General features: G+C 65.2%; 55 protein-coding genes (1 of these 55 only partly in view). 19 read left to right on the top strand and 36 right to left on the bottom strand.

The genetic code is table 11. From position 1 onward, the window contains the following. Positions 1-904, bottom strand: the 5' portion of a protein-coding gene (locus VOI27_RS16480) for an ABC transporter substrate-binding protein (protein WP_323766498.1). Its footprint begins 140 nt before the window's first position; the window shows 904 of its 1,044 coding nt (coding positions 1-904); the start codon lies at positions 902-904; its stop codon lies off the left edge, out of view. Between the two features lie 150 nt (positions 905-1,054). Here VOI27_RS16480 and VOI27_RS16475 point away from each other — a divergent pair, with 150 nt between their 5' ends. After that, positions 1,055-1,960: a LysR family transcriptional regulator gene (locus VOI27_RS16475; protein WP_323766496.1), complete on the top strand. Its 906-nt coding sequence runs from the start codon at positions 1,055-1,057 to the stop codon at positions 1,958-1,960. Positions 1,961-1,981: 21 nt separating this feature from the next. Here VOI27_RS16475 and VOI27_RS16470 read toward each other — a convergent pair whose 3' ends face one another. From VOI27_RS16470 to VOI27_RS16375, 20 genes are all read right to left on the bottom strand, one after another. Beyond that, positions 1,982-2,665 (bottom strand): ThuA domain-containing protein, encoded by a 684-nt coding sequence (locus VOI27_RS16470; RefSeq protein WP_323766494.1) that lies wholly within the window; start codon positions 2,663-2,665, stop codon positions 1,982-1,984. Positions 2,666-2,683: 18 nt separating this feature from the next. Beyond that, complete coding sequence (locus VOI27_RS16465; RefSeq protein ID WP_323766493.1) at positions 2,684-3,688, bottom strand: hydroxyacid dehydrogenase; 1,005 nt, start codon at positions 3,686-3,688, stop codon at positions 2,684-2,686. A gap of 9 nt (positions 3,689-3,697) precedes the next feature. Further along, positions 3,698-4,753 (bottom strand): sn-glycerol-3-phosphate ABC transporter ATP-binding protein UgpC, encoded by a 1,056-nt coding sequence (locus VOI27_RS16460; protein ID WP_323766492.1) that lies wholly within the window; start codon positions 4,751-4,753, stop codon positions 3,698-3,700. A gap of 2 nt (positions 4,754-4,755) precedes the next feature. Next, positions 4,756-5,598: a carbohydrate ABC transporter permease gene (locus tag VOI27_RS16455; RefSeq protein ID WP_323766491.1), complete on the bottom strand. Its 843-nt coding sequence runs from the start codon at positions 5,596-5,598 to the stop codon at positions 4,756-4,758. Further along, on the bottom strand, positions 5,588-6,517 hold the full coding sequence (locus tag VOI27_RS16450; protein WP_323766490.1) for a sugar ABC transporter permease: 930 nt from the start codon (positions 6,515-6,517) through the stop codon (positions 5,588-5,590). The genes VOI27_RS16455 and VOI27_RS16450 overlap by 11 nt, the downstream gene beginning before the upstream one ends. Positions 6,518-6,526: 9 nt before the next feature. Beyond that, complete coding sequence (locus tag VOI27_RS16445; protein WP_323766489.1) at positions 6,527-7,768, bottom strand: sugar ABC transporter substrate-binding protein; 1,242 nt, start codon at positions 7,766-7,768, stop codon at positions 6,527-6,529. Between the two features lie 34 nt (positions 7,769-7,802). Next, positions 7,803-9,413 (bottom strand): FAD-dependent oxidoreductase, encoded by a 1,611-nt coding sequence (locus tag VOI27_RS16440; protein WP_323766488.1) that lies wholly within the window; start codon positions 9,411-9,413, stop codon positions 7,803-7,805. A gap of 1 nt (position 9,414) precedes the next feature. Then, positions 9,415-10,449: a LacI family DNA-binding transcriptional regulator gene (locus VOI27_RS16435; protein WP_323766487.1), complete on the bottom strand. Its 1,035-nt coding sequence runs from the start codon at positions 10,447-10,449 to the stop codon at positions 9,415-9,417. A gap of 431 nt (positions 10,450-10,880) precedes the next feature. Beyond that, a complete protein-coding gene (locus VOI27_RS16430; protein ID WP_323766486.1) occupies positions 10,881-11,513 on the bottom strand; it encodes an alpha/beta fold hydrolase in 633 nt (210 codons plus the stop codon). Positions 11,514-11,829: 316 nt separating this feature from the next. Next, positions 11,830-12,720, bottom strand: coding sequence for a 3-hydroxyisobutyrate dehydrogenase (mmsB, locus tag VOI27_RS16425; protein ID WP_323766484.1), 891 nt, complete (start codon positions 12,718-12,720; stop codon positions 11,830-11,832). Beyond that, entirely contained in the window at positions 12,717-13,796 is a 1,080-nt protein-coding gene (locus VOI27_RS16420) for an enoyl-CoA hydratase/isomerase family protein (RefSeq protein WP_323766481.1), read from the bottom strand. The genes mmsB and VOI27_RS16420 overlap by 4 nt, the downstream gene beginning before the upstream one ends. A gap of 5 nt (positions 13,797-13,801) precedes the next feature. Further along, positions 13,802-14,947, bottom strand: coding sequence for an acyl-CoA dehydrogenase family protein (locus tag VOI27_RS16415; protein WP_323766480.1), 1,146 nt, complete (start codon positions 14,945-14,947; stop codon positions 13,802-13,804). 130 nt (positions 14,948-15,077) lie between these two features. Then, the gene (locus tag VOI27_RS16410; RefSeq protein WP_323766479.1) at positions 15,078-15,404 is read right to left on the bottom strand and encodes a DUF1330 domain-containing protein; all 327 of its coding nucleotides are present in this window, start codon (positions 15,402-15,404) and stop codon (positions 15,078-15,080) included. A gap of 72 nt (positions 15,405-15,476) precedes the next feature. Beyond that, on the bottom strand, positions 15,477-16,664 hold the full coding sequence (locus VOI27_RS16405; protein ID WP_323766477.1) for a serine hydrolase domain-containing protein: 1,188 nt from the start codon (positions 16,662-16,664) through the stop codon (positions 15,477-15,479). Positions 16,665-16,734: 70 nt separating this feature from the next. Further along, positions 16,735-18,363 carry an NAD(P)/FAD-dependent oxidoreductase gene (locus VOI27_RS16400; RefSeq protein ID WP_323766475.1) on the bottom strand — a complete coding sequence of 543 codons (1,629 nt, stop codon included), beginning with the start codon at positions 18,361-18,363 and terminating at the stop codon, positions 16,735-16,737. 214 nt (positions 18,364-18,577) lie between these two features. After that, positions 18,578-19,480 (bottom strand): AraC family transcriptional regulator, encoded by a 903-nt coding sequence (locus VOI27_RS16395; protein WP_323766473.1) that lies wholly within the window; start codon positions 19,478-19,480, stop codon positions 18,578-18,580. Between the two features lie 147 nt (positions 19,481-19,627). Continuing rightward, on the bottom strand, positions 19,628-21,517 hold the full coding sequence (locus tag VOI27_RS16390) for a propionyl-CoA synthetase (RefSeq protein WP_323766471.1): 1,890 nt from the start codon (positions 21,515-21,517) through the stop codon (positions 19,628-19,630). An 89-nt stretch (positions 21,518-21,606) separates the two neighbouring features. Then, complete coding sequence (locus VOI27_RS16385) at positions 21,607-23,016, bottom strand: aldehyde dehydrogenase family protein (protein ID WP_323766465.1); 1,410 nt, start codon at positions 23,014-23,016, stop codon at positions 21,607-21,609. A 152-nt stretch (positions 23,017-23,168) separates the two neighbouring features. Beyond that, positions 23,169-24,119 carry a helix-turn-helix domain-containing protein gene (locus tag VOI27_RS16380; protein ID WP_323766463.1) on the bottom strand — a complete coding sequence of 317 codons (951 nt, stop codon included), beginning with the start codon at positions 24,117-24,119 and terminating at the stop codon, positions 23,169-23,171. A 460-nt stretch (positions 24,120-24,579) separates the two neighbouring features. Continuing rightward, entirely contained in the window at positions 24,580-24,891 is a 312-nt protein-coding gene (locus VOI27_RS16375; protein WP_323766461.1) for an ETC complex I subunit, read from the bottom strand. Positions 24,892-25,465: 574 nt separating this feature from the next. Between VOI27_RS16375 and uvrB the strand changes: the two genes are divergently transcribed. Then, positions 25,466-27,661 carry an excinuclease ABC subunit UvrB gene (gene uvrB / locus VOI27_RS16370; RefSeq protein WP_323766459.1) on the top strand — a complete coding sequence of 732 codons (2,196 nt, stop codon included), beginning with the start codon at positions 25,466-25,468 and terminating at the stop codon, positions 27,659-27,661. 104 nt (positions 27,662-27,765) lie between these two features. Here uvrB and VOI27_RS16365 read toward each other — a convergent pair whose 3' ends face one another. Beyond that, a complete protein-coding gene (locus tag VOI27_RS16365) occupies positions 27,766-28,053 on the bottom strand; it encodes a hypothetical protein (protein WP_323766457.1) in 288 nt (95 codons plus the stop codon). 238 nt (positions 28,054-28,291) lie between these two features. Here VOI27_RS16365 and VOI27_RS16360 point away from each other — a divergent pair, with 238 nt between their 5' ends. From VOI27_RS16360 to VOI27_RS16340, 5 genes are all read left to right on the top strand, one after another. Continuing rightward, on the top strand, positions 28,292-28,579 hold the full coding sequence (locus tag VOI27_RS16360) for a hypothetical protein (protein WP_323766454.1): 288 nt from the start codon (positions 28,292-28,294) through the stop codon (positions 28,577-28,579). Positions 28,580-28,701: 122 nt separating this feature from the next. Continuing rightward, entirely contained in the window at positions 28,702-28,887 is a 186-nt protein-coding gene (locus VOI27_RS16355; protein WP_323766452.1) for a PLDc N-terminal domain-containing protein, read from the top strand. A gap of 140 nt (positions 28,888-29,027) precedes the next feature. Beyond that, complete coding sequence (locus VOI27_RS16350) at positions 29,028-29,408, top strand: VOC family protein (RefSeq protein WP_323766450.1); 381 nt, start codon at positions 29,028-29,030, stop codon at positions 29,406-29,408. A gap of 64 nt (positions 29,409-29,472) precedes the next feature. After that, on the top strand, positions 29,473-30,306 hold the full coding sequence (locus VOI27_RS16345; RefSeq protein WP_323766448.1) for a 2OG-Fe(II) oxygenase: 834 nt from the start codon (positions 29,473-29,475) through the stop codon (positions 30,304-30,306). 130 nt (positions 30,307-30,436) lie between these two features. Next, complete coding sequence (locus tag VOI27_RS16340; RefSeq protein ID WP_323766446.1) at positions 30,437-30,802, top strand: YbaN family protein; 366 nt, start codon at positions 30,437-30,439, stop codon at positions 30,800-30,802. Between the two features lie 2 nt (positions 30,803-30,804). On the opposite strand, the gene VOI27_RS16335 is transcribed toward VOI27_RS16340, so the two are convergent. The 3 genes from VOI27_RS16335 to VOI27_RS16325 all read right to left on the bottom strand — a co-directional run bounded on the left by VOI27_RS16335 (position 30,805) and on the right by VOI27_RS16325 (position 32,585). Further along, positions 30,805-31,356 carry a hemerythrin domain-containing protein gene (locus VOI27_RS16335; RefSeq protein ID WP_323766444.1) on the bottom strand — a complete coding sequence of 184 codons (552 nt, stop codon included), beginning with the start codon at positions 31,354-31,356 and terminating at the stop codon, positions 30,805-30,807. Further along, the gene (locus tag VOI27_RS16330) at positions 31,353-31,673 is read right to left on the bottom strand and encodes an antibiotic biosynthesis monooxygenase family protein (protein WP_323766442.1); all 321 of its coding nucleotides are present in this window, start codon (positions 31,671-31,673) and stop codon (positions 31,353-31,355) included. Before VOI27_RS16330 ends, VOI27_RS16335 begins: the two co-directional genes overlap by 4 nt. A 69-nt stretch (positions 31,674-31,742) precedes the next feature. Then, the gene (locus tag VOI27_RS16325; RefSeq protein WP_323766440.1) at positions 31,743-32,585 is read right to left on the bottom strand and encodes a DUF6206 family protein; all 843 of its coding nucleotides are present in this window, start codon (positions 32,583-32,585) and stop codon (positions 31,743-31,745) included. 127 nt (positions 32,586-32,712) lie between these two features. On the opposite strand from VOI27_RS16325, the gene VOI27_RS16320 reads away from it, so the two are divergent. Then, positions 32,713-33,378 (top strand): hypothetical protein, encoded by a 666-nt coding sequence (locus VOI27_RS16320; protein ID WP_323766438.1) that lies wholly within the window; start codon positions 32,713-32,715, stop codon positions 33,376-33,378. 73 nt (positions 33,379-33,451) lie between these two features. Then, on the top strand, positions 33,452-34,906 hold the full coding sequence (locus VOI27_RS16315; RefSeq protein WP_323766437.1) for a hypothetical protein: 1,455 nt from the start codon (positions 33,452-33,454) through the stop codon (positions 34,904-34,906). Positions 34,907-34,949: 43 nt separating this feature from the next. On the opposite strand, the gene VOI27_RS16310 is transcribed toward VOI27_RS16315, so the two are convergent. The 3 genes from VOI27_RS16310 to VOI27_RS16300 form a co-directional block, all read right to left on the bottom strand. Then, on the bottom strand, positions 34,950-37,235 hold the full coding sequence (locus VOI27_RS16310) for a glycosyl hydrolase family 28-related protein (RefSeq protein ID WP_323766435.1): 2,286 nt from the start codon (positions 37,233-37,235) through the stop codon (positions 34,950-34,952). 149 nt (positions 37,236-37,384) lie between these two features. Next, positions 37,385-37,801 (bottom strand): DUF4864 domain-containing protein, encoded by a 417-nt coding sequence (locus VOI27_RS16305; RefSeq protein ID WP_323766433.1) that lies wholly within the window; start codon positions 37,799-37,801, stop codon positions 37,385-37,387. A 71-nt stretch (positions 37,802-37,872) separates the two neighbouring features. Beyond that, the gene (locus VOI27_RS16300; RefSeq protein ID WP_323766431.1) at positions 37,873-39,516 is read right to left on the bottom strand and encodes a lysine--tRNA ligase; all 1,644 of its coding nucleotides are present in this window, start codon (positions 39,514-39,516) and stop codon (positions 37,873-37,875) included. 107 nt (positions 39,517-39,623) lie between these two features. Here VOI27_RS16300 and VOI27_RS16295 point away from each other — a divergent pair, with 107 nt between their 5' ends. Beyond that, on the top strand, positions 39,624-40,049 hold the full coding sequence (locus VOI27_RS16295) for a tellurite resistance TerB family protein (RefSeq protein WP_323766429.1): 426 nt from the start codon (positions 39,624-39,626) through the stop codon (positions 40,047-40,049). Positions 40,050-40,055: 6 nt separating this feature from the next. Here the strand turns inward: VOI27_RS16295 and dacB are convergent, their stop codons facing one another. The 3 genes from dacB to VOI27_RS16280 form a co-directional block, all read right to left on the bottom strand. Further along, a complete protein-coding gene (gene dacB / locus VOI27_RS16290) occupies positions 40,056-41,558 on the bottom strand; it encodes a D-alanyl-D-alanine carboxypeptidase/D-alanyl-D-alanine-endopeptidase (RefSeq protein WP_323766428.1) in 1,503 nt (500 codons plus the stop codon). A 160-nt stretch (positions 41,559-41,718) separates the two neighbouring features. Next, positions 41,719-42,342, bottom strand: a complete 624-nt coding sequence (locus VOI27_RS16285) for a nicotinate-nucleotide adenylyltransferase (protein ID WP_323766427.1) — start codon at positions 42,340-42,342, stop codon at positions 41,719-41,721. 54 nt (positions 42,343-42,396) lie between these two features. Beyond that, on the bottom strand, positions 42,397-42,867 hold the full coding sequence (locus tag VOI27_RS16280) for an MOSC domain-containing protein (RefSeq protein ID WP_323766426.1): 471 nt from the start codon (positions 42,865-42,867) through the stop codon (positions 42,397-42,399). 194 nt (positions 42,868-43,061) lie between these two features. Here VOI27_RS16280 and ettA point away from each other — a divergent pair, with 194 nt between their 5' ends. After that, the gene (gene ettA / locus VOI27_RS16275; protein ID WP_323766425.1) at positions 43,062-44,717 is read left to right on the top strand and encodes an energy-dependent translational throttle protein EttA; all 1,656 of its coding nucleotides are present in this window, start codon (positions 43,062-43,064) and stop codon (positions 44,715-44,717) included. Positions 44,718-45,095: 378 nt separating this feature from the next. On the opposite strand, the gene VOI27_RS16270 is transcribed toward ettA, so the two are convergent. Continuing rightward, on the bottom strand, positions 45,096-45,704 hold the full coding sequence (locus tag VOI27_RS16270; protein WP_323766424.1) for an REP-associated tyrosine transposase: 609 nt from the start codon (positions 45,702-45,704) through the stop codon (positions 45,096-45,098). A gap of 88 nt (positions 45,705-45,792) precedes the next feature. Then, positions 45,793-46,176, bottom strand: coding sequence for an acyl-CoA thioester hydrolase YciA (gene yciA, locus VOI27_RS16265; RefSeq protein ID WP_323766423.1), 384 nt, complete (start codon positions 46,174-46,176; stop codon positions 45,793-45,795). A 206-nt stretch (positions 46,177-46,382) separates the two neighbouring features. Between yciA and VOI27_RS16260 the strand changes: the two genes are divergently transcribed. Together VOI27_RS16260 and VOI27_RS16255 are read left to right on the top strand one after the other, a co-directional pair. After that, positions 46,383-46,538: a DUF3309 family protein gene (locus VOI27_RS16260; protein WP_323766422.1), complete on the top strand. Its 156-nt coding sequence runs from the start codon at positions 46,383-46,385 to the stop codon at positions 46,536-46,538. A 100-nt stretch (positions 46,539-46,638) separates the two neighbouring features. Continuing rightward, positions 46,639-47,196 (top strand): hypothetical protein, encoded by a 558-nt coding sequence (locus tag VOI27_RS16255; RefSeq protein ID WP_323766421.1) that lies wholly within the window; start codon positions 46,639-46,641, stop codon positions 47,194-47,196. 3 nt (positions 47,197-47,199) lie between these two features. Here the strand turns inward: VOI27_RS16255 and VOI27_RS16250 are convergent, their stop codons facing one another. Further along, complete coding sequence (locus tag VOI27_RS16250; RefSeq protein ID WP_323766420.1) at positions 47,200-47,682, bottom strand: DUF2938 domain-containing protein; 483 nt, start codon at positions 47,680-47,682, stop codon at positions 47,200-47,202. 75 nt (positions 47,683-47,757) lie between these two features. Continuing rightward, positions 47,758-48,180, bottom strand: a complete 423-nt coding sequence (locus tag VOI27_RS16245) for a thioredoxin family protein (RefSeq protein WP_323766419.1) — start codon at positions 48,178-48,180, stop codon at positions 47,758-47,760. Between the two features lie 309 nt (positions 48,181-48,489). Here VOI27_RS16245 and VOI27_RS16240 point away from each other — a divergent pair, with 309 nt between their 5' ends. The 4 genes from VOI27_RS16240 to VOI27_RS16225 all read left to right on the top strand — a co-directional run bounded on the left by VOI27_RS16240 (position 48,490) and on the right by VOI27_RS16225 (position 51,207). Next, positions 48,490-48,696, top strand: a complete 207-nt coding sequence (locus VOI27_RS16240; RefSeq protein ID WP_323766418.1) for a hypothetical protein — start codon at positions 48,490-48,492, stop codon at positions 48,694-48,696. A gap of 109 nt (positions 48,697-48,805) precedes the next feature. Then, positions 48,806-49,363 (top strand): L,D-transpeptidase, encoded by a 558-nt coding sequence (locus VOI27_RS16235; RefSeq protein WP_323766417.1) that lies wholly within the window; start codon positions 48,806-48,808, stop codon positions 49,361-49,363. A 74-nt stretch (positions 49,364-49,437) separates the two neighbouring features. Further along, complete coding sequence (locus tag VOI27_RS16230) at positions 49,438-50,586, top strand: geranylgeranyl reductase family protein (protein ID WP_323766416.1); 1,149 nt, start codon at positions 49,438-49,440, stop codon at positions 50,584-50,586. A gap of 414 nt (positions 50,587-51,000) precedes the next feature. Continuing rightward, positions 51,001-51,207, top strand: coding sequence for a cold-shock protein (locus VOI27_RS16225; protein WP_323766415.1), 207 nt, complete (start codon positions 51,001-51,003; stop codon positions 51,205-51,207). A gap of 79 nt (positions 51,208-51,286) precedes the next feature. Here the strand turns inward: VOI27_RS16225 and VOI27_RS16220 are convergent, their stop codons facing one another. Further along, positions 51,287-51,961, bottom strand: coding sequence for an arylesterase (locus tag VOI27_RS16220; protein WP_323766414.1), 675 nt, complete (start codon positions 51,959-51,961; stop codon positions 51,287-51,289). Between the two features lie 19 nt (positions 51,962-51,980). Between VOI27_RS16220 and VOI27_RS16215 the strand changes: the two genes are divergently transcribed. Continuing rightward, positions 51,981-52,673 (top strand): ABC transporter ATP-binding protein, encoded by a 693-nt coding sequence (locus VOI27_RS16215; protein WP_323766413.1) that lies wholly within the window; start codon positions 51,981-51,983, stop codon positions 52,671-52,673. Then, positions 52,670-55,186, top strand: a complete 2,517-nt coding sequence (locus tag VOI27_RS16210) for an ABC transporter permease (RefSeq protein WP_323766412.1) — start codon at positions 52,670-52,672, stop codon at positions 55,184-55,186. Before VOI27_RS16215 ends, VOI27_RS16210 begins: the two co-directional genes overlap by 4 nt. Positions 55,187-55,431 lie beyond the last annotated feature (245 nt).

Below are 55,431 nucleotides of genomic sequence, written 5' to 3'. Positions count from 1 at the left end.
TCGTGCCCCAGCCATTCTCGGCCGTTGCCTTGTTGAAGGAATAGTCGACGACGAGATCGACGGTCTCGAGTTCCTTTTCGCGGTCCATGTTGGGATAGCGCTCGACCAGAATATCGACCGCCTCTTCGCGGTTGTCATGCACATAGCCCCAGCCCTTGGCGATGGCGCGCAGCATGCCGTTGACCTGCTCGCGATGCTCGCTGAGCGTGCTGTCGGTGACGTAGTAGGGGTTGGCATAAAGCTGGATGCCGGCGTCCCAGAGCGTCATGTCGGTGCGTTGATCGCCCAGCACCGCGAGGGCGCTGGTGTTGGTCTTCCAGCCGGTCACCACATCGACCTGACCGGTCATCAGCGGCGCCATGTCGGAGCCCATGACCATGACCTCGACATCCTCCTCGGAGATCTCGTTCTTGGCCAGCAGCGCGCGCAGCAGGATCCGCGCGGTGCCGTTGGTCGCGACCTTCTTGCCGATCAGGTCCTGCGGCGTGTTGACCGGGTTGTCCTTGAGCGAGAAATAGGTGAACGGATGCTCCTGATAGCCGGCGGCGATGCATTTGACCGGCAGCCCGGCCGAGCGCGCCAGCATCAGCGAGGGGCTCGACGAGATCGACCCGAGGTTGGCCCGGCCCGAGGCCACCGAGGCCACGCCGTCGACGTTGGGCCCGCCCGGCACGATTTCGAGGCTCAGCCCCTCCTCGGCGAAAAAGCCCTTCTTGTCGGCGACCACCTCGCCCAGGATGCCGTTGCTGGCCAGCCAGCCCAGTTGCAGCGTCACGTTGAACGTGTCCTGCGCAAAGGCCTTTTCGATACCGACAAATGTGCCGGCGGTGGCGGCACCGGCAAAGGCCCCCATCGATTTCAGCATCGCGCGGCGGTTCATTCCGGGGTGAGAGGAACGTGTCATGGGTGATCTCCTGTTGGACGAAATCTTGTGTGCAGAGTCTTTGAATGGCGCTCTCATTTGACAGTAGGACGGTTTTTGGCGATGCAGGAAGGATCAATTCCGTCCAACGGCGGTGCAAAAACTGCACCACCTTCCGCGTGGAGCCTGACGATGCATTCCAACTTCCTGAAATATTTTGACGAAGTCGCGAGGCAGGGATCGATCCGCAAGGCGTCGACCTTGCTGAACGTCTCGTCGACCTCGGTGAACCGCAAGATTCTCAGCGTGGAAAAGCAGCTTGGCGTCGCGATCTTCGACCGCACGCCAGAGGGCGTGGAACTGACCAGCATCGGCGCCATCCTGCTCGAACATTGCCGCAAGACGCTGCATGACTTCGAGCGTGCCAAGATCGAGATCGATGATCTGCGCGACCTGCGCACCGGGCATCTCAGGATCGAGACGATCGATTCAGTGGCCTACGGGATCCTGCCGCAGGCGCTGCAGAGGTTCGGCCAGTCCTTCCCCGACATCTCGATCTCGGTGACCTCGGCGCAGCCCGACGAGGTGATGCATTCCGTCGCCGCTGGCGACACCGACGTCGGCATCTCGTTCCTGCTCGACCTGCATCCCGACGTGCGGGTGATCTCTGAGAAATCCGCCCCTTTCGGGGTCATCATGCGCAGTGACCATCCGCTGGCCGAGCGCAACAGCGTCACCATCGAGGAGATCAGCAGTTACCGGCTGGTGCGCACGATCGACGCGCGCGGCCGCAACTCGATCATCGATCAGGTGGTCTCGACCCTCGCCTCGCCGCTGTCGACGCATATGTTCACCAATACCCTGTTCATGGCGAAGCAGATGATCCTCGATAACCACGGCATCGGTCTTTACACCAAGATCGGCTTCATCAAGGAGATCGAGGCCGACGAGCTGAAGTTCATCCCGCTGATCCAGGAGGGGCTGAACGACATGCGGATCGGCCTGCTGGTCTCGGCGACGCAGGGCATCGACCCGGCCAAGCGTCACCTGTGCGACGTGATCGGCCGCGCGATCCGGCAATTGCGGCTGGATTCGTGACCAGCGCGGGCGGGCCGCCGGTCAGCCGATGGCGCGCAGCGCCGCCTCGCCCTGCCCCGCAGCCCAGAGCAGGCCGCGGTGCAGCACCGGGCGCAGGTCTGGCAGGTCGAGCTCATCGGCGGTATGGCCCAGCGCAGTGAAGAAGATGCGCCCGGCCCCGTAATGGGTCTTGAAGGTCACCGGCATCGTTATGTTTGTCCGCCAAGGATGATGCTCGCCAGAGAAGGTGGTCTCGGCCAGCACCTCCACCGCCGGATCGAAATGCATGTAATATTGCTCCGAGACATGGTCGAAATCGGTGATCCCGGCCATGATCGGATCGTCGGGCTGGGTGACATGCACACGGTAGCACATGATGTTGCCGGGATGGGCGACCCAGGTGCAGCCGGCGGCATAGCGAAATTGCGGCACGTCGCGAAAGGTGGTCGACATGCAGTGATGATAGCCCGCCATGCCGGTGCCGTTGCGCAGCGCATCGAGCAGCGGGGTGATCTTCTCGCGCGGCATGGTGCCGCCGGTGATCACCGGCACCACCAGCGCCATCTGCCCCACATCGGGTGCAACGAGGGCGTTGGCATCGTCGCTCACCGTGACATCCATGCCACTGCCGGTCAGCATGTCGGCGACCTTTTCGGCCCCCTGTCGCGGCTGGTGCAGCTCCAACCCGCCATGGACGATCAGTGCGCGGGGCTTGGGCTCTGGCATGAGGCGGGCTCCTATCGGTCAGGCGGTGCGGGCGTAGGCGTCGGCGGTGAGCGCGTGGCGCAGCGGCTGACCGGCGCAGAACCGCGCCACCTCAGCCGCGGCCAGATCGCCGAGGCGCGCCTGTTCGGTGCCCAGCGCCCCGGGGGCATGCGGGGTGAGAAAGACGTTGGGCAGGTCATAGAGCGGCGAGGTCGGTTCCGGCACCTCGGGAAAGGTCACGTCGAGCACGGCGTTCAGCCTTCCCGAGCTGAGCTCGGCGATCAGCGCCTCCTGATCGACGATGGCACCGCGGGCGGTGTTGATCAGGGTGGCGCCCTCGCGCATCAGCGCCAGTTCGCGCGCGCTGATCATGCCGCGGGTGGTGTCGAGCAGCGGCGCATGCAGCGAGACCACCTCGGCCTGCATCGCCTCATCGAGACCAACCTGACGGGCTTCCGCCAGGATCGGGTCGTCTGGTGCGAGGTAGGGATCGTGGATCAGCAGCTCGAGGTCGAAGCCCTTGAGCCTCTCGATCACCAGCCGGCCGATGCGCGAGGCGCCGATCAGGCCGACGCGCGCGCCAAGGTTGCCGATCGGACCGGCCGCCAGCGGATCGGTCAGCCGGCGGGAGCGGCCCTGCCGGTAGAGCTCGCGCAGGCGGAACACCTGCTTGTTGGCCATCAGGATCGCGGCGAGGGTGAACTCCGCCACCGGCACCGCATTGGCATCGGCGGCGGTGGTCACGGCGATGCCCCGGTCGAAAAAGCCCGGATCGGTCAGCAGGCGTTTGACCGAGCCGGCGGTATGGGCGATCAACCGCAGGTGCGGCGCGCGGTCCAGCACCTCGGCGCTGATCGGCGGGCAGCCCCAGCCGGTCACCAGCACCTCGGCCCGTGGCAGCAGCGCCGCGGCGGTCTCCCACGTGGTGTGGCGGGTGACATCGAGCACCTCGCAGGCCGCACCCAGCCGGGCCAGCGCATCGGCGCTCAGCACCCGCTCGGTCAGGCCCGGGTCCATCGCAAACAACAGCGTCGGTTTCGTCATCACCGCCGCTCAGGCTGCCGTGAGCCGCAGACCGGAACCTGCGTCGAAGAGATGAGTGTGCGCCTGATCGACGCCGAGGGTCAGCACCTCTCCGGGCCGGGCCGAAACCCTCTCGCGGAAGATGCCGAAGACGTTCTGACCGGCGATCTGCATGGTCACCTGGGTCTCCGAGCCCATCGGCTCGACCACCACCACCTCGGCGGCAATGCTGCCCTCGGGGTCGAGGCGGAAATGTTCGGGCCGCACGCCGTAGACCACCGGTTTGCCATTGGGCAGCGCGGTGGGCGCCGGCAGTTGCGCCGCGCCGGCGACGAACTGCGCACCCTCCACATGACCTTCGATGAAGTTCATCGAGGGCGAGCCGATGAAGGCGGCGACGAACTGGTTGACCGGGTTGTCGTAAAGCTCGAGCGGGGTGCCGATCTGCTCGATCTTGCCGCCGTTCAGCACCACGATCTTGTCGGCCATGGTCATTGCCTCGACCTGGTCGTGAGTGACATAGATCGTCGTGGTCTTCAGTTTCTGGTGCAGCGCCTTGATCTCGCCGCGCATGACGACGCGGAGCTTGGCATCGAGATTGCTGAGCGGCTCGTCGAACAGGAACACCTTGGGGTCGCGCACGATGGCGCGCCCCATGGCAACGCGCTGACGCTGGCCGCCAGACAGCTGGCCGGGGCGGCGCTGGAGATAGGTATCAAGGCCGAGGATGCCGGCGGCCCAGTCGACCCGCTGCTTGATCTCGGGTTTCGAGGCGCCGCGGTGGTGCAGCGAGAAGCCCATGTTCTCCTCGACCGTCATATGCGGGTAGAGCGCGTAGTTCTGGAACACCATGGCGATGTCGCGCTGTTTCGGCTCGAGATCGTTGACCACGGTGTCGCCGATGGCGATCTCGCCGCCGGAGATGGTCTCGAGCCCCGCCAGCATCCGCAAGAGCGTGGACTTGCCACAGCCCGAAGGGCCGACGAGCACGACGAACTCGCCATCGGCAATGTCGATATCGACGCCATGGATCACGCCATGGCCGCCATAGGATTTCTGCACGTTCGAGAAGGTCACGGGAGCCATGCTCACCCTTTCAGTCCGGTGTGGGCCAGTCCTTCGACGAACTGGCGCTGGGCTATGACAAAGACGATGAGCACAGGGATCGCGGTCATCGTCGCGGCGGCGAGCTGGATGTTCCACATCGCCCCGCCATAGGCGTCGGTGAACTGGGTCAGCGCCTGCGGCAGGGTGAACTTCTCGGGGGACGAGAGGAACACGATCGGCTCGAGATAGAGGTTCCAGGAATGCAGGAAGGTGAAGATCGCCACCGCACCGAGCGCCGGTTTCGACAGCGGCAGGGCGATGGTCCAGAAGATCTTGAACCGGCCCAGCCCGTCGACCCGCGCGGCCTCTTCCAGCTCCTTCGGGAGCGCGATGAAGAACTGCCGCATGACGAAGGTGGCAAAGACCGAGGGCGCGCCGAAGATCGGCACAAGGATCAGCGGCCAATGGGTGTTGATCATGTCCCAGCCGAGGAAGATCTGGAACAGCGGCACGATGGTGACTTCCGACGGGATCAGCAGCCCCACCAGCAGCACCATGAAGAGCGCATTGGCGAAGGGGAAATCGATCCGCGCAAAGGCATAGCCCGCCATCGCCGAGAACAGCAGCGTGCCGCCGGTGACGATGGCCGCGATATAGGCCGAATTCCAGTATTGCTGTGCAAAGGGCTGCAATTCGAAAGCCTGCGCATAGGTGGTGAAATCGAAGCGGCTCGGGATGATCTCGGGCGGAAAGGCGAAGATGTCCGAGATCGGCTTGACCGAAGAGGTCACCATCCACCAGGTCGGAAAGACGAAGGGGATCAGCAAGATCAGCATCAGCCCGTAGACCGCCACTTTCATCCGGGGAGAGAGATCACTTTTCATAGAAGACAATCCTCTTGCGCATCTGCCATTGCACGAAGGTCAGCACCGCGACGATCGCGAACAGCAGGATCGACAGGGTGGCGCCATAGCCGAACTTGTGGAACTCGAAAGCCTGTTGATAGAGGTAGTAGACCAGCACCGTGGTCGACATGCCCGGCCCCCCCTTGGTGAGAACCGCGATCTGGGCAAAGACCTGCAGGGAGCCCACGATGGTGATGATCGAGGTCAGGAGCACCGTCGGGCTGATCATCGGCAGGGTGATGCGGCGGAACTGGGCGAAGGCCGGGATGCCGTCGACCCGGGCGGCCTCGTAAAGCTCTTTCGGCACGCCCTGCAGGGCGGCGAGAAACAGGATCATGTTCAGCCCGACGTTCTTGAACACCTGCACCACCACGACCGAGATCATCGCCGTGGTCGGGTTGCGCAGCCAGTTCGGCCCCTCGATGCCCATCACCTGAAGGATGCCGTTCAGCCCGCCGTTGTTCTGCAGCAGGAAGCTCCAGACGATGGTCCAGGCGACCAGCGAGACGACAACGGGCGAAAAGAACAGCGTGCGGAAAAGGGTAATGCCGCGCAGCTTCTGGTTCAGCAGCACCGCCAGCAGAAGCGCCAGCGACATGTTCAGGATGACGAGGAGGACCGAGAAGATCGCGGTCGCCCCCAGCACCTTGACGAGACCGGGATCGGCCAGCAGGCGCTGGTAGTTATCGGTGCCGGTAAAGCGGAAGGTGCGCGCCAGCACGTTCCATTCGTGCAGCGAGTACCAGAACACCAGCGCCAGCGGCAGCAGCACGAAGAGGCAGATGCCCAGCACCTGCGGCGCGATGAAGAGATAGCCGACAAGACTGTCGCGGCGGTCCATCGTCCAGAAGACGCGCTTGCGACGGGGTGGATCGGATTGGGTGGCCACGACAGTCATCGGGTTTCCTTACAGCAGCGGCTGGATCGAACGGCAGACCGCGCCCAGCACCTCTTCGACATCCGCATCCGGCTGCCAGAGCGCATCAAGCTCGGCGCGCACCAGTTGCTGGATTTCCGAATAGCCCTCATGCACCGGCAGCACGCCGCCCTTGGCGATGCCCTGCACCACGACGCTTTCGATCATCTCGGGCGTCAGCAGCGGGTTGGTGTTGCCCAGCGTCTCGGCATTGAGCAGGCTTTGGCGGATCGGCGGGAAAAACTGCGCCAGCTTGGCGGAGTTGTCCGGGTTGGTCATATGGGCGAGGAACTCGACCGCGAGGTCGGAGTTCGCGCTGTCCTCGAACACGCCGATGGCGGCCTGACCGATCACCGAATAGTCGCCGGCGGGGCCAGCGGGCAGCGGAACGAGATCCCAGGCAAAGGCCTCGTCGCCCTTGGGCAGAAGCGAGGCGCGCGAGATCTGGGTGATGCTCATGGCGGCGTCACCGGCAAAGAAGTCGACGCTTTCGCCCGGGCCGGGGATCGCGCCCTGCTCGAAGATCGCGCCGTGGATGAAGCTCATCGCCTCGACCATCTCGGCATCGGCAAAACTGCAGGTGTCACCGTCAGCGCTCCAGGGCGCAGCGTCCCAGCCGCGCCAGATGGCGGCGAGGTTCTGCCAGGTCTGGTAGTTGAAGTCGCGGACGATGATGCCGTCCTTTTCGCCCTCGGCCACCTTGGCGGCGGTCGCCATGGCGTTCTCCCAGGTCCATTCGCCGGCCTCGATCAGCTCGGCCGGGGTGCGGGCACCGGCGGCCTCGATCAGGTCGGTATTGGCAAAGATCGCCAGCGGCGAGGTCGAGAACGGCACGGCATAAAGCTCGCCGTCGACCCGCCAGAGCTCGGTCGGTTTCTCGATCATGTCGCCGTAGTCGAAGCCCTCGGTGTTGGTGAAGGCCTCGTTCAGCGGTGCGAGGATGCCGGAGTTGACGAAATCCGCCGCCGTGCGTTCGAGGATCCAGGCCAGATCCGGCGGGTTGCCGCCGGCGATCTGGGTGGTGAGCGTGGTGGTGTAGCTGGCAAACGGCAGCGACTCGAAGGTCACGCTGACGTCGGGGCGGTCGGCGGTAAAGCTGTCGGCGATCTCGTTGAAGACGGCCAGATGCGCCTCGTTGGCGCTCCAGATCGTCATGCGCAGGTCCTGCGCCTGCGCCGCGCCCGCAAGCGCGGTGGTGGCTGCCAGAATGGCAAGGGGTGTCCGTCGGATCATGGTATTTCCTCCCTGAAAATAATGTTGTTTGGCGTCAGTAGCCGCGGATGTCGGGCCAGCGGGTGTCGACGCCCTGCTGGCGCAGAAGCTCCTGAAAGGCCGCGAGTTTCGGGTCGTCGCCCTGCACCGCATGCGGGTCGGTACCCGCGTTGAGGCAATGCGCCGCCAGAAGCCCCGCCACCTCGCCGATGTTCCACTCCACCGGGTGCAGCCGGTAGCAGCCGTTGGTGATATGGGTGGTGCCGATGTTCTTGCCCGCGGGCAGCAGGTTCGAGCGTTCCTTGGGCAGCATCGCCCCCAGCGGGATCTCGAAGGGGCAGGACGGCACGTCGATATAGTTGTCGCCGCCGGTCGAGGGGTGCAGGTCGATCCGGTACATGCCGGTGCCGACGCTGTCGCGATAGTTCACCGCCCCCGCCTCGCCGCGCACCTCGTAGGAGAGGTCCTGCTCGACGATGGTGGTGACCGCCTTGATGCGCCGCGCCTCGCGGATATAGGGCGCCATGGCGAGCCCGTGCTCGGTGCCGGTGACATCGCCGCGCAGACGCAACCCGGGGAAGCCCTGACCGCCATCCTCGCGCGGCGCCTCGGTCTGCAGCCAGTAGAAGACGGAATAGGACAGCTCTGCGGCGCGGGCGATGCGGGCGTCGTATTCCTCTTTGGTGCAATCGATGATCGGCTGCTCGAAATAGTCGATCATCGGCCAGTTCACGAGGCAGACGTCAGAGGCATAGGCACCGCCCACGAAATTGTCGCGCGCGGCGATCCGCCGGAAGGTCCAGAGGTTGCCGTCGCCCGGGTTGCGGCGCTGGTCGGCATCGACCGCGAGCGGGTTGTCGCCGGGGTTGGGGGTAAAGCTGCGCGTCGCGGTTTCCAGCGTACGCGGGTTGGGCGACTTGAAGCCAATCAGCGGCCCGCCCCAGAACTCGGGTTGCACCTTGCGCCAGTAGTCGTAGTTCGCGGGTTTGTCGATGACGTGGTTGCCGTCGACATGATCGACCGCGAAACAGATCGACACCGCCTGCTGGTTGTCGGGCTGCGCCTCTGACGGCGCGCTGGGCTCGCCGGTCTCGGACTGGCTCTCGAATCCGGTGACATAGTCGGTGTTGGTCAGCGGCAGCAGGTCGCCCAGCTCGGTGGCGTCGATCACATAGGCCGCCTCGATCTGCACCTGTGCGCCCGAATTCACATGCTGCACGGTCACCGCGCGCACCCGGTCGCCGTCCATTTCGGCCGCGACCGGCTCATAGGGTTTCAGCAGCGTCAGCCGGCCCGACCCGATATAGGGCATCAGCCAGGCTTCCATGACGGCCACCGGCACCCGCGGCTCGACACAGAGACGGCTGACCCAGCCGGCGCCGGGGTTGAGATCACCCCAGGCGCGCGCGCCCTCGGTGAGCGGGTAGTGGTCGCGGTAGAACTGGCGCATCGCGGTCCGCAGTTCGCGGTAGCTGCGCGAGCCGCCGAACTGCTCGATCCAGGAATGTTCGTCGGAGGGCACGGCCTGGCTGGTCAGCTGGCCGCCGATCCACTCGTAGGGTTCGGTCATCACCACGCTGCGGCCGGATCTCAGGGCGCCGAGGGCTGCGGCAACACCACCGACGCCGGCGCCGATGATCGCGATATCGGTCTTCAGTTCTTTCACGTCACACTCTTTCGTTAATGGGTCCGAGGGTCTCGCCCTCGATCAGGTCGCAGGACAGAAGCGTCTGCGTCTCGTAGTCGCGCCCCTCGAGCCGGGCGATCAGCGCCGTCGCGGCGCGGCGCGCCATCTCTTCGCGCGGGATGGCATAGGTGGCAAAACGGGTGCCGGTGTCGTCGGGCCGCACGTGGCTGCCCAGAACGACGATCGAGAGGTCCCCGGGCACGCGCAGCCCGGCCGCCGTGACGGCGCGCTTGAAGGGAATGGCATCGGCCAGTTCGATGAAGAAGACGACACTGGCGCCCGAGGCCCGCACCTCTTCGATCAAGCGCTCCGCCGGCAGGCCGACCTCGGGGAGATGCAGCGCCAGGTTGCCGCCCTCCGCCAGCCCGGCGTTGAATCCGGTCCAGCGGTCGGCGATGGATTCCGCCCCGCCGTCCTGACCGACATAGGCAAAGCGACTGTGGCCGAGCCCCCGCGCGCGTTCGACCAGCGCCCGGGTCGCCTCGGCGTAGTCGGCGCCGACATAATCGACCGGACCGCCGGCCTCATCGCGGCGACCGATGGCCATGTAGTCGAAATCGCCCTGCACCAACTGCGCAAGATCGCGGCTGTCGAACTTGCGGCCGAGCAGCAGGCAGCCATCGGCAATCCGCATCCGGTTCGGTTCGCCAAAAATGCGCTTGGCACCGCTCGCGTCGCGCTCGGCCGAGGTCATCAGCAGCAGATCATAGCCCTGCTCCTGCGCCGCCGCCTCGATGCCAAACAGGAACGGCGCAAAGAAATCCGCCTGCGCCCGGGGAAAGGCCGGTTCGTAGGTAAAGACGCCGAGGATGTTGTTGCGACCCTTGGCCATACGACGGGCGATCGGGTCGGCGACATAGCCGGTCTCGTTGATGACCTTCTGGATCCGCTTGCGGGTCTCGTCCGGGATGCGCTTGCGGTCCCGCTCGGCGCCGTTGAGCACGATGGAAACCGAGGCCTGGCTGACGCCGGCGCGCTTGGCGATCTCCTTCTGTGTCAGTCGTCGGCCGGCCATGCGAGGCTCCTGGTTATTCGTATAACTGCTAATACGTATAACCGATGATTCTGACCTGTCAACCTGCAACGCGTCACTGATGTCCTCGAGCAGAATGTCGCGGTCATCCCGAGCCACGAGCGCCGCCCAACGGTCCGTCGCCTGGCCGCCTGTGATCCGCGCTTTCGGCCTCGGCGCCATTGTGCGGTTCGTGATCCTCGGAGCCGGGCTGATGAGATACCGGCGCGATTTCAGCGGACAGTCGCCCGTCCCCGGCAGCCCCTCTCGCGGCCAGCCAAGCCATGGCCAATGCCAAGTGCAGCATGATTATTGCAAAGCGGCAGACCGTCTGGGACCGCGCGCCGAACGCGCGGGCGGATTACAATATGGGCCAAGCAACCCTGCCCGGCACCTTCGCTATCTGAGGGGTCTCATCGCCCGTCCGCCGCCGCTCACGCCTGCGCCGCACTCCAGCAGCAAATCCGCGCCGCCACTGACCCGAGGTGGTCGTCAAGGCTCTGCCCGGTGAGCCGCTTGCGCGGCTTCAGGTCGTGGTCGCCGTCCTCCAACCAGAACATCTCGACCGCGGACGAGAGCGGATAGGCCTCAACCTCCTCGCGGGTTCCGAACTGATCGCGGGTGCCCTGACAGATGAGCGTGGGACAGGTGATTGCCGCGAGATGCGCGCAGCGTGTCTTCTCGGGCTTGTTCGGCGGGTGGAACGGAAATCCGAGGCAGATCAGCCCCTTGATGCGACCTGCATCGAAAAGCTCCTGGGCGGCGAGGCTGGCGACCCGGCCACCCATGCTCTTGCCGCCGATGAACAGCGGACCGTCACGCGACAGCGCATCGATGGCGGCGAGGTACTCAGGTACATAGGTCTCGGCCTTGGCTGGCGGGCGTTTCGCGCCGCCGGTGCGGCGGGCCGCCATGTAGCTGAACTCGAAGCGGGCGACACGAAGCCCCCCGTCGGCCAGAGCCTCGGCGACCTTGGTCATCCACGGCGTATCCATCGCGGCGCCGGCACCATGGGCCAGTAGCACGGTCATGCGACCACGGGCGTCGCCGTTCATCAGGAATTTCATGGCGTGCTCCGGAGAAGACAAAGGCGCCCGTCGGGCGCTCTGCATGTTGAGCCATACTGATCGTCGCGGGAGACCTGCCCCGGATCACACACCCTGTAGAACCATACCAAGTTTTTCTCAAAGCAAATATTCGCGATAAATAAAAACACGCGATATCAGCGCCCTACAGAATCTTCAAGTTCTGAAAACCCTGTGCTTTTCCCGTAACAAAGCTAAGTTCTTCCCGGCTCGCCCACTATTAATGTACCAACCCGGCGCGGTTCACAGCAGACTGCAAATCGTAGCTTATGTCAGTGTCCGAATTTCGGGGAGTAGCTCACTCGTTGTCCTGCATCCGCAGAAACTGAATGATGCCGGAGAAATCGATGTCTCCATGCCCTGCCTTGTCGAAGGCGTCATAGAGTTGGACCGCGTCTGCACCCAAGACGGTCTGCGCCCCTCGCGATTGGGCGGCGTCCTGCGCAAGTCGCAGGTCTTTCAGCATCAGCGAGGCGGCGAAACCGGGCCTGTAAGCGGCATTTGCAGGGGATGTGGGCACTGGTCCGGGAACCGGGCAATAGGTGTTGACCGACCAGCATTGGCCTGACGAGGTAGAGATCACATCGAACAACGCCTGGTGATCCAAGCCGAGCTTTTCGCCAAGGACAAAGGCCTCGGCCGCGCCGACCATCGAAATGCCCAGCAGCATGTTGTTGCAGACCTTGGCGGCTTGCCCAGCGCCCGGACCGCCACAGGGCACAATGCGCCCCGCCATCGGAGCGAGAAGGGCCTGCGCAACATCTTGTGCCTCTGGCGCACCGCCCACCATGAATGTCAGCGTTCCCGCTTCGGCTCCGCCGGTTCCGCCCGAAACCGGAGCATCCAGGGTCAGACAGCCCTTGTCAGTCAGCAGGCCGTGGGCCGCCGTTGCGCTGTCGACATCAATGGTCGAGCAGTCGATGACGACGGTTCCGGTCGGGACAAGGTCCGCGATCTCGGTCCAGACCTTTTTGACAAGCGCTCCGTTCGGCAACATGGTGATGACAGCCTCTACGCCTTTGATCGCCTCTGAAACCGCATCACATACCGCCACACCGCGCGCAGCAGCATCTGCGCGGGCTGGCGCGGCGAGGTCGAAGCCGTAGACCTCGTGTCCGGCTTTCACCAGATTGCCCGCCATTGGCGCGCCCATGTTGCCAAGGCCGATGAAGGCGATTTTGCGGGTCATCTTGCTTCCTCTTCAAGCTTGTTTGTGGCGAAAACACGAGCTTTGCCATCGCCAAAGCCGGCGAGATCAGGCACTGCCGTTTTCGCGAGTGTGTCGGGTTGCCATTTGGGATTGCAGTCCTTGTCAATCACCGCCGCGCGCACGCCTTCACGGAAATCCGGCTGGCAAAACAGGTGACTGACAGCAGCAAATTCCCGGTTTAGGCACTGTTCGAGAGTCTGGCTGTGACGGGCTTCACGCAACAGCATCAGAGTCATTTTCAGGGCCGTCGGCGATTTTGCAGACAAGGTCTCGCGGTTCGCCGTTGCAAACACGGTGCCTTGGCGATCCAGCGCGTCAAGGATGTCCTCAACGGTTGGCGCGGCAAAGGCGTCATCGATCGCGGCCCGCTGTCCGGCCAGGGTCGATGCGGGGGCCGGTTCACTCAGACCCGCTATTGCGTCTGCGAGCGCTGCCTTGTCCGCCTCCGGGGGAATAGCGGCAAGAGCGGTGACAAGCTGCTCCAGCCTGTCGGCTGGCATATAGCAATCCGCCAGCCCCGCATGGATTGCGTCTCCGGCACCGAGCAAGGAACCGGTCAGGCCGATGTATGTTCCCAATTCGCCCGGCGCGTTCTGGCCCAGCAACCATGACCCTCCGACATCCGGAACAAGCCCGATGCCTGTCTCTGGCATGGCCAGTCGCGTTCGCTCTGTCACGATACGAAAACGCCCGTGCGCCGATACGCCGACCCCGCCGCCCATGGTGATACCGTCCATGAAGGCGATGTAGGGCTTGGGGAAACGGGCGATGCGTGCATTCAGCCGATATTCCTCGGCCCAGAAGTTGAGAGCTGCGTCATGGTCATCACTGGCAGCTTTGTAGAGCGCGATGATATCGCCTCCGGCACAGAGCCCACGCGCGCCCTCACCGGTGATCAGCACGCTGGTTATGCTTGGATCGGTTTCGAACCTCGTCAATCCCGTGTCCAGTGTGCGGATCATGGCCAGCGTCACGCTGTTCAGCGCCTTGGGCCGGTTCAGGTGCAGACGTCCGAGGCTGCCCTGTCGAGAAATAAGAACCTGTTGATCAGTCATCGAACTCAACCTTGCGCAATGACCGACCGGGACACGATCAGGCGCATGATCTCATTTGTCCCTTCGAGGATCTGATGCACCCGCAGATCGCGCACGGTCTTTTCGATCCCGTATTCCGTCAGATAGCCGTAGCCGCCGTGCAGTTGCAGAGCGTCATTGGCGACGTCGAAACAGGCGTCAGTCACAAATTGCTTGGCCATGGCGCAAAGCGTCGTGGCGTCGGCGGCACCGGCATCGAGGCTGGCGGCAGCGCGCCAGAGAATGGTGCGCGACACTTCGAGGCGTGTGGCCATCTCTGCCAGACGGAGTTGCAGCGTCGGTTGCTCGATCAGCGGCTTGCCGAAAGCCTTGCGGTCGCGCAGATAGGTCAGGGTGGCGTCGGTTGCAGCCTGCGCGCCGCCCAGGGAACAGGCGGCGATATTGACGCGCCCACCGTTGAGCCCCGAAAGCGCGATCTTGAAACCGCTCCCTTCGGTGCCCAGCATGTTTGCCGCGGGAACCCGGACCTTGTCGAGCGCAACCGACCGCGTCGGCTGGGCATTCCAGCCCATCTTGTGCTCATTGGCGCCAAAGCTCAGCCCCGGCATGTCCTTCTCGACGAGGAAAGCGGAAATGCCACCCGGCCCCGCCTCGCCGGTGCGGGCCATGACCAGATAGACTTCGGAGGTGCCCGCGCCGGAAATGAACTGTTTCCGTCCGGTCAGGATGTAATCGTCACCGTCGCGCACCGCGCGCGTTGCAAGCGCCGCGGCGTCCGATCCGGCACCGGGTTCGGTCAGGCAGTAGCTGGCGAGCGTTTCCATGCTTGCCAGTCGCGGGCACCACTGCGCGCGCAGCGTCTCGGAGCCGTAGCGGTCGATCATCCAGCAACACATGTTGTGGATAGAGACATAGGCCGCGATCGTCGGGCAGCCGGTCGCCAACGCCTCGAAGATCAGCGCGGAATCGACGCGCCCCAATCCGGTGCCTCCGACATCCTCGCGGGTATAGATCGCACCGAAGCCCAGTGCCCCGGCCTGCGCTAGAACGTCGGTCGGGAAGTGCTTGGTTTCGTCCCATTCGACGGCGTGCGGGGCCAGTTCCTTTGCCGCGAAATCGGCGGCCATGTCGCGGATGGCCAGTTGGTCTTCGGAAGGAGTGAGCTCAATCATTGCCTTGCCTGCTTATGTTTTGTTCGGCCGGCACGGGTGGATGCCGTGCCGGAGTGGTGTCGTGAACATCCTGCGCACCGACCGGGGAGCAGATCGGTGCGCAGGAGCTTCCGAGCCCGGGGGGTGGCGGTCAGCCTGCAGGGAGATAGGGAATGCCACCACCCAGGTCGGTGTCGTCGATCACGTACAACCTGCTTTCGCTGCCCGCTTGGCGTGCTTCGGCAAAGGGCGCGTAGTCGGGATCGCTTGCGAAGCCATCGAGCGACGCGCGGTCGGGAAATTCGACCAAGGCCACGATTGTGGCATCGAGGGGGGTGCCTTCGACGGTGTCGATCTTGCCACTGCGCGACAGGTATTTTCCACCATGTTTCGCGGCGATGTCGTGAACTTTGGCGGCATAGTCAGGGATCCATGCGGGGTCGGTGACCTTGACCTCACCAATAAGGTAAACAGTCATTGGGTTCTCCAGTTCTTCAGGTATGGGGGGGGGCCGAGGACAGCGGGCCGCCTTCGACTGGTTCTCTGGGTCTCAGGCGGCTTTCGCCATCCGCAGAGCCGAATAGGCCGCGCTTTCGAAGTTGAGGTAGCCGGTGAAGGAAGGCACATCGCCAAACGGCAGGATCTGCGTCGCCCAGAAGCCGCCGATCCCGTTCTGGCGGTCGATCCAGTAGAACAGGTTCGCGAGCCCGGCCCAGCCCAGCGCACCGGCGGGCCGGCCGGTGGGCGCCTCTTCGTCGTTGATCATGAAACCCAGTGACCAGGATTTCGACAGCCCCGGAAACAACTCGGCGTCATGGGTCAGTGCGGGCACCTGACCGGGCAAGCCGACGACCTTGAGATCGCCAAGGTGGTTCTGTTCGGCCATGGCGATTGTTTCCGGCTTCAGCACCCGGCCGTGATCGCCCTGACCGTCGTTCAGCCACATGCGGATAAACTTCATGTAGTCGCCGACCGTACCATAAAGACCGTGCCCGCCCATGTGGACCTCGGGCGTATCGGGAAGTTCGAAGCCCATCGGCGTCAGCGATCCGTCCTCGCCGCGTGCATGCACCTGTGCCATGCGGGCCCGCATGGCATCGGTCAGCTCGAAGGTCATGTCTTCGATGCCAAGGGGGTCGAAGATCCGTGATTGCATGACTTCGCCCAGGCGCTTGCCGGTGATGCCCTCGATCACCTGCCCTGCCCAGTCGATGCCGGAGCCGTATTCCCACCGTTCGCCGGGATCGAAGGCCAGCGGAGACATCAGCGCCGCCTTTGTGCCGGTGATGACGCTGGGCTGCCCCTTCTCAGTTGCAAGTCGAAGATAGTCTTCGTTGAAGAACTCATAGCACAGGCCGGACCGGTGCAGCAGCAGATCGCGCGTGGTGACCGTGCGTTTGGGCGCCCGGAGAATCGGATCTCCGGCATCGTCGAACCCGGTCATGACCTGGAGTTTGCCGATGTCTGGCGCGTAGCGGCTTGCCGGCGCATCAAGGTCGAGCGTGCCGTCCTCAACCAGTTGCAGCGCCGCCGTGCTGGTGATCGCCTTTGAGGTCGAGAACAGCGCCGTGACGGTGTCGAGCGCCATGGGGTCCGGCTTGCCGGTTTCGCGCAGGCCCGCGGCGCCCTCAAAGATATTTCCGCCGCGGTCGGTGAGCATTGCCACCACGCCGGGCACGCCGGGTTCGGTCGAGACGGTATTGTTCAGAATGGCATTGCCATCGAATTGCAGTGCCATCGGATTTCCTCCCAATGATTGTTTAGGATTGCCTGCCACGGCTCCTCTTCCGGGCAGGCGGGGGCTGGGGTCAGGCGAGCGCGGATTCTTCAAGCTTGCTCATCCGGAAGAGCGAATACCCCTCCTGCACGACCTCTTCGCACTTCTGGCGATACGTGCCGACGCCACCGGCATAGGACAGCAACCGCTTGGGCTTGCCCTCGATATTGCCGCCGTTGTACCAACTGTCGGTCTTTGACAGCAGGGTTGCATTGGCGACCTCGTCATGGTGGCGCACCCAGGTGTCTTCGCCGTCAAGCGTCGGCTCGATAGCGTCGTGCCCGTTCTTGACCAGTTCCGCGATACACTCGGTAATCCATTCCGTCTGCTGCTGCAGACAGGTGGTCATGTTGCACAGCGCCGCCGACGGAGCGAGCGGTGCGCCGGTCATGAAGAGGTTGGGAAAACCGTATTTCTGCATGCCCAGCGTGGTGCGGATTTCCTTTGACCATTCCTCGCCCAGTTTCATGCCGTCGCGCCCGGTGATGTCGATCCGTGACAGCGCCCCCGAACCGGCGTCGAAACCGACTGCCATGACGATCACGTCAACTTCATGGACGGTGCCATCCGCCAGCTTGACGCCTTCGGGCACGATCTCGGTGATCGGGTTGTTGCGCACGCCCACGGCCTCGACATTGTCGCGCAGGTAAGCCTCAAGGTAATTGCTTTCCAACGGAACCCGATGTGTGCCGAAGCCATAGTCACCCTCTTGCGGCACAAGAACATCGATCAGCTTGCGGTCTTTCAGCCGGGCTTCCATCTTGGCGCGGACAAAGGACGAGACCTCGGCGTTGACGTCCTCGTCGAAGAACATCTCGGCGAAGACCCCCAGCCAGAGCTTGAGCGAGCCATGCTGGTATGCGTCCTCAAGGGCGGCGGTGCGCTCTTCGGGCGACAGGTCCGCCCAAACGTGGCTGAAGTCATAATCGAAGCCGCAGAAGGTGTGCGGTGCGTTGCCGGCGACGGCGTCGAAACGCGCCTTGTAGGCATTGGCCTCTTTCGGGCCGAGCTTCGGGTTCGTCATCGGCAGCACATATTGCGGCGTGCGCACGAAGACTTTCAACTGGTCGACCTGCGAGGCGATGGTCTGGATCACCTGGATGCCGGTGGCGCCGGTGCCGATCACGCCGACCCGCTTGCCGGTATAGTCCATACCCTCCTTGGGATAGCGCGCCGTGTGGAAGATCGGCCCCTTGAACGACGACTGCCCCGGAAAGCGATCCTCCAGCGGAGCCGAAAGCATGCCGGTGCAGGACACGAAGAATCGGGTGTCGATCACGTCACCTTTCGAAGTTTCCACTGTCCAACGGCAGGTGGATTCGTTGTAGGTGGCCTTGGTGACGGCGGTGTCGAAGGTAATGTCCTTGCGCAGATCCAGGCGGTCGGTCACGTAGTGCAGCCAGCGCTCGATCTCGGGCTGAGAGGGGAAACGCTCGCTCCAGGTCCAGTCCTTGTAGAGCTTTTCGTCAAAAAGATACTGGTAGATGAACCCTTCGCTGTCGAACTTCGCGCCGGGATACCGGTTCCAGTACCAAGTGCCCCCGACGTCGCTGGCGGCATCGCAGGCCTCAACGTTCAGCCCCAATTCGCGAAGCTGGTGCAATTGATAAAGCCCGGCGACACCTGCGCCGACCACCAGGGCGTCAAGACGTTTGGTCACGGCTTTAGAACCCGGCTGCCCGCCGGAACTGTTCAAGTCTAACATGAGATCCTCCACTGTTTCCGGCCATCTCCTCATGGCCGCGGAAGCGTCACCGTTGCCTGGCAGGCCAGTCACGACACGCTGTCCAAGGAGGCTAACAAGCGCGCTCAGGAGGGTATTGAACGATTGGGGGCGTATCTTTTGAACATTTGGGACAGCTGGCGCAGCCCCTTCAATGGCGGGCGCGATACTGCCCGGGCGTCACGCCTTCGGCCTTGCGAAACGCGCGTGTCATATGCGCCTGGTCCGAGAAGCCGCAGTCTGCAGCGATCTGTTTCAGCGGTTCGCAATTCGTTCTGAGCATCTCGCGGGCCCGCGCCAATCGCTTGTGCTGGACATATCCGTAGGCCGATTGTCCCAAGGACTTCTTGAGACGACGGTTGAGCGTCCAGGTGCCCAATCCGAAAAGCTGTGCCATCTGCTCCAGCGTGATCGTCTCATGCATATGGGCCTCGATGAACTCTTCGAGGCAGGCGAGTTCGCGCGGTGACAGGCTGCTCTCGCAAGGCCGCATCGGCTTGCGGATTGCAGCATACCTGCGCAGAAGATGCACGGCGAGTTGGACAGACAGGGCTTCTGCGTAGAGCGATCCGCCCGGTCCCCGGCGCGCGGCTTCGACGGTCAACCGATCGATGATGTGGCCGACGACAGGATCGACACCCTGAAGGACATCGTGCAGAACGACCTGGCCGACATCCCCCTCATGGGTATCCCGCGCCACGCGCTTCAGCAGTGTATCGTCGAGATAGACATGCGACACCTCGATATCGTCGGACCAGCTCCACTGCGTGTCGACCTCTCGCGACAGGAGCGAGAAGTGCCCCGGCGCGCATCGGGTCCGCGTCCACTTTCCATCGAATTGCCTGTCCATCGGCGTGATGCCGTTGCGGTACTGCACGATCATGAAGGTGTTCATCGGCGGAAGGTCAACGTCCTGCCCTTGATAGGCATAGGTGCATTGGGAGATGCCATTCCACTCGAGGCCCTCGCTCGACGAGACAACCTTACCCGGAACCCACAGCGGCAAATCTTTCGGCGATATCAGTCCCGAACCTGCAGTTTCAGGTCTTGGCATTCTCCGGCTCCTCCCTCCGGTTCAATCGGCGATCGCGCGTGCCGGGCCTCCCAACCCGCAGACGCGATGCGCCCCCGCCGATCTGGCCGACGGTCCCACAACATTCACGATTTTTGCAGATCTCTCACCACGCTTGTTTTCACACCCTTATGCACTCAGCATTTCTGCCGCGTTCTTCAGAGCCTTGTCGATCTCATCAAGCGCCGAGGGATCCTCGATCGTGGCCGGCATTTTCCAGTCTGCGCCATCGGCAATCTCGCGGATCGTCTTGCGCAGGATCTTTCCCGATCGTGTCTTGGGCAGACGCTTGACTGTCAGTGCGTGCTTGAAGGACGCAACCGGCCCGACCTGCTTGCGTACCAGCGCAATGACTTCCCGCTCCAGCCGGGCCGGATCCGGGTCGGTGCCGGATTTCAGAACGAGAAGCCCGACCGGCATCTGGCCCTTGAGCGGGTCTGCCACCCCGACCACGGCACATTCGGCGATGTCGGGATGCGTCGCAACGATCTCTTCCATCAGCCCGGTCGAGAGCCGATGACCGGCCACGTTGATCACGTCGTCAGTTCGATTGAGAATGAAGACATAGCCATCCTCGTCGATATAACCGTTGTCGCCAGAGGCATAGTGGCCCGGATGCTGCGTGAAATAGCTGTCAACATACCGCTGATCAGCGTTCCACAGGGTCAACAGCGCGCCCGGAGCCATCGGCTCTTTTATCACGATGTCCCCGGTCTTGCCGCGCGGCAGTTCACTCCCGGTCTCGTCAACGCAGCGCACCTGCCAGCCCGGCATCGGCACTGCGGTCGAGCCGGGCTTGATCGGCAGTTCCTCGATCCCGATCGGGTTGCCGGCGATCGGCCAGCCGGTTTCGGTCTGCCACCAGTGGTCGATGACCGGCACCTGCAAATGTGTCGACGCCCATTTCAGGGTTTCGGGGTCGGTGCGCTCTCCGGCAAGAAACAGGGCGCGCAGGTTCGAAAGGTCATGGTCCTTCAGCAAGAGCCCGTGTGGGTCTTCACGCCGTATGGCGCGAATGGCGGTTGGCGCGGTGAACAGGGTTCTGACATTGTGCTGTGCGATCACGCGCCAGAAAGCACCGGCATCCGGCGTTCCCACCGGCTTGCCCTCATACAGAACCGCCGTCGCCCCGTGCAACATGGGGCCGTAGGTGATGTAGGAATGCCCGACCTGCCAGCCGATATCGGACGCCGCCCAAAACACCTCTCCCGGTTTGACACCGTAGAGGTTTTCCATCGTCCATTTCAGCACCACCGCATGGCCGGCATTGTCGCGAACCACGCCTTTGGGCTGCCCGGTCGTCCCGGAAGTGTAGAGGATATAAAGCGGATGCGAGGCCTCTACCGGCACCGCCTCGACCGGCGCACCCATGGCGTCGGACCAGGTCATGTCTCGGCCGTCAGACAGCGCCGCCGTCATCTCGGGACGTTGCAGGATGATGCAGCGTTCGGGCTTGTGCGCCGAGAGCGTGATCGCTTCGTCCAGCAGCGGCTTGTAAGCGATGCGCTTTTGCCCCTCGATCCCGCAGGAGGCCGAGACAACCACCTTGGCACCGGCATCCTCGATCCGTTTGGCCAGTTCCTGCGCCGCAAAACCGCCGAACACCACCGAGTGAATGGCGCCGATCCGCGCGCAGGCCAACATCGCGATGACCGCTTCGGGCACGGCGGGCATGTAGATCACCACCCGGTCCCCCATTTCAACGCCCATGTCGCGCAAACCGCCGGCAAAGCGGGCGGTCTGGTCCAGCATCTCGTTATAGCTCAGATGGCGGATGGTGCCGGTCACCGGGCTGTCGTGGATCAACGCCGTTTGCGCGCCACGCCCCGACGCAACGTGCCGGTCGAGCGCGTTGAAGCAGGTGTTCAGACGGGCGCCTGCGAACCAGCGCGGGAAGTTGGGCCGAGAAAGATCAACCACCTTGTCCCAAGGTCTGTCCCACGAAATGCCGTCGGCGGCCTCTGCCCAGAACCCCTCGGGATCATCAATGGATCTCTGGTAGATGTCGGCATAACTCATTTCAATCTCCTCCCTAAGGTCGCGCACCAACTTGCTTGATACGAAACTGGCATCGCGCGGCGTCTCCCAACCGCGCGATACCATATGTGTCACGCCGCGGTTCGGGCCACGTTGAGAACCTGCATCTGGGTGTATTCCGTCAGCCCCTCGACGGATTGTTCGACGCCCAGACCGGACCCCTTGAAACCCGCCATTGGGATATGCGGCCCGATGTTGAGATGCTGGTTGACCCAGACTGACCCGGACTCGATCTGACCGGCGATTTCCATGCCCTTGGCCACATCCGAGGTGTGGACCGATCCGCCAAGACCGTATTCTGACTTGTTGAGTCTGGCGATGACATCCTCGACATCCTCGAAAGAGATGACCGGCAGGATCGGGCCGAACTGTTCCTCGTCCACGATCCGGTTGCCATCCTTGACGTCCCGCACGATGGTCGGTGGGACGAAATACCCGGTGCCTTCGGGCACATCGCCACCGGCAATGACCGTGCCGTCCGATTTCGCAGACTCCAGGAAGCCGCGAATTTTATCAAGCTGTGCCTTGTTCTGGATCGGGCCGATGGTCGTGCCTTGCTGCAACCCATCCCCCATCACCGCCTGATCGGCAAGTCCCTTCAGCTCATCGCAGAAGGCGTCATAGATATCCGCGTGGACATAGGCCCTCTTGACCGCAAGGCAGACCTGACCCGCGTTCAGGAACGCGCCCCCGTAAATCCGCGCTGCCGCTTGCTTGACATCGACATCCGGCAGAACGATGGCCGGATCGTTGCCGCCCATTTCCAGCGTCAGCCGCTTCATGCTGTCCGCGGCCGAAGACATGATGCGCTTGCCGGTTTCGGACGAGCCGGTGAAGCAGATTTTCGAGATGCCCGGATGCCGCGTCATCACAGGGCCAAGGTCATTTGCATCGGTGATGACGTTCACCAGCCCGGCCGGGAAAATATCGGCGCAGAGCTCGGCGAGCTTCAATGCGGCAATCGGCGTGGTCGGAGCAGGCTTCAGGACAATCGCGTTGCCCGCCATGAGCGCCGGTCCGATTTTCCAGCCGCACAGAAGCAGGGGAAAGTTCCAGGCGATGATGCCCCCGACAACCCCCAGCGGCTTGTGGCGCGTTTCGATCAGGAAATCTCCGTCGTCCTGAATGGTCCGGTCCGGCAGGGTCAGCGTCGCGGTATGGGACAGGTACCCTACGACCCATTGCACTTCGCCGATGGCTTCAGGCAGGGGCTTGCCCTGTTCCTGGGTGATCAGGCGCGCAAATTCCGCCTCGCGCTCGGAAATGGCGGCGGCCAGCGCCTCGACCTTGGCGCGACGCTCCGCCATTGAGGTCTTTTCCCAGGCTTTCTGCGCAAGGGTCGCGGCCTCTACGGCCGCGTCAAGCTGCACGGTGGTGCAATGCGGGACGCGGGCAAATACGGCTTCGGTGGCCGGGTTGATTACGTCAATCCAGTTCTCGGCTGTGACCAACTCTCCGTTGATCAGCATGGGTATGTCCATGGTAGTTTCCTCCCTCGGTGTCACGTCGATCGCCCCTGCGGATCAGGGATGCGTACCGGCGCGCTGCAAAGAGTTTCGGAAGCCTGCCCCCTACAGTAAATGGCCCTCCAGTCGTGCAACCGGGCAATGTGTTCCAGATCGGAACACTTGGCTTATCTTTCGATGCCCAACTGCTTCATCTGTCGATAGAGGGTCGTCCGGCCTATCCCGAGCTGCCGTGCCGCGCGCGATACATTCCAGCCGGATCGGGTCAGGGCGCGCACGATGGCCGACCGGTTGACCGCATCCATATTGCGGGCCTTTGGGCCCTGCCCTAGCAGGTCAGACGCCGGGATGGCCTCGAAGGGATTGTTCAGCCCAAGGCCATAGGTCAGCCGCGCGGCGCGATTCGCTCCTATGACCAGATCGTCACTGTCTATGGCCAGAATCGACGGCGGCTCGTCCGGATTGCTGTCCGGTACGAGGAAACGCGCCTTTGGATGCAGAGCTCGGAAGAAGCGCTCCTCGATCCTGCGGGCGGTCTGGGTCAGCACATGGGCCAACAGCCGGTTTCCGGCTTTCGTGTGGTCCACACGTCCGGTCGAGAGGTCCAATGCAGCGACGATCTCGCCCTGCGCCCCAAAGACCGGCGCGCCGATGCAGGTGAAGGCCGTGTTGCGCTCTAGGAAATGCTCTTCGCGGTGGATGACCACCGGGCGCTTTTCGGCAAGGCAGGTGCCCATGCCGTTGGTGCCGTCCGCAGCTTCGCTGCATACCGCCCCGACGTCGAGTCCGAGCCCTTGCTGGAATGTCGTTTCATCGGCCTCCACCATTCGGTGATCGAGCACCACGCCCTCGGCATCGGTCAGGAACAGGCCGCATCCGGGTTGGCCAACGAGCTGAAACAACCGGGTCAACTCTGACGAGGCGACGTCAAGCAACGCGCCGGACGCCTCACGCCGCGCCTTGATCTCCGATTGGGCCACCCTGTGCATTCTCGTGGTGGCAGCCGGATCGAGCCCGTGGGTCAGCAGGGATCGTGCCCATGACGCCGACACGGCAGATCGCGCCGCGGCGTTCGGAGAGGCGGCAACTGACACGATCAAGTCTGAATGTCTGGACATGGTCGGGGTTCCTTCCATCGTATTTGGCGATGCTCACGGCAGTATTGGTGAGAAAAACCGCTTCGACAATACGACCAAATGAGTGCAGCATCTGTTGTGTTGGAAACGCTTTCGCCAACCGCGAAGTGCTTTCCCCTTCATGGAAAAAGGTGCAGTTGCCGACACGCGCCACACATCGGCGCGACGAACAGTGGCTTGTCACAAGACACGTATCGGCTGTCAGTCCCGGGCCAGCAGGACGGTCGGGCGGCCGGGCTCGTCGCCGTTCAACAGGAAATCCATGGCGGGCTCCAGATATGCAACGGCGCGCGATGGGTGCCATAACGCAATCTCTGCGGCCGAATTGAGCCGAGGGCCAGACATTGCCAAATATTGACAGAAGACGCCGAGCCCACACCGTATATAGAGCCCGGGAAAAACTTAGCCTCCCACGGGAAGAACTCAGGTATGTACTACACCCTCAGTGCGTCCAAGGCCCCCGCCGGTTTACCGCGAAGTTCTCGGCATAGCCGCGCGGGCGGATGTTCAGGCGGCGTGACTTGGGATCGACCACGGTGGTCTCCAGCCCGTGATCGCGGGCATACTCCAGCGCCGCTTCCTTGCTGTCGAACTTGAGCCGCACCTGGCTCTGGGTGTCCTCAGAGGAGGTCCAGCCCATCAGGGGATCCACTTCGCGCCGAGAGGCGGGCGCGAACTCGAGCACCCATTGACGGGTCTTGCCGATGCCCGATTGCATCGCGTTCCGGGCCGGTTGATAGATTCTTGCGCGCATCGACGTCTCTCCGGGTGTTTGGCCGGTTATCGGCAATTTCGCTTGCCGTTTCAAGCGTCGTCAGACACGCCTCCGGGTCCGTGACCTGCCGCGCAGCAACCCGCGACACCTGCGCCGGCATCGGCGCATGAAAGCGGGATCTTGGGAAAGGCGCACAAGCACAGCTTGGCTGTCAGTCGTGTCGCGGGGAGCGAGGGGTGGGTAGGTGCGACACATTCGACAGCCAAGCCTGCTGCTTGCAAGTCGAAGGGTGCGCCGGCAAAACGCGCTTTGCAACGGTTTTTAGTGACGAAAACGTCATCACCCTGTCACGGAATTGTGCAACCCCCGCCTAAGCCGATGGAATCACTGGCACAACCATGGCGCACCCAGCGGAAACAAAATTTCACGCCGAAAAAGCGGTGCAATATCAAAGGGCTTTGACCTGCCCTCCTGCGGGCATTCCCTCGGGAATCAGAGGTGGTGTGCCTCCCGGCGTCTTTACCAGAGCGGTGGTTTGCGGCCAACTGCACGGGGTCCGGGGGCTTGCATCAGGGCTGTATCGTCGCACATTTAGCGGGCAAGGAGCCTGACCATGTACAACAATTCGCCCGAGGCGATGCCCATCCTCAATGCGCCCGCGCCGGACGTGAAAACCCGCGAAAAGCTCGAAGGCGGCAAGACCTTCGTGATGAACACCGATTTCGACCCGGCGGGGGACCAGCCCAATGCAATCCGCGACCTCTCTCAGGGGCTGCGCGATGGCGACCGCGACCAAGTGCTTTTGGGCGCCACCGGCACCGGCAAGACCTTCACCATGGCCAAGGTGATCGAGGACACCCAGCGCCCGGCGATCATCCTTGCCCCGAACAAGACGCTGGCCGCCCAGCTCTATGGCGAGTTCAAGGGCTTCTTTCCGGACAACGCGGTCGAGTACTTCGTGTCCTACTACGATTACTACCAGCCAGAGGCCTATGTGGCGCGCTCCGACACCTATATCGAGAAGGAGAGCCAGATCAACGAGCAGATCGACCGGATGCGCCACTCGGCCACCCGGGCGCTTCTGGAACGCGACGACGTGATCATCGTGGCCTCGGTCTCCTGCATCTACGGCATCGGCTCTGTCGAGACCTATAGCGCCATGACCCAGGATCTCAAGGCCGGCCAGGAGTACAACCAGCGAGAGATCATGGCCGACCTTGTGGCGCAGCAGTACCGTCGCAACGACGCCGGCTTTGCCCGCGGTTCTTTCCGGGTGCGTGGCGATGTGCTCGAGGTCTGGCCGGCGCACCTCGACACCCGCGCCTGGCGGCTGTCGTTCTTTGGCGAGGAGCTCGAGGCGATCACCGAATTCGATCCGCTGACCGGCGAAAAGACCGATACCTTCGACCAGATCCGGATCTACGCCAACAGCCACTACGTCACCCCGCGGCCGACGATGCAGCAGGCGATCATCGGCATCAAGAAGGAGTTGCGGATGCGGCTCGACCAGCTGGTCGGCGAAGGCAAGCTGCTGGAGGCGCAGCGTTTGGAACAGCGCACCAACTTCGATCTCGAGATGCTCGAGGCCACCGGCGTCTGCAACGGCATCGAGAACTACTCGCGCTATCTCACCGGCCGCGCGCCGGGTGAACCGCCCCCCACCCTGTTCGAATTCATCCCCGACAATGCGATCGTCTTTGCCGACGAGAGCCACGTCTCTGTGCCGCAGATCGGTGGCATGTATCGGGGCGACTTCAGGCGCAAGATGACGCTGGCGGAACATGGCTTCCGCCTGCCGTCCTGCATGGACAACCGACCTCTGAAGTTCGAGGAGTGGGATGCGATGCGGCCGCAGTCGGTCTTTGTCTCGGCCACACCGGCGGCCTGGGAGCTGGAGCAGACCGGCGGCGTCTTTACCGAGCAGGTGATCCGCCCCACCGGCCTGCTCGATCCCATGGTCGAGATCCGACCCGTCGAGATGCAGGTCGACGACCTGCTCGACGAGGTGCGCAAGGTCACGGCCGACGGGTTCCGCACGCTCTGCACCACGCTGACCAAGCGGATGGCCGAGGACCTGACGGAATACATGCACGAACAGGGCATCAAGGTGCGCTACATGCATTCCGACATCGACACGCTGGAGCGGATCGAGATCCTGCGCGACCTGCGGCTCGGCGCCTTCGACGTGCTGATCGGCATCAACCTGCTGCGCGAGGGGCTCGACATCCCGGAATGCGGGCTGGTGGCAATTCTCGACGCCGACAAGGAGGGCTTCCTGCGCTCGGAGACCTCGCTGATCCAGACCATCGGCCGGGCGGCGCGCAACGCCGAGGGCCGGGTGATCATGTATGCCGACCGGATCACCGGCTCGATGGAGCGGGCCCTGGCCGAGACCGACCGTCGCCGCGCCAAACAGGTGGCCTACAACGAAGAACACGGCATCACGCCCGCGACAATCCGAAAGAACGTGGATGACGTCCTGTCAGGCCTCTACAAGGGCGATGTCGACATGAATCGGGTGACCGCAAAGGTCGACAAGGGGCTGGCCGGATCGAACCTTCAGGCGGTGCTCGACGGGCTGCGCGCCGACATGCGCAAGGCGGCCGAGAACCTCGAGTTCGAGGAAGCCGCGCGGCTGCGTGACGAGGTCAAGCGGCTCGAGGCGGTCGACCTGGCGGTGGCCGACGACCCGCTGGCGCGGCAACAGGCGGTCGAGAAGGCCTCCGACGCGGCGGTCAAGGCCAAGGGGCGGTCGACCGCCGGCCGCCCCGGCCAACGCGGCGGCAACGTGCAACGGCGCAAGCGGTAGGGCCGCTGCCCCCAAGGGTGTCTGCGGTGCGCTACTGACGCCGGACCGGGCCGGTGCCGGTCCGGGCACGTTGCATCGCCCGACGCTGGACGGGACAGCGCGGTCTACCCTTGCCAGTCGGCGACCACGTCATAGCCCTGCGGGGCCGGCATCTCCTCGAGAAACTCGCTGAAATTGGCCCAGATCGCCTTGACCTTGTCGGCATTTCCCTCGGACGTCGCCTTGTCGCTCACCGTGGAGACGATATAGCCGCTGCCGTCGTCATTCATCACGCAGAGGAAGCGCTGCATCCCCGGCAGATCGAGGATCTGATCCTTCACCTCCTCGATCTTCGCCTCTGCCGCCTCGCGCGTGCCGGGCTTCATCTTGTAGGGTGTGATACGTGCGTACATCTTCGCCTCCCCAGGTCCGGGCCTCAGATGGCCCAAGCGGGCAGTCTAGGCGCATTCTGCCGAGTTGGCTGTAACCGTCGTCACATCCCGCCCGGCGGCTCGAAAATAAACCTCCGCCGCGCCCTTGCACGGTCCCTGCCCCGCCCCATCTCTGCACAATCCGGGTGCGAGGCTCCATCCGGCGGCTGCAGGGGCGGGGTCGTCCCGAGAGCGCTTTCCTCTTTCGAGATACGCCCCGATGCGCACCCTTCTCGCCGCCGGCCTGCTGGCCCTGACCGCCCTGCCCGTTGCTGCCGATGAAACCGAAGGCCTGGTCCTCGCCCATGACCGTCAGGCCAGGGTCATCGTGCTGACCGATTTCACCGTCTGGGAACTGCCCGACACGCTCGAGATGCCAGAGGATCTGGCGGCCGGCGACCGGGTGCATTTCACCTACGAGACCGCCGGCGAAGACGGCATGGTCGCCGTCGAGGCGCTGCAGCGGCTGGCCCGCGCCCTGCCGGAAGGCACCGACGGCGGCAGCTGACCGCTGCGGACCGGCGCCCTGCCCCGGCCAGCGTTCCTCGGTGTCAGACCGGGAACAAAATCGTCTCCGCTGGCGTTAGCCCGGCACAACGACCCCGACGCAGACAACACCGGAGACTTCTGATGGAATATGGTATTTTCGGTCTGATCGTCCTGATCGCAGACCTCTACGCTATCTACAAGACACTCACCTCCTCTGCTTCCACCGCCGCCAAGGTGATCTGGACGCTGGTGATCCTGATCCTGCCGATCCTGGGCTTCATCGCCTGGCTGATCTTTGGCCCCAAGGGCCACGCCGCGCGGGTCTGACGCGCGCAGACAGACTGTGCAGCGGGGCCGGTTCCGGCCCCGTTCTGCGTTTCAGGCCCCCGTCCGAGACCCCTTTGCAAGACCTGCACCCCCCGCCTAAGGTGAGCGCAACTGACCAGCGCGCACAGGGGTCCGCCGCCATGATCACCGCCTTCGACCACGTCAACATCCGCACCGCCAATCTCGAGGCGATGATCGCCTGGTATGGCGATATCCTCGGGCTGCACCCGGGCAAGCGGCCGCCCTTCGCCTTTCCCGGCGCCTGGCTTTACCTCGGCGACCGGGCCGTGGTGCACCTGGTCGGCAAGAGCAAGCCACCGGAACCCGGCGACGACCTGACCCTCGAGCATTTTGCTTTCCGCGCCGAGGGATTGGACGCGTTCACCGCTCTGCTCGAACAAAAGGGCATCGCCCACAGCATCGACCCGGTACCGGGGTTTCCGATCACCCAGGTCAACCTGCATGATCCCGATGGCAACCACATCCATGTCGACTTCACCACCAATACCGACGACCGGTAAACCAATCCTTAATTTCGCCAAATTCCCTTGCTAGGCGAGCTCCATAGCTTGTGAGGATATTGTTATGGCCGTTATTCCGATTGATCCCGACACTCTATCCATCGACGGCAAGGCGGCGCAGGCCGCCGGCAAGGCCGCCTCTGAGACGTACCGCAGCCGCGACCCCTATCCCTACGGCACGTTTACAGATTTTCTGCCGGAAGAGGTGCTTGACCGGGTGATCGCCGAGCTCAAGACCCTGCCCGAGGCCGAGGACAGCTTCAACCGGCCGCAGGAAAAGCTGAAGACCTCCTATCTGCCAGAGCGCCTGCCGCTCTATACCCGCCGGCTGTTCTATGCGCTGAACTCGCGCCCCTTCATCCGCTACCTCGAAGAACTGACCGGCATCCAGGGGCTGATCCCCGATCCCTATTACGCCGGCGGCGGCGTGCATGTGGTGGCCAACGGCGGTCATCTCGATATTCACGCCGACTTCAACCACAACCAGAAACTCAACCTCGAACGGCGGATCAACATCCTGATCTACCTCAACAAGGACTGGAAGGCCGAATACGGCGGCTCCTTCGAGATCTGGAACGAGGACATGAGCCGGAAGGTCGAGAGCTTCGTGCCGGAGTACAATCGCATGTGCTGTTTCAACACCGGTTCAGACACCTGGCACGGCAACCCCGAGACGGTGAGCCACCCAAGGGGCGAGCCGCGCATGTCGCTGGCGCTCTATTACTACACCGCCACCTGGGACCACACCAAGCGCAGCCACACCACGCTGTTCCGCCCCCGCCCCGGCACCCACGACCAGGCCGACCGCGAGGTGCGGCGGCTCGAACTGCTGCAGGACATGCTGCCGCCGATCCTGTTCCGCCGGGTGATCGGCCCGCTGCGGCGTCTGGGGTTCTGAGCGCCCCCCCGGGCCGGGCCGTTTGCCAGAGCGACAAGACCCGCGCCGGGTGAAAAACCGCCTCCGGCGGTCATTCGCACGGGCAATCGCCGCGCCGCGTGCTAGCTTTCGCGGCATGAGGGTTGCCGCGTTGCTTCGTCTGTTCTGGATCGTGCTGGGGATGCTGGCCATCGCGCTCGGCGTGCTGGGGATCTTCCTGCCGCTGTTGCCGACCACCGTCTTCCTGCTGCTCGCCGCGTTCTGCTTTGCCCGCTCCTCGCCGCGGCTGCATGACTGGCTGGTGGGGCATCCGAGGCTCGGCCCGCCGATCACCAACTGGCGCGAATACCGCGCGATCTCGCAGCGCGCCAAGCTGCTGGCCATCTCGACCATGGCGGGGGTGCTTGCAGCCTCGGTGATCCTCGGCCTCGGCGCATGGCTGGTTACCCTGCAGGCGCTGGTTCTCTCGGCGGTGGCGGTCTTCATCCTCACCCGGCCCTCGCCGCCGGTGGGCTGAGCCTATCCGAGGCCCTGCGCCCCGTGCCTGAGGATCACCGGCACGATCAGCTCTTCCTCATCCACAAGGTGCCGGTTCAGCAGCCCGGCAAAGCCCTGCAATTCGGTGTGGAACGCCCCGGCCTCGCCGCCCTGCAACACGCCATCGGCGGCCTCCGAAAAGCGGCTCAGCAGCGCGTCCATGGCGTGGTGATCGCTGTCGAGCAGCTCGAATCCGCGCTGCAGGCGTGGCTCGAGCCCGGCCAGCTTGGGAAAGTAATGCAGGTCCTCGATCTGGTGATGGCCGTGCAGCTGGTCGACCAGCATCGCCCCGAACCGGCCGAGCCGCCTGACATGGGCCTGCGGGTCGATCCGGTTGTCGATCCGCGCCTCGGCATCTTCGCGCAGCGCCTCGGTCAGTTGCCGGAACATCAGGTGCCGGTCGAGCCAGAAGGCCACCAGCCCGGCAAAGTTCTCATGCTGCGGCCAGGCCGCGCGGGGGTAGTCTGCCAACAGCACCCGCAGCGCCTCCGGCAGGCCGGCGCGCTGCGCGAGTGCCAGGGCGCTGCCGATCAATCGAAGGTCGCCGCCACGTCGTACATCACCGGCTCGAAGCTGCGGCAGAGATCGTGGATCTGGCGGTTGCGGCGGCGCATCTCGTCAGAGCGCAGCATGGCGAGGAAATCCTCGCGGCTTTGCCATTGCGAGTAATTGGCAATCCGGGTCTGGGCGTCGTTCACATGCAGCCCGGCGGCGACAAAGCCTTTCTGTTTCGAGATGAAACTCTCGTAGGCGTCCTGCAGCGCGTCGAGCAGATCCTGGCAGGTGCCTGGGGTCATCTCGAAGGTGGTGATCACGGTCTGAAGCTGGGCGTCGCTCTTGATTTCGGGCATGGGAACTCCTCCTCTGGCCCCTACCCTGCCACGCCGCCGCGCAGCATCAAAGCCCCCTTAATGCCGATTTCAGACGTTGGGTTCGCCCTGCAGCCCCAAGAGCTTGCGCATCCCGGTCCAGTAGCCCGGCAGGCGCGGCGGCCGTTGCAGATGCGGCAGCGCCTCGTCGGCCCAGCGCGGCATCTCGCGGTTCATGAAGTCGCGGCCCCAGGCAAGAAAGGCCTCACCGTCATCAGGCCGCAGCCGGCAGGCCGAACCGACCAGCCCGACCAGGGTTTCCGGCGGCGAATACCACTCGTCCTGAATGCCGGTGACCCGCCGGCGCAGCAGCGGGCCGACGCTGCGCATCAGCGCGCTCTCGGAAAAGATCAGCAGCATCCGGCCCATTTCGGGGCGCGAGTAATGGATCAGCGGCGGGAAAGTGTCGAAGAAGCTGGCCCGGCCGTCGGCGACGGCGAAATTGCGGATCGAGGGGTGAAAGCCGATGCGGGTGTTGAACTGGTCGGCGTTGTTCCAGAACCGCGCGATCACCTGGCCCGCGGCCTCCATCAGTTCGAGCGCCTCGGGCAGCGGCGCAGCCTGCATCTGCGGCCGCATCATGGTCTCGGCCGGCAGCGCTTCCTGAACGATCACCGGCACCTGCATCTCGCCCTCTGGCAGCAGGTGAAACTCGGTCTCGGGCACAGGGACGCCGGTCTTGTGCAGGGCGGCCACGTAATCGCCGTGGCATTCGGCCAGCCGCGCCATCAGCGCCCGGTCGGCGGACCCGCGATAGACCTTGATGACCCGGTCCGAGAACGGCCCGCCGACTGGCCGGAACGGCGCGCAGAAATAGCCCAGTTTCGAGATCGGCTGCCCGCGCGACGCGCTGTCTTCGCGGATCAGCCGGGCCAGTTCAGTCAAATCGGTCATGTGTCACCCTGCCATTTGCCCCCGGGTGATAGCGCAGCCACCGCGCCTTGGCCAGCAGCGGCAGGGGCGGCATTAACCGCCTGTTTACCATGACCCGGCACTCTGCCCGGTGGGAGAGGTGTTCGCGATGTTGCGTCTGGCCGTCATGTTCATGTTCTGCGCGGCGACGATGGCCTCGGCCGGGGCCTGGCCGCGCGACAAGGGCGCGGGGTTCCTTGCCAGTTCGACCCAGATCAGCGGCTTTGGCCAGGGGTGCCGCATCGAAGCGCTGTCGATCTTCAACAACCTCTATCTCGAATACGGGCTGACGCGCTCGCTCACCCTCGGGCTCGACATCGGGCAGAGCGTGGGGGACGATCCGAACTACCGTCTGTTTCTCCGTGCGCCGGTGATCCATCGTCAGGGCAAGTACCTTTCGCTCGAGGCCAGCCTGGGCCAGGTGGGTGATCTGAGCTACACCGCGCTGGGCCTCAGTTTCGGACGCGGCTTCACCCTCGGGGCCGCGTCCGGCTGGTTCGGGCTCGACACCCGGCGGGTGCAGGCCGAGGGGCCGGGCGCGGAGTATCTGCGCCAGAGCAAGGTCGACGTGACGGCGGGGCTCACCTTTCCCGGCGGGGTCAAGGCCATGGCGCAGGTGTTTCACACCCGGGTCGGCGAAACCCTCTATACCAGCCTCGCGCCCAGCGTCGTGGTGCCGCTTGGCAAACGCAGCCATCTGCAGGGCGGGCTGCTGTTTGATCTGCAATCACCGGCGCTGCCCGGGGTCAAACTCGGGCTCTGGCAGGAGTTCTAAAGGTTAACACTTGGAATTGCCTTGAGGCGCCAATCGGTTAGACTGGCACGACCTGCCAGAATGGATCTGCCCCATGTCCCTGATCTCGCCTGTCTTTCTCTTCGCGGCCATAGGCCTGTGGCTCACCCTCGCGGGCCCCGCCCAAGCGCTGCAACTGAGCCTTGTCAACAGCCACCCCGAAGGCTGCAACGCCCGCGCCTCAGGCCCCGTCGCGCCGGGCGACAGCGCGCGGATTGCGCGCCTGCTGCCGGGCGGCGCCGCCGAGGCGCAGTATGTGGTTGCCGCGCCGCGGCTCTGCTTCGACAGCGAGGGCGGCGATTACGTAGAGGCGATCGCCATCGCAGAATACCTGCGTCTCAAGGGAATCTCGAGCCATGTGGCCGAGGGCGCGCGCTGCATCGGGCCCTGCGCGCTGGCCTTTCTCGGCGGCACCCGCGCCACCTTGGACGACAGCGGCGTGCTGCGCTCGCTCGACCGCTCGATCCATGCCGCGGCGGAGCTGGGCTTCGATGCGCCGGGCCTCGAACTGGCCGAGGACGAACTGACCACAGAGGCAGTGCAGGCGGCCTTTCGCGACGCGCAGCGCGCCACCGCGGCGATCTTCGGAAGCCTCGCCATCCTCAGCATCAGCCGCGACTTCGCGCTCGAAATCTTCGCGATGCCGCAGGGACAGCACCTGCCGGTCGACACTGTTGCCCGCACCATCGACGCCGGCATCCGGGTCGAGGGCGTCCGTCCCCTGCCCGACGAGATGAGCCAGGACCAGCTGCGCGAGATCTGCGAACGCATCGACCCAGAGCTGCGCCCGGATCATTTCGACCGTCCCGAGAGCACCCGCACCTTCCAGGCCACCGCCGGCCTGATGCTCAGCCCCGCCGCCACCGGCGCGCGGCGCGGCGCCTGGCTGACCGGCTACCGCGCCGAGGGCGAGCTCTACTGGGCGGTCTGCGAAGTGCGCTGGTTCCAGCCGCGTTCCGGCACCGGCGGCGTCTCGGCCCGGGTCCTGCGGCAGGCGGCCTGGAACGGCCAGAGCGGCGCGCCCAGCGACGCGCCGCCAACCGCCGCCGAGATCGAGCGGCTGATCGAACAAGCCACCGGCCCCTTCACCTTCTTCGAGCCGATCGTGATTTTTCCCGCCGCCTCGAAACTGGCCGATCTGGCCGGCGACGGCGAAGAGCTGCCCCCCGCCGCCGCCAATGCGCTCTGCGCGCCCGGCGCCGACCGCTACCAGGTGGTCAACGTCAGCGAATTCGCCACCCTGCGCGACGAGCCCAACTTCAGCGCCAACATCATCGCCGAAGCCCCGAAGGACAGCTTCGTCAGCCCGGTGACCCAGGACGAGACCAGCGCGCTCATCACCTCCGAGAGCTGCCGCGCCGCCTGTGACCACGCCACCCGCGACGGGCTCAGCGCCGCCGATTTCCAGGCCGCAGCCGACTGCCGTAATTCAAACGACGTCTGGTGGCGGATGGCGATGCCAGAGGGCGCCGCCGGCTGGATGTCGGCACGGTTCCTCAGCGTGCGCTGAGCGCGCCGGGCCGCGACACGCCGGCCGCGGCCCCGGCCCCGGCTCAGACGTCCATCCGCAGGGTCACCCTGACCTGTCCGCTCACCGCCGAGGGCCAGTAGAGGTCGACCCGGTCGTTGTTGGTGCCGCGGCTCGCCTTGGCATAGGGCATGGCGTATTGTGCCACGTTGGCGCTGTTGGCGATCTTGTCGGTGGCCACCACCGCATCGACCCGCCGCGCCTCGCCCCCGAAGGCCAGCACATCCGCGCCGGGGATCTGCCAGGTCGAGGCGGTCGAGGACTGCGTATGCGTGACCACGGCCGGGTTCTCGGTGGTCTTCAGCACGTTTTTGAAGGTGTTGTCGGTGAAATAGACGTTCTTCATGTTGCCGTAGTTCATGTCGGCATGGCTGGTGTCGACCTTCTCGGCCTGCTGGATCACCGCGCCCACGCCGCGAAACAGGTTGCCGGTGACGTTCAGCCCGTTGAGGAAATGCCCGGTGCCATAGGGTTTCACCACGATCCAGGCGAACGAGGGCAGCACCTCACCGCACAGGAACACGTTGTTGGTGATCGACAGCCCGGCAAAGCCGAAGCCGCCGGAGAAATCCGGGTCCACCTCGCGCTCGTTGGTCCATTCGATAAAGCAGTTGTCGACGTAATTGCCGACCACCGTCGCGTTGCACGACCGCAGCGCCAGCACCAGACCGGCCATGCGCACGCCGTTGGGCTGGCCGTCGCCCTGGAAGAAGTGGTTGCCCTGCACCACCGAGTTCGATCCGCTCAGGATGCAGAAGTGCCGAAACTGGCTGGCGCGGTTGTTGCGCAGCTTGACGTCATTGGCATTGCAGTTGATCGCGATCGAGATGCGGTCCTGCGCCGGCTCGCTGCCCTCGGATGACAGGAACTGGCAGCGGTCGACCAGCAGCCCCTGACAGCCATAGCCGATCGAGGTGATGCCACGGTGCTTGGGCCGGGTGAAATAGCAATCGCGCACCTGGAACACCGTGCCGGTCTTGGCCAGCATGATGCCGCTGGCCTTGTTGTTGCACTGAAACTCCACGTCAGAGAAGGAAAAGCTGGTCAGCTTCTCGAACCCGCTGAAATCCAGCAGGTACTTGAACCGGGTAAAGGTGAAAGTCTGCGTTCCGGTGGCCGCGCCCATCGGCTGCGACAGGGTGATCTCGCCGGCAGAGACGTTCTTGCTCCGCACATAGGTCTCGCGCGCGACGCCATTGCCGGTGATCAGCGCGCCCACGGGGATGTTGGCGACATTGGTCACATTGGTCAGCTTGTCGTCGTCACTGGCGGAATAGGTCGCCTGGCTGGTAAAGACCTCCGGCTCCCAGACCGTATCGCCGGTGGCATAGAACTGGCCATTGGCGATATGACGGCGCTGGGCATAGGTGTCCTTGTTGTTGACCGCCGCCTGCATGTCGATCGGGCCGGTCACGGTGATCCGCCGGCCGCCCATGTCGAGGCTCTCGTGGTCGGCATTGTTGAGCAGCGACTGAAAGGCCTTGCGGAAGCCCAGCTCCTCGTTGCCGAAGGCGTCGATATAGGTGCCGAGGTCGAAATTGCGGGTCAGTGACACGATCACGCTGTTGGGGGCGGTCACCGTGCCCTCGAAGCGGATGCGCGAGTTGATCGTGACGTCGGAATTCAGCCGGTAGGTGCCATCCGAGACCAGGATCTCGCGCCCGTCGGCCGCCGAATCCGCGGCCTCGAAGGCGGCGCTGTCATCGGTGGTGCCATCGCCCACCGCGCCGAAATCGCGCACGTCGACCATCGCCAGTTGCTCGCCGTGGAACACCGAGGTGATGTCCTCGATCACCAAGTCGTCGATCCGCACCACGCCGCCGTTGCTGCCGGTCAGATCGAGACCGAGATGCGCGAACACCGGCGCGGTGCCCCAGACCATGTCGACGCCGGGGCGGTTGCCCGGCCCGATGATCGCCGCGACCTCGACGATCTCGCCATAACTGGTCAGGTTCACCGAAGCGCCGCTGACCGTCAGCCCGCTGACCTGGCTGCCGTTCGACAGTGCCGGGTACCCGGCGATGCGCACCGCCGGCAGGTTGCCCGAGATCGCCTTCACCCGCGCCGTCACCCGCAGGTAGCAGCCCGGCAGCATCGGCGTCTGCCCCATGTAGCGCAGCCTCTGGGTGGAGGCGGATTTCTGGATCTCGAGACAGCCGCCGAAATCTTGGTCCGACGGCACGAAAGCGGCATTTGCGGCGCTGTCATAGGTGTCATCACCCGGCCGGCCGTTTTCGCTCGACCAGACGTCCAGCCCGGCCGCGAAGGGCGTCGGCATGAAGACCACGCCCTCGGTAATCGCTTTGTTCATGAAAGTCCCTTTCCCACATCGCGCCCGTATCGCGCATGTCACACGTCAGGGCAGGCAGGCCGCCCGCCGATGGGAAAGAGGTATCAACAGAGGTTTAACGCCGGCTGAGAGCACCGTGCGCAGGCCAGTCCGAGGCCCCGCAACGCCCCTCAGACGGCGATGTCGGGCGCCTCGAGCAACTGCACGCCGCCGATCTTCCAGCCGCCCTCGCCGGGCTCCATCCGGTAGCCCAGGTAGTGCCTCTGGCCGTCGCGGTCGATGATCTCGACCCGTTGCCACAGCGCGCCGCCGATCTCGGCGAGGTCAAGATAGGTCACTTCGCCGGGCTGCCAGACCATCGGATAGCCGCGCCGCACCATCAGGCCGAAAACCTCTGACGAGCCGAAGATGCCCTTGATCGTCGGGCTGGCATGGGAAAAGGCGCGGTCCACGTCCTGCGCCTCAAAGGCCTGAAGCTGGTCGCCGATCACCGCCTCGATCTCGGGGTTTCGGGGCTGTGGCTCCTGCGCCACGGCAGGCCCGAAGGCCAGGACGAAAGCCACAATGGCAAGACAGCGACGCAGCATGAGGACACCTCCCACGGAGTTCATCCCGTGGAAGGTAATGCAAAACGCCCCTGCATCAAATCACGCCTTGGTCAGCCCAGCTCGCCCTTGAGGCCCCGGTCGATCAGCGCCACGGTCTCCTCGACGCCGTAAAGCGCCATGAAACCGCCAAAGCGCGGGCCCTGGCTGGCGCCCAGAAGCACCTCGTAGATCGCCTTGAACCAGTCGCGCAGCGGCTCGAACCCGTGCACCTTGCCGACGGCAAAAACGATCGACTGCAGGAACTCCTCGTCGCTGTAATCGACCTCCGGCAGCGCCTCGTCCTTGCCGACGATGGCATTCTTGCGGGCGATCAGGTCGCGCGCGTAGTCGCCGTCCTGCAGCGCCTTGGCGAGGTCTTCCAGAGCCGCGCGCTCCTGCTCGGTCGGGGCGCGGAACACCTTGGCCGGCTTCACGAAATCCTGGAAATAGCGCACCGCGTGACCAGCCGCCTGATCCATGCCGGGATGGGTCTCGGCGGTGGCATCGGGGGCGTATTTGCGGATGAACCCCCACAGCGTCTCCTTGTCCTCGGCCGAGGACGCGCTGGCGAGATTCAGCAGCATCGAGAAGGACACCACCATGTCAGACGCCGGTACGTTGTGGCCGTGGATGTGATACACCGGGTTGTTCAGCCGCTGGGTCGCGTCCTGCGTCGCATAGGCGCGCAGCTGCTGGTGGTATTCGTCCACCGCCTTGGGGATCACGTCGAAATACATCCGCTTGGCGGTCTTCGGCTTGAGATACATGAAGTAGCTCAGCGATTCCGTCGAGGCATAGGTCAGCCATTCGTCGATCGAGATGCCGTTGCCGCTCGACTTCGAGATCTTCTGGCCCTTGTCATCGAGGAACAGCTCGTAGGTGAAATGCTCTGGCGCCCGCTGGCCGAGGATGCGGCAGATCGCGTCATAGATCGGCGTGTTGGTCGAATGGTCCTTGCCGTACATCTCGAAATCGACGCCCAACGCCGCCCAGCGCGCGCCGAAGTCCGGTTTCCACTGCAGCTTGACGTTGCCGCCGGTCACCGGCAGCGTCCACTCTCGGCCATCCTCGTCGTCAAAGGTGATCTCGCCCTTCTCGGCGTCAACCTTCTTCATCGGCACATAGAGCACACGGCCGGTCTCGGGATGGATCGGCAGGAAGATCGAATAGGTCTGCCGGCGCTCTTCGCGCAGGGACTTCAGCATCACCTTCATCACGTCGTCGTAGCGCTCGCAGGCGCGCAGCAGCACCTCGTCGAACTTGCCCGAGCGGTAGAAGTCGGTGGCGGAATAGAACTCGTACTCGAAGCCGAAGGTATCGAGGAACCGCCGCAGCATGGCGTTGTTGTGATCGCCGAAGCTGTCATGGGTGCCAAAGGGATCGGGAACGCTCGTCAACGGCTTTTGCAGGTGCTCGGCCAGCGCCTCCTGATTGGGCACGTTGCCCGGCACCTTGCGCATCCCGTCGAGATCGTCGGAAAAGCAGATCAGCCGCGTCGGGATGTCCGAGATCACCTCGAAGGCGCGGCGGATCATCGTCGTCCGCAGCACCTCGCCAAAGGTGCCGATATGCGGCAGACCGCTCGGCCCATAGCCGGTCTCGAACAGCACATAGCCCTTTTCCGGCGGCGCCTTTTCATAGCGTTTGAGCAGGCGGCGCGCTTCTTCAAAAGGCCAGGCTTTCGAGGTCAGGGCGGCATCGCGCAGGTCAGACATTGTCAGGGCATCTCCGGTAGGGCCGCGCGCCCCATGCGCGCAAGCTCGCTCTCCCTATTGCGGGTGGCGCACGGGGTCAATATTCTGCACCGCAACAGGAGGCTCCAATGTCGGAAGAAAAAACCTTTTCACCCAATGCTCAGGACTGCCTTGTCGGCCTGATGATCGCCATTTCGGCCTCGGATGAGAACATTCACACCGCCCAACTCGTCAAGATCGAGACCGCGGTCAACAACCTGCCGGTCTTTGCCGACTACGACGTCGACCGGATGAACGTGGTGGCGCAAACGGTCTTCGACCTGTTCGAGCAGGAGGACGGGCTCGATGCGCTCTTTGCGCTGATCCGCGACAACCTGCCAGAGCGGCTGTTCGAGACCGGCTATGCGCTGTCGTGTGATGTGGCCGCCGCCGACGGCATGCTGCACGAGGCCGAGTTGCGGCTGCTGGAAGAAATCCGCTACGAGCTCAACATCGACCGCCTGCACGCCGCCGCGATCGAGCGCGGCGCCCGCGCCCGACACATGACCCTCTGACCGCGCCTAGCTGTTGGCGTAGGCCTGGCCCCAGCGCTGCAACAGCCGCTGCTGAAGGTTGCGCGAGCGGGTCAGCCAGGTGCGCCCGCCCTCAGGCCGCTCGCGCTGGTCCATGCTCAGCGCGTCGCGGCGCTCGGTGTTGGCGGTAAAGATCGCAAAGGCCATCTCGGCGCCGTCGATCGCCGTGGTATAGCCCGCCAGCGCCGAGACGAAATTCAGCGTGCCGGTCTTGGCTTCCACCTCGACCGGATGGTCGGCGATGATCTGGCGCTTTTCGTTGCGCATCGGGATCGGCGTCATCAGCGACCGCAGGGGGCCTGTGTCATGCGCCGCCTGCAGCGTCCGCACCATGTCGCCGGCGGATATCCGGCTCTGGCCGCCAAGGCCGGAATGGTCCACGAGGCTCACCCCTTCGCTCAGCCCGTAGGTCTCGCGCAGCCAGCCGCTCATCGCCTGCGCCGAGGCCTCGAGACCGTCGGCCTCGATCCCGCGTGCCTTGGTTGCGGCCAGCCCCACCACCTCGGCGGTGAGATTGGTGGAATATTTCAGCATGTCGCGCAGGATCCCGCTCAGCGGTCCGCTCTCGACCCGGGCCAGCGCCGGGCCTTCGGGTGCGGTCTCGGTGATCTTCGGCGCCGCGAGCACGATGCCATGGCTGCGCATCAGGGTCTGAAACACCTCGCCGGCATAGATCTCGGGCTTGCGCACCGGCAGCCAGCGCGCCCCGCCCTTGCCCAGCGCCCCGCGCGCCACGGTCCAGACGTCACGGCCGCCTTCGTCGGCATAGGTATAGACCGGCAGGCTGCGGTCCTCGACCGTCATCTGCGCCACCGAGACGGCCGGCGTGTAGGAGCCGCTGGGCGCATCCATGCTGACGTCATAACCGGTGCCGCTGCGGGTCCACTGGAAATGCACGCGGTTGAAATTCAGGTTCAACCCCGAGACCGCCGGGCTGTAGGCCACATGGTCGGGCTGCTCGACATCGATCCGCTCGGCAAAGGGCAGCGCCCCGCCCCACACCAGAAACGCGCCGGTCACCTCGCGCAGGCCGGCCTCCTTCAGCGTCTTGGCCAGCTGCGCAAGTTCATCCGTCCCCAGCGTCGGATCGCCGCCGCCGGCGAGGATCAGGTCGCCGTCAAGCACGCCATCGGTGACCGGACCGGAGGCATGCACGGTGGTGGCAAAACGATGCCCCTCGCCCAACGCATCCAGCGCGTAGAGCGTGGTCAGCGCCTTGGCGACGCTCGCCGGCGGCAGGCCGGTATCGGCCTCGCCGGCCTCGCGCATCTCGCCGGTGCTGACGTCCATCACCGCATAGCCCACCTGCCCCGAGACCTTGGCCTGACGCACCAGTTCGTCGGCGGTGGGAAAGACCTTGGGAATGGGCTTGGTGCTGCCGGGCCGGGCCACCGGCCGCAGCGAACGGCTGGGCGAGGCGGCATTGGCGTGAACCGCGGCAAAACCGAGGGCGGTGCCGAGGAACATGCGTCTTGAGATCGCTTTCGTCATGACTCGTTTTAACCTCAGCCCTGAATGACAGACAAGCGCGCGGCGCCGGGGATCACTATAATATTAACGGTCGGTTCACCAACCGGCGACACATCGTCGTGCAGGCACGGCTCTCCGCGTCGCGCCTGCCCGTGGCTCGCTCTGCACGCTTGACCCCCGGTCAGCCTCCGCCCGCCGCTCCGGTCTCCGGCCGCCAGTCGCCGGTGGCCCGGATCGCGCTCGAGCTTTCGGCCCGCATCGGCACGTTGACGAAGCACCACGCCGGCGCCTCCGCCTCGGCCAGCCGGCGCGACTCGCGGCCGCGGATGCGCGCCCCGGCATAGATCCGTGCCGCCTTGGAATTGCGCGCGCGGATGCGATCGCCGGGCCGGGCCAGGATGCCGATCGGCACCGTCTCGACGATCTGTTGCCAGTCCTGCCACTGCGGCAATTGCACCAGATTGTCCGCGCCCATCAACCATATGAAATTCGTGCCCCGATAATCATCTCTCAGGGCCTGCAACGTCTCGGCGGTATATCTGGTTCCGACCCGGGCCTCGTAATCGGTGATCTCGACGCGCGGATGCCGCATGATCCGCCGCGCCGCCGCCATCCGCTCATCGAGCGGCGCCGGGCCATGCGCCTTGAGCGGATTGCCGGGGCTGACCAGCCACCACACCCGGTCCAGCCCGAAGCGTTTGAGCGCCTCTCGGGTGATATGCACATGGCCGTCATGTGGCGGATCGAAAGAGCCGCCCAGCAGGCCGATGGTCTGGCCGCGCCGCAGAGCCGGAATGGGGGTCACCGCGTCAATCCTCTGGTCAAAACGCGCCCATGTCAGGGAAGTGATGCAGGTTTGTCAATCGTTTGGCTGCACGGTATCGCCCAGCGCCACCTCTCCGGGCTGCAGAACCCGCGCCGTCATCCCGCCATGGCCCCGCACCGCGGCATAGCCGCCGGGCCCGAAGGCCGCCTCCATCCGGCTGCAGGGCGCGCAGGGGCCGGTGACCTCGAGCAGCGCGCCGCCAACCCGCACCACCCGCCCGCGCAACCCCAGAAGGTTGAGGCCCGAGACCACAAGGTTGCGCCGCAGCGCCTCTGGCGCGACAGGGCCGCGGCCGAGAAAGCCGCCGATCACCGCCAGGTGCTCGGCCTGGATCAGCGTCACCGCCCGCTTGCCTGCCCGGCCGTGATCGCCCGCCAGCCCGGCCTCGGTGATCGCGACCCGCGAGAGCGCCTGCATCACGCCCCGCCGCGCGGGCCGCAAGCCGATCCACGCCACCTGCCCCGGCTGCGCATACCGCGCAATCAAATCCGCCATGCGTTCCATGCTCTGCCTCCTGCCTTGAACGGTCCGCAGCGGTGGGTTGCAAACCCACCCTACGCCGGCCCCCGTAGCGAGGGTTTTTTACCCACCGCCCCGCCTCCGACACAGGCCTTGTCCCGCGCCGTTTTCGCCAATGCCAATTGCACCTCGCCCTTTGCGCCGTTATCTAGCCCTGCAAGCAAACCAAGGGGCGAGCAATGGCGGCTTATCAGTACGTGTACCACATGGACGGCGTGTCTAAGACCTATCCTGGCGGCAAGAAATGCTTCGAGAACATCCGTCTCAGCTTTCTCCCCGGGGTCAAGATCGGTGTGGTCGGCGTCAACGGCGCCGGTAAATCCACGCTGCTCAAGATCATGGCAGGTCTCGACAAGGATTTCACCGGCGAGGCCTGGGCCGCCGAGGGCGCCAAGGTCGGCTACCTGCCGCAGGAGCCGGAGCTCGACCCGTCGCTTGACGTGCGCGGCAACGTGATGCTGGGCGTCGCCAAGAAGAAGGCCATCCTCGACAAGTACAACGAGCTGGCGATGAACTACTCGGACGAGACCGCCGACGAGATGGCCGCCCTGCAAGACCAGATCGACAGCGAGAACCTCTGGGATCTCGACAGCCAGATCGACGTCGCCATGGAAGCGCTGCGCTGCCCGCCGGACGAAGCCGATGTCACCACCCTCTCCGGCGGTGAAAAGCGCCGCGTCGCGCTCTGCAAGCTGCTTCTGGAAGCGCCCGAGATGCTGCTGCTCGACGAACCGACCAACCACCTCGACGCCGAGACCATCGCCTGGCTGCAGCAACACCTGATCGACTACAAGGGCACCATCCTGATCGTCACCCACGACCGTTATTTCCTGGACGACATCACCGGCTGGATCCTCGAACTCGACCGCGGGCGCGGCATCCCCTACGAGGGCAACTACTCCGCCTGGCTGGAGCAGAAGGCCAAGCGCCTGTCTCAGGAAGCCCGCGAGGACAAGGCCAAGCAGAAGACGCTGGAACGCGAGCTCGAGTGGATGCGCCAGGGCGCCAAGGCGCGTCAGGCCAAGTCCAAGGCGCGGATCCAGGCCTATGAGGAAATGGCCAATCAATCGGAACGCGAGAAGATCGCCCGCGCCCAGATCGTCATCCCCAACGGCCCGCGCCTCGGTGGCAAGGTGATCGAGGTCGAGGGCCTGAAGAAGCACATGGGCGACAAGCTCCTGATCGAGGATCTGACCTTCTCGCTGCCACCGGGCGGCATCGTCGGGGTGATCGGCCCCAACGGCGCCGGCAAGTCGACGCTGTTCAAGATGCTCACCGGCGCGGAACAGCCCGATGCCGGCGAGATCACCTATGGCGACACCGTGGATCTCTCCTATGTCGACCAGTCGCGCGACGACCTGAAGGGCGACGATACCGTCTGGGAGGCGATCACCGGCGGCGCCGAGATCATCCAGCTGGGCGACGCGCAGGTCAATTCGCGCGCCTATTGCTCTTCGTTCAACTTCAAGGGCGGCGACCAGCAGAAGAAGGTGGGGCTGCTGTCGGGCGGTGAACGCAACCGGGTGCACATGGCGCGGCTGCTGAAGGAGGGCGGCAACGTGCTGCTGCTCGACGAACCGACCAACGACCTCGACGTCGAGACCCTGCGGGCATTGGAAGACGCGCTGGTGGATTTCGCCGGCTGTGCGGTGGTGATCTCGCACGACCGTTTCTTCCTCGACCGCATCTGCACCCACATCCTGGCCTTCGAGGGCGAGGCGCATGTGGAGTGGTTCGAGGGCAACTTCGAGGATTACGAGGAAGACAAGAAACGCAGGCTCGGCGCCGATGCGCTGGAGCCGAAACGGTTGAAGCACAAGAAGTTCAGCCGGTGAGATTGCGGCGGCGTGCGGTGTACCGCGTGCCGTCTGCGGTAACGGGTGCGGGAACCCCACCCCGCGCGGTTCGGTGGGGTGGGTTGCAAACCCACCCTACGCCGGTCGTTCCGCTGGATAAAAACCCGCCTGCGCGGTTCGCGACGGTGGGTTTGCTTCCTCGCGGTGCAGTCTGCTCAGGTGGGTAGAAAACCCAGCCGACGCGTCTCTCGTCCGCCGCAGCACAGTGGGTAGAGCTACCCGACGCAGTTCCTATCCGTCGCGCCATGTGGGTTGCAAACCCACCCTACGAGACTCCGATCGTCCAGCGCGTGTTCGCACCCTTCCCCGCAAAGCCACCGTAGGGTGGGTTTGCAACCCACCTTCCACCGCCCCGCGCTATTCCCCGAACGCCCCGTCCAGCCTGGTACCGGCCCATTCCGGCGCCACCCGACCAGCATGGATATCCCGGTGGATCGAGGAAAACGGCCAGTCCGCAGGCCGCGCCACCAGCCCATGTTTCACCGGGTTGCTCCAGCAATAGGCCACATGCGCCTCAAGATCAGCCCGGTGCCGGATGTGATGTTCCCAGAAGCGCCGCTGCCAGATTCCAGCGTCCTGTTTCTTCAGCTTGCTCGGTGAGCGCGCCGCGCGCATCCGGTCCACCTCGGTGGTTTGCAACCCCTCGCGGCCGGCCGGCCGTAGGGTGGGTTTGCAACCCACCGCCGCGCTGTGCTTCTGCCGCACCCGCTTGGAGAACCGCGCCTTGATCGCACCCCAGCGGTCAGAGTAATTCCCATCCTCGGCCGGCAGGGTCCAGACCGCGTGCATGTGGTCCGGCAGAACCACCCAGGCCAGGATGCCGAACGGCCGCCGCGCCCGCGTGACCCGCACTGCCTCGCGCAGCACCTCGATCTCGTCGGTCAGCAGGTGCCCGCCGCGCCCCGCCAGCGCGACGGTAAAGAAGACAGCGACCGCCGGGGCCTTGGGACGTCGATATTGCGCCATAGGGCCAGTGTGGCCGCACATTGCTTAAGACCCCGTAAACGCGACCTGAACTGCCAATCTAACCCCAAGGGTGGGTTGCAAACCCACCCTACGGCACCTCGCGCGGTTTGCCCTCGGCGTCGATCGCCACGAAGGTAAAGATCGCCTCGGTCACCTTCTCGCGGCCGCCGATGCGCTCTCGGCGGACCCAGGCCTCGACGTCGATCGCCATCGAGCTCCGGCCCACCCGCGCGATGTGACAATAGACGCAGAGCACGTCGCCCACCTTGACCGGCCGGATGAACTTCATGGCATCGACCGCGATCGTCGCCACCCGGCCCTGCGCCTTTTCACCGGCGACTATGCCGGCGGCGATGTCCATCTGGCTCAGCACCCAGCCGCCAAAGATATCGCCCGAGACGTTGGTATCCGCCGGCATCGCCAGCGTGCGCAGGGTCAGCTCGCCCTCCGGCCCCCTCGTGGTCTCTGTCATCTTGCCCCGTCCCTCATCTGCCCATGCCGCCAAGGCTACACCAGCCCGGCGCCTCTGCCCAGCGGTCCCGCAGCCCGAGACTCTCGGCACCAGAGCGCATGGCACGCGGAACCGCAGCCGCATCACCGCGTTGTCTGCCCGACGGCATGGGGCAGCAGTCGCGGCCCTCTCCCGCCGCCTGTCATCGCACCCCGGAGATCCGTGCCATGCTCTATACCGTTCTCGTCGTCCTGTTGATTCTCGCCCTGATCGCCGCCTTGCCGCGGTGGGGTCATTCGCGCAGCTGGGGCTATGGCCCCTCTGGCGCCGTCGGCATTGCGCTGGTGGTGCTGATCGTGCTGCTGCTGATGGGCCAGATCTGACGGCACCCCGACCCCGCGTCGCGCAGGCCTGCCACGGCGGGGCCTGCGCGCTCTTTACCCAACGCCCCACTTGCGCCTAGGCTGAAAGGAACGCCCGACCATGAGGACAGCCCAGCACATGTTCGACAACGACCACCCCCTGCTCAGCACCGCCAGCCTGACCGCCCTGATCCTGCACACCGCCGCAAAGGGGCCGGTCACGCTCGACAGCGCCTCACAGAGCCTCGACGCACTCTTTGTCCGCGCCGGCAAGACCCCGGGCCTGCCCGAGGACGAACGCCGGGTCAAGCTCGCCCGGCAGCTCGATCACCTGCGCATCGCCTGCATTCTCGAGCCGCAGGAGGACGGTGCCCTCGCGCTCACCGACCGCGGCCGGCAGGCGCTCGAGGATTACCCCGACGGGCTGGATCAGACGGTGCTGGTGAAATACCGGGAGTTCTCGGACTACCTGAAGCAGCGGGCGCATCACTCGGCCGGGATGGACCCGCGGATGGGCGCCTACGACGAAGGCTATATCGCCCGTCAGGAGGGCGAGTCGTTCCAGGCCAACCCCTATTCCGAGAACACCGTCGACCACCAGTCTTGGGAAAACGGCTGGATGCAGGCGCAGGAGCGCGACACCACCGCCGCGCCCTTTCGTCCGCTGTCGGAGCGCTGAGCCTCAGGGCGCCGCCAGCACCGCCACCGCATACATGCCGAGGCCAAAGACGGTGTGCGCCACCAGCCCCATGCCTCGGACCTTCCATGGGTTCGGGGTGCGCGCGGCGGCCCACCCCAGCCCCATGCCGGGCTGCAGCAGGAACCAGCCGGCGCCGACCGTGACCAGGGCATAGGCCCAAAGCGGCAGGAAGCTGGGCGCATCGAGCCAGTCATGGCCGGCCAGCAAGGCAAAGAGCACGCCATAGCTCAGCCCGACGAAATAATGCACCCCCCAGCCCAGCGCCAGTTCGCCCGACACCGGGGCGACAGCATTGATATCGGGGTGAAACACCCGGCCTCCCGGCAGATGTGCGGCCCAGCGACCGATCCGCGCCCAGGCCGGCCTTGGCTGGCCGAAGCCCCGGGCCAGGACCTCTGACCAGATGTCCATCGCCAGGGTGCCGCCCAGCCCCATGAAGAGACCGGCCAAGATCAATTCGCCCATTGCTGCTACTCCGCGCTTGCCCGGGCGCAAGCTCGCAGAAGGCCCGGCCGGCCGCAAGACCGCCAGCGGGCGAAATCAGCCGATCCAGCGCAGGATCTGATCGGCCTTGAGCGCGCCGGACTGGCGCCCCGCCTCGCGGCCGTTGTGAAACCGGACCATCGTCGGAATGCCGCGGATGTTGTAGGCCCCCGAGGCCCCTGACTCGTCCTGGGTATTCAGCTTGACCAGCCTGGCGCGGCTGCCGACCTTGCCGGCCGCGCGGTCGAACTCCGGCGCCATCATCCGGCAGGGGCCACACCAGGGCGCCCAGAAATCCACCACCAGCGGCACCTCGTCGTGGCGCGCCGCCTTGCGCAGCGTGGCGAGGTCGATCTCGACCGGTTTGCCGGGCATCAGCCGCGCGCCGCAGGTGCCGCATTTCGGCCCGGCATCAAGCCGCGCTTCGGGCACCTTGTTCACCTGGCCACAATCAAGACATGTCAGTTTCTTCGCCGTCATCGCCTGTCGTCCGCCGTCATGTGCGGGCCCGCGCCCATCGTTTCCCCATTTGCGCCCATCGTTCCATGCCTTTCGTCCATCGTTTCGCGCCCTGCGATCCTGTTTTCCTGCCGAACACCCGACTTTTGCCGACGTGCGCCCATGGTTTCCCGGCGGGCGCCCGTCCTATCCAGCCTTGCGACTATCTGGGACCGCGGCCTTCATGTGGCAAGACCCGAACCGCCCGCGTCAAAAATTGCACCGAAGACGCCGCATTTCGGCCCCAATTGAGCGGTTTCCTGAGCTGCAAGACCAACAAGGATACCCCGCATGGCCAGCATCGCACTCATCATCGGAAGCACCCTCGGAGCCTGTGCCGGGCTGCTGGGCTGGCTGATCCTCGGCCTGAGCCTGCCGGCCGCGCTCGGGGTCTATCTCGCGGTGCCCATGGTCTGCATCGCCGTGGCGCTGCTCTTGAGCCCGTTCTGCAGCCCCCGGCCGCAGGATGCCGCGGCTCCGGGCCCGATCGCCGCCTGACCGCCATGCGTTGCCCCCGGCCCACAGCTGCGGCGGGGTAACGGAAACCTGACTCCCGCTCTCTTGCCAGCTGCCATATGATTCTCCGGCTCAATGCTGGAGGGACCCCATGATTTCACGCCGCACCTTTTTCGGCTCTGCCGCCGCTGCCGTGGCCTTGCCATCGCTGGCCCGGGCGCAGTTCCAGCTCGACCCGAAATTCGCCCCGCAATACGTGCGGGTCCGGGCCGATCTCGTGCCGGGACAGATCGTGGTGCTGCAGAAATCGCGCTTTCTCTATTTCATCGAAGAGCCCGGCCGGGCACTGCGCTATGGCATCAGCGTCGGCCGCACCGGTCTGGAATTTTCCGGCACCGGAGTGGTCCAGGCCAAGAAGGAATGGCCCACATGGCGGCCCACCGACGCGATGATCGAACGCGAGCCGCAGACCTATGGCCGCTTCAAGGGCAACGACTACGTCCAGCCCGGCGGCCCCGGCAACCCGCTGGGCGCGCGGGCGATGTACCTGTTCCAGAACGGTGTGAACACCTACGCGGCGATCCATGGCACCGACAACCTCGCCTCGATCGGCAAGGCGGCCTCGAACGGCTGTTTCCGCATGGCCAACGCCCATGTGACGGACCTCTATCCGCGGATCTCGATTGGCACCACGGTCACCGTGCTGTGATCCAGAGCGGGTGACGGCGCGGGGTTTCGTTTTTGCCCCTTGACCCCAGTCAGGCCAGCGGGGAAAGAGCGGCCATGCAGTTCGATCTGATCGTCATTGGCGCGGGCCCCGCCGGGGCTGCCGCGGCCCGTACCGCCGCCAACGCCGGGCTTCGCACCGCTCTGGTCGACAAGGCCCGCTTTCCGCGTGACAAGCTTTGCGGTGGCGGGTTCACCGGCCGGGCCGCGCGCTATTACCGCGAGATCTTCGAGACCGACCTGCCGCCGGAGTTCGCCAGCAAGTCTGCCGTAACCCTCTATGGTTTCGGAGAAAAGCTCGGCGTGATCGAAGATATCCCGCCAGTGTACCTGACCATGCGCCTGTCGCTCGACGACCATCTTGTGGCGCTGGCCCTGGCCGCCGGCGCGCAGGATTTCACCGGCCAGCGGATCGCCGAACTGGCGCCCGAGGACGGCCGCCTCACCCTGGCCTCTGGCGTCACCCTTACCGCACCGGTGGTGATCGGCGCCGACGGGGTCAACAGCGCCACTGCGCGGGCGCTCTTTGGCCGGCCGTTCGATCCCGCCCGCATCGGTTTCGCGCTCGAGGCCGAGGGCCCCGCCCTGCCCGCCGACGCGCCGCTGCGCATCGACATGGGGGCGGCGAACTGGGGCTATGGCTGGTCGTTTCCGAAACGCGGCAGCCACACCGTCGGCGTCGGCGGCGTGCACAGCCGCAACCCCGATCTCAAGGCGATCATGCGCGCCTATATGGCCGACCTCGGCGTGCCGCCGGAGACCCGCGTGAAAGGCCAGTACCTGCCCTTCGGCCAGGCCCGCCGCGCGCCCGGCCGCGACAACGTGCTGCTGGCCGGCGATGCCGCCTGGCTGGTCGACCCGGTCACCGGTGAAGGCATCGCCTATGCGATGAAATCCGGCCAGCTGGCGGCGCTGGCGGCGCGCGACGCGCTGGCCCGGCACGAACCCGACGCGGCACTGCGGCTCTACCGCCAGCGGCTGCGGCCGATTCTCATCGCCATGCGCCACGCCAACCGGGTGCGGCTGCTGCTCTACTGGGGGCCGTTCAAAACCGGCTTCGTCCGTGCGGTTCGCACGTCAGGCCACCTGCGCCACGACTACATGCGGCTTTTGGGCGGCGAAATCGAGTATCGCGACCTGATGCGCGCGCTGGTGCGGCGTCTGCCGAGTTACCTCGCGCGGGCCTTCGGCGGCGCGAAACCCTAGATTCCCCCGGCATGGCTGCTGCGAAAACGCTGGCGCCTCCGCCCCGGTCACGCAGTTTCGCTGATGGCAACCGGCGCGTCTGGCGCGGGTGATTCCCTGCCGGGCCTTCAGGGTACCCCCGCCGCAGCCTGCCGCGCGCCCCAGGTCCGGAAGACGCACCACTGCCCGCCTCCCGACCGTTAGCGCCAACTTGACGTAAAGTTAACGCAAGGCTCACGCTCTCCGGCGTGCCGCCGCGGCCCGCGCGTAAATTGCCACGAATTCCCCTTGAAAAGAATCTGCTCTACCCGCATATCTTGCCTTGCGAAGTTATCTATCGACCGCTGCTCCTCTTACGGCTCAGTCCTTCGATCTGCACTGACTAAGCCGACCTGCCGCAATCCCGCGGGCAGTAGCACTACTAGGAGTAAACACATGGCCACTGGCACTGTGAAATGGTTCAACACCACCAAAGGCTTTGGTTTCATCGCACCCGACGGCGGCAGCAAAGACGTGTTCGTGCACATCTCGGCCGTTGAGCGTTCGGGCCTGACCGGCCTCGCCGACAACCAGAAAGTCACCTTCGACATCAAGCCGGGCCGTGATGGCCGCGAAGCTGCCGAGAACATCTCGCTGGCCTAAGGCTTCCTGCCTCGAAGACCTGGAAAGGCCCCGCCATTCGGTGGGGCTTTTTGTTGCGAAAGGGTCCGAAGGCGGCGGCTCAGGATGCCCCCGGCACCTCTGCGATCAACCGCGCCACATCCGGCCCGATCCCCTCGACAATCCGCGACACGCCCTCTGCATTGGGGTGAATGCCGTCACCCTGCATCAGCCCTGCCGCCTGCGACGGGTCTCCCCCCTCGGGCAGCAGGATGTCAAAGAACGCCGGCGCCTCCAGCGCACCGTGCTCTGCCGCCAGCTCGGCATACATCCCATAGAACGCCGCCTTGTACTCCGGCCCGTAGTTGCCCGGCGCCCGCATCGGCACCAGCAGCACCGGCAGGCCCTGCGCCGCCGCCACCTTGAGTATCCCGTCGAGATTGGCCCGCGACACCGCCGGATCGATGCCGCGCAGCACGTCGTTGCCGCCCAGCGCCAGGATCATCGCGTCGACCTCGGGCGTCAGGCTCCAGGCGACCCGCCCCAACCCGCCGGCCGTGGTGTCGCCGGACACGCCGCCATTGATCAGCACCACCTCGTGGCCCTGCGTTGTCAGCCAGTCCTGCATCTGCGGCACAAAGCCGTCCTCGGCCATCAGCCCGTAGCCCTGGATCAAACTGTCGCCCAGCGCCAGAATCTCGACCTCTTCGGCCCAGACCGGCCCCGCCAGCGTCAAAACCACCGCCGCCGCCTTGCTCAGGCGGGCGCATACCCCATATGTCAAAAGCTGATGCATAGCCCGAAAGGCCCTTTTCATGGTTGATCCCGTCCTGTCGCTTAAAGATGTGCATCTGGCGCTCGATGGCAATGCCGGGAGGGTCGAGATCCTGCATGGCATCTCGCTCGACGTGGAAAAAGGCCAGTCGATCGGGCTGATCGGCCCCTCCGGATCGGGCAAATCCTCGCTGCTGATGCTGATGGGCGGGCTCGAACGGGCCACCGGCGGCAGCGTCACCGTGCTGGGCGAGGAGTTCGGCGGCATGAACGAGGATGCGCTGGCGCGCTTTCGCCGCGATCACATGGGCGTGGTATTCCAGAGCTTTCACCTGATCCCGACCATGACCGCGCTGGAAAACGTCGCCACGCCGCTGGAACTGGCCGGTCACCGTGATGCCTTTGACCGGGCCGAGGCCGAGCTCGAGACCGTGGGTCTCGGCCACCGGGCCAACCACTACCCGGCGCAGATGTCGGGCGGCGAGCAGCAGCGGGTGGCGCTGGCCCGCGCCTCGGCGCCGCGGCCGCATATCCTCTTGGCCGACGAGCCCACCGGCAATCTTGACGAGACCAACGGCGGCGCGATCATGGACCTGCTTTTTGACCTGCGCGACCGCCACGGCGCGACGCTGGTGCTGGTCACCCATGCGCCGGCCTTGGCGGCGCGCTGCGACCGGGTGGTGCGCCTGCGCGACGGCCGGATCGACGATGCCGCGCGCGAGGCGGCGGAATGAGCCTGTCCACCGCCGCCCGTTTCGCCCGGCGAGAGCTGCGCGGCGGCCTCGGCGGCTTTCGCATCTTCCTCGCCTGCCTTGCCTTGGGCGTGGCCGCGATTGCCGGCATCGGCATGGTGCGCACCTCGATCGAACTGGGGCTCGAGGCCAAGGGCGCCGAGCTTCTGGGCGGCGATGCCGAGGTCCGCTTCACCTATCGCTTCGCCACGCAGGAGGAACGCAGCTGGCTGGAAGCGCGCGCCACCGAGGTCTCCGAGATCACCGATTTTCGCTCGATGGTGGTGGTCGAGCGCAACGGCAGCAGCGAACGCGCCCTGACCCAGGTAAAATCAATCGACAGCGCCTATCCCCTGATCGGTCAGGTCACGCTCGACCCACCGATGCCGCTCGACGCGGCGCTGGCGGGCAATGGCGCGGTGATGGCGCCGGTGCTGGCCGACCGGCTGGGGCTCTCGCCCGGCGACAGCTTCCGCCTCGGCTCCGTTGATTTCACCCTCTCGGCGGTGATCGAGGTCGAACCCGACGACGCCGGCGGCGGCTTTTCCCTCGGGCCGCGCACGCTGGTCCGCACCGAGGCGCTGGCAGGCTCTGGCCTGCTGCAGGCCGGCACGCTGTTTGACACCCACTACCGGCTGACCCTGCCGCCGGGCACCGATGTCGACGCCTTCAAGTCCGAGGCCCGCGACCGGTTCACCGAGGTCGGCGGCCGCTACCGCGATGCCCGCAACGGCGCGCCGGGGATCGCGCGCTTTGTCGACCGGCTGAGCAGCTTCCTGATCCTCGTCGGGCTCTCCGGCCTTGCAGTGGGCGGCGTCGGCGTCTCGGCGGCGGTGCGCGCCTATCTGGCGTCCAAGACCTCGGTGATCGCCACCCTGCGCACGCTGGGCGCCAGCCGGCAGGTGATCTTCCTCACCTATTTCCTGCAGATCGGCGCGCTCAGCCTGCTCGGCATCGCCATCGGCCTGACCCTCGGCGCGCTGGTGCCGCTGGCGCTGGGGCCGCTGATGCAGTCGCTGCTGCCGGTGCCGGCGATCTTTGCCCTGCACCCCGGCCCGCTGCTCGAGGCGGCGCTCTATGGCGCGCTGACGGCGCTGATCTTCACCCTCTGGCCGCTGGCCCGCACCGAGGAGATCCGCCCCGCAACCCTGTTTCGCGACGCGCTGGGCAGCGCCAGCCTGCTGCCGCGCTGGCCGCATGTGGCGGTGACACTGGTGCTGGTGGCGCTCCTGCTGGGGGCTGCGGCGGCGTTTTCCGGTGCCATGCAACTCACCCTCTGGACTGCCGGCGGCATCCTCGCGGCGCTGGTGGTGCTGGCGCTGGCGGCGGCGCTGATCCGCTGGGCCGCCCGCCGCTCGCAACGCGCCGCGCGCCACCGGCCGGCGCTGCGCTGGGCCCTCTCGGCGATTTCCGGCACTCAGGAGGGCGCCGCGGCCACAGTGCTCTCGCTGGGTCTCGGGCTCTCGGTGCTGGCCGCCGTGGGGCAGATCGAGGGCAATATGCGCGCCGCGATCCAGACAGATTTGCCCGAGGTCGCGCCCTCGTTCTTCTTTGTCGACATCCAGAAGGACCAGATGCCGGGGTTCCGCGAAAGGCTGAACGAGGACCCGGCGGTGTCGAAAGTGCAGAGCGCGCCGATGCTGCGCGGCATCCTGACCCGGATCAACGGTCTTTCCGCGCGCGAGGTCGCCGGCGATCACTGGGTGATCCGCGGCGACCGCGGGGTGACCTATGCCGCCGCCCAGCCGGAGGACACCACGCTGACCGCCGGCGCGTGGTGGCCCGAGGACTACAGCGGCCCGCCGCTGGTCAGCTTCGCCGCCGAAGAGGCCGGCGAGATCGGCCTCAACCTCGGCGACGAGGTCACCGTCAACATCCTCGGCCGCGACATCACCGCCACCATCGCCTCGTTCCGCGAGGTGGATTTCTCGACTGCCGGCATCGGTTTTGTCATGGCGATGAACGCCGCTGCGCTGGAGGGCGCGCCGCACAGCTTCATCTCCACCGTCTATGCCGAGGAGGCGGCCGAAGCGGCGATCCTGCGCGACCTCGCCACCGCCTATCCCAACATCACCGCGATCCGGGTGCGTGACGCGGTCGACCGGGTGGCCGAGATCATGGGCGGCATCGCTCAGGCCACCGCCTGGGGCGCGGCGGCGACCCTCTTGACCGGTTTCCTGGTGCTGATCGGCGCGGCGGCGGCGGGCGAACAGGCGCGCACCTACGAGGCGGCGGTGCTCAAGACCCTGGGTGCCGCGCGCGCCCGCATCCTGCAGAGCTTTGCCCTGCGCGCCGGGTTGCTGGGTGCCGCGGCGGGGCTGGTGGCGCTGGCGGCCGGGGTGACCGGCGGCTGGGCGGTAATGACCTTCCTGATGGAGACCGAGTTTGCGGTACAATGGCGCTCGGCGCTGCTGATCGTCTCTGGCGGGGTTCTGGCGACGCTGCTGGCGGGGCTGGGCTTTGCCTGGCGGCCCTTGGCGGCGCGCCCGGCGCGGGTGTTGCGCGCGCGCGAGTGAGCCGCCCTTCGCCCCCGGGCCTGCGGGACCTTCCGGCCGGCTCAGCTGAGGTCCCGGAATAGCTTAATGATGGCGGGGGCTGGTGGCAGCGGTAGGAACCCGCCGTCCCGGCCTTGAGCCGGCAACCGTAATCGGTCACCGCGTGTCAGACGGTTTTCGGGTCGAAGGGTTTGCCCGTTCGCAGCATCGCGTTGAGGATCGTCAGCAGCTTGCGGGCGACCGCGATGATGGCCTGTTTCGCGGTC

Source organism: Marinovum sp. (assembly GCF_034669705.1).
Lineage (GTDB): Bacteria > Pseudomonadota > Alphaproteobacteria > Rhodobacterales > Rhodobacteraceae > Marinovum.
This window is presented reverse-complemented; position numbering and strand designations above follow the sequence as displayed.

Bases quoted from the DNA above. Each gene is read 5' to 3' on its own strand.
- VOI27_RS16415 (WP_323766480.1), bottom strand. From the start codon at position 14,947: ATGATTGAGCTCACTCCTTCCGAAGACCAACTGGCCATCCGCGACATG.
- VOI27_RS16360 (WP_323766454.1), top strand. From the start codon at position 28,292: ATGCGCACCCTTCTCGCCGCCGGCCTGCTGGCCCTGACCGCCCTGCCC.
- VOI27_RS16280 (WP_323766426.1), bottom strand. From the start codon at position 42,867: ATGGAACGCATGGCGGATTTGATTGCGCGGTATGCGCAGCCGGGGCAG.
- VOI27_RS16260 (WP_323766422.1), top strand. From the start codon at position 46,383: ATGCTCTATACCGTTCTCGTCGTCCTGTTGATTCTCGCCCTGATCGCC.
- VOI27_RS16465 (WP_323766493.1), bottom strand. From the start codon at position 3,688: ATGACGAAACCGACGCTGTTGTTTGCGATGGACCCGGGCCTGACCGAG.
- VOI27_RS16455 (WP_323766491.1), bottom strand. From the start codon at position 5,598: ATGAAAAGTGATCTCTCTCCCCGGATGAAAGTGGCGGTCTACGGGCTG.
- VOI27_RS16355 (WP_323766452.1), top strand. From the start codon at position 28,702: ATGGAATATGGTATTTTCGGTCTGATCGTCCTGATCGCAGACCTCTAC.
- uvrB (WP_323766459.1), top strand. From the start codon at position 25,466: ATGTACAACAATTCGCCCGAGGCGATGCCCATCCTCAATGCGCCCGCG.
- VOI27_RS16220 (WP_323766414.1), bottom strand. From the start codon at position 51,961: ATGCATCAGCTTTTGACATATGGGGTATGCGCCCGCCTGAGCAAGGCG.
- VOI27_RS16245 (WP_323766419.1), bottom strand. From the start codon at position 48,180: ATGACGGCGAAGAAACTGACATGTCTTGATTGTGGCCAGGTGAACAAG.
- VOI27_RS16390 (WP_323766471.1), bottom strand. From the start codon at position 21,517: ATGAGTTATGCCGACATCTACCAGAGATCCATTGATGATCCCGAGGGG.
- VOI27_RS16295 (WP_323766429.1), top strand. From the start codon at position 39,624: ATGTCGGAAGAAAAAACCTTTTCACCCAATGCTCAGGACTGCCTTGTC.
- VOI27_RS16345 (WP_323766448.1), top strand. From the start codon at position 29,473: ATGGCCGTTATTCCGATTGATCCCGACACTCTATCCATCGACGGCAAG.
- ettA (WP_323766425.1), top strand. From the start codon at position 43,062: ATGGCGGCTTATCAGTACGTGTACCACATGGACGGCGTGTCTAAGACC.
- VOI27_RS16460 (WP_323766492.1), bottom strand. From the start codon at position 4,753: ATGGCTCCCGTGACCTTCTCGAACGTGCAGAAATCCTATGGCGGCCAT.
- VOI27_RS16225 (WP_323766415.1), top strand. From the start codon at position 51,001: ATGGCCACTGGCACTGTGAAATGGTTCAACACCACCAAAGGCTTTGGT.
- VOI27_RS16270 (WP_323766424.1), bottom strand. From the start codon at position 45,704: ATGGCGCAATATCGACGTCCCAAGGCCCCGGCGGTCGCTGTCTTCTTT.
- VOI27_RS16405 (WP_323766477.1), bottom strand. From the start codon at position 16,664: ATGGCACTGCAATTCGATGGCAATGCCATTCTGAACAATACCGTCTCG.
- VOI27_RS16240 (WP_323766418.1), top strand. From the start codon at position 48,490: ATGGCCAGCATCGCACTCATCATCGGAAGCACCCTCGGAGCCTGTGCC.
- VOI27_RS16430 (WP_323766486.1), bottom strand. From the start codon at position 11,513: ATGAAATTCCTGATGAACGGCGACGCCCGTGGTCGCATGACCGTGCTA.
- VOI27_RS16210 (WP_323766412.1), top strand. From the start codon at position 52,670: ATGAGCCTGTCCACCGCCGCCCGTTTCGCCCGGCGAGAGCTGCGCGGC.
- VOI27_RS16310 (WP_323766435.1), bottom strand. From the start codon at position 37,235: ATGAACAAAGCGATTACCGAGGGCGTGGTCTTCATGCCGACGCCCTTC.
- VOI27_RS16215 (WP_323766413.1), top strand. From the start codon at position 51,981: ATGGTTGATCCCGTCCTGTCGCTTAAAGATGTGCATCTGGCGCTCGAT.
- VOI27_RS16300 (WP_323766431.1), bottom strand. From the start codon at position 39,516: ATGTCTGACCTGCGCGATGCCGCCCTGACCTCGAAAGCCTGGCCTTTT.
- VOI27_RS16250 (WP_323766420.1), bottom strand. From the start codon at position 47,682: ATGGGCGAATTGATCTTGGCCGGTCTCTTCATGGGGCTGGGCGGCACC.
- mmsB (WP_323766484.1), bottom strand. From the start codon at position 12,720: ATGACCCGCAAAATCGCCTTCATCGGCCTTGGCAACATGGGCGCGCCA.
- VOI27_RS16395 (WP_323766473.1), bottom strand. From the start codon at position 19,480: ATGCCAAGACCTGAAACTGCAGGTTCGGGACTGATATCGCCGAAAGAT.
- VOI27_RS16330 (WP_323766442.1), bottom strand. From the start codon at position 31,673: ATGCCCGAAATCAAGAGCGACGCCCAGCTTCAGACCGTGATCACCACC.
- VOI27_RS16325 (WP_323766440.1), bottom strand. From the start codon at position 32,585: ATGACCGATTTGACTGAACTGGCCCGGCTGATCCGCGAAGACAGCGCG.
- VOI27_RS16230 (WP_323766416.1), top strand. From the start codon at position 49,438: ATGCAGTTCGATCTGATCGTCATTGGCGCGGGCCCCGCCGGGGCTGCC.
- VOI27_RS16255 (WP_323766421.1), top strand. From the start codon at position 46,639: ATGAGGACAGCCCAGCACATGTTCGACAACGACCACCCCCTGCTCAGC.
- VOI27_RS16450 (WP_323766490.1), bottom strand. From the start codon at position 6,517: ATGACTGTCGTGGCCACCCAATCCGATCCACCCCGTCGCAAGCGCGTC.
- VOI27_RS16350 (WP_323766450.1), top strand. From the start codon at position 29,028: ATGATCACCGCCTTCGACCACGTCAACATCCGCACCGCCAATCTCGAG.
- VOI27_RS16375 (WP_323766461.1), bottom strand. From the start codon at position 24,891: ATGCGCGCAAGAATCTATCAACCGGCCCGGAACGCGATGCAATCGGGC.
- VOI27_RS16435 (WP_323766487.1), bottom strand. From the start codon at position 10,449: ATGGCCGGCCGACGACTGACACAGAAGGAGATCGCCAAGCGCGCCGGC.
- VOI27_RS16365 (WP_323766457.1), bottom strand. From the start codon at position 28,053: ATGTACGCACGTATCACACCCTACAAGATGAAGCCCGGCACGCGCGAG.
- VOI27_RS16470 (WP_323766494.1), bottom strand. From the start codon at position 2,665: ATGCCAGAGCCCAAGCCCCGCGCACTGATCGTCCATGGCGGGTTGGAG.
- VOI27_RS16305 (WP_323766433.1), bottom strand. From the start codon at position 37,801: ATGCTGCGTCGCTGTCTTGCCATTGTGGCTTTCGTCCTGGCCTTCGGG.
- VOI27_RS16410 (WP_323766479.1), bottom strand. From the start codon at position 15,404: ATGACTGTTTACCTTATTGGTGAGGTCAAGGTCACCGACCCCGCATGG.
- yciA (WP_323766423.1), bottom strand. From the start codon at position 46,176: ATGACAGAGACCACGAGGGGGCCGGAGGGCGAGCTGACCCTGCGCACG.
- VOI27_RS16315 (WP_323766437.1), top strand. From the start codon at position 33,452: ATGTCCCTGATCTCGCCTGTCTTTCTCTTCGCGGCCATAGGCCTGTGG.
- VOI27_RS16235 (WP_323766417.1), top strand. From the start codon at position 48,806: ATGATTTCACGCCGCACCTTTTTCGGCTCTGCCGCCGCTGCCGTGGCC.
- VOI27_RS16445 (WP_323766489.1), bottom strand. From the start codon at position 7,768: ATGATCCGACGGACACCCCTTGCCATTCTGGCAGCCACCACCGCGCTT.
- VOI27_RS16385 (WP_323766465.1), bottom strand. From the start codon at position 23,016: ATGGACATACCCATGCTGATCAACGGAGAGTTGGTCACAGCCGAGAAC.
- VOI27_RS16420 (WP_323766481.1), bottom strand. From the start codon at position 13,796: ATGACTGATCAACAGGTTCTTATTTCTCGACAGGGCAGCCTCGGACGT.
- VOI27_RS16380 (WP_323766463.1), bottom strand. From the start codon at position 24,119: ATGTCCAGACATTCAGACTTGATCGTGTCAGTTGCCGCCTCTCCGAAC.
- VOI27_RS16320 (WP_323766438.1), top strand. From the start codon at position 32,713: ATGTTGCGTCTGGCCGTCATGTTCATGTTCTGCGCGGCGACGATGGCC.
- VOI27_RS16475 (WP_323766496.1), top strand. From the start codon at position 1,055: ATGCATTCCAACTTCCTGAAATATTTTGACGAAGTCGCGAGGCAGGGA.
- dacB (WP_323766428.1), bottom strand. From the start codon at position 41,558: ATGACGAAAGCGATCTCAAGACGCATGTTCCTCGGCACCGCCCTCGGT.